The 56205-nt window shown below is 64.7% G+C and carries 50 protein-coding genes, 1 pseudogene and 1 riboswitch (1 of these 52 only partly in view); of the genes and pseudogenes, 37 read left to right on the top strand and 14 right to left on the bottom strand.

Annotated features, from left to right (window positions below; genetic code table 11):
- From ACF8R4_RS23290 to ACF8R4_RS23275, 4 genes are all read right to left on the bottom strand, one after another.
- Positions 1–28, bottom strand: the 5' end (the start) of a protein-coding gene (locus ACF8R4_RS23290) for a helix-turn-helix domain-containing protein (RefSeq protein WP_060496959.1). Its footprint begins 929 nt before the window's first position; 28 of the gene's 957 nt are visible here — the first part of the coding sequence; the start codon lies at positions 26–28; its stop codon lies beyond the left edge, outside the window.
- A gap of 148 nt (positions 29–176) precedes the next feature.
- Entirely contained in the window at positions 177–2261 is a 2085-nt protein-coding gene (locus tag ACF8R4_RS23285; protein ID WP_392493559.1) for a hydantoinase/oxoprolinase family protein, read from the bottom strand.
- Between the two features lie 13 nt (positions 2262–2274).
- A complete protein-coding gene (locus ACF8R4_RS23280) occupies positions 2275–4020 on the bottom strand; it encodes a hydantoinase B/oxoprolinase family protein (protein WP_060496957.1) in 1746 nt (581 codons plus the stop codon).
- 146 nt (positions 4021–4166) lie between these two features.
- The gene (locus ACF8R4_RS23275) at positions 4167–5021 is read right to left on the bottom strand and encodes a LysR family transcriptional regulator (protein WP_060497132.1); all 855 of its coding nucleotides are present in this window, start codon (positions 5019–5021) and stop codon (positions 4167–4169) included.
- Positions 5022–5113: 92 nt separating this feature from the next.
- Here ACF8R4_RS23275 and ACF8R4_RS23270 point away from each other — a divergent pair, with 92 nt between their 5' ends.
- Positions 5114–5548, top strand: a complete 435-nt coding sequence (locus ACF8R4_RS23270) for a multidrug/biocide efflux PACE transporter (RefSeq protein ID WP_104834630.1) — start codon at positions 5114–5116, stop codon at positions 5546–5548.
- 53 nt (positions 5549–5601) lie between these two features.
- Here ACF8R4_RS23270 and ACF8R4_RS23265 read toward each other — a convergent pair whose 3' ends face one another.
- The 4 genes from ACF8R4_RS23265 to ACF8R4_RS23250 form a co-directional block, all read right to left on the bottom strand.
- Positions 5602–6621: a branched-chain amino acid aminotransferase gene (locus ACF8R4_RS23265; protein WP_012272061.1), complete on the bottom strand. Its 1020-nt coding sequence runs from the start codon at positions 6619–6621 to the stop codon at positions 5602–5604.
- 136 nt (positions 6622–6757) lie between these two features.
- A complete protein-coding gene (locus ACF8R4_RS23260; protein WP_392493555.1) occupies positions 6758–8335 on the bottom strand; it encodes an ATP-binding cassette domain-containing protein in 1578 nt (525 codons plus the stop codon).
- A 215-nt stretch (positions 8336–8550) separates the two neighbouring features.
- Complete coding sequence (locus ACF8R4_RS23255; protein ID WP_060496954.1) at positions 8551–8910, bottom strand: hypothetical protein; 360 nt, start codon at positions 8908–8910, stop codon at positions 8551–8553.
- Positions 8907–9284: a glyoxalase superfamily protein gene (locus ACF8R4_RS23250; RefSeq protein WP_060496953.1), complete on the bottom strand. Its 378-nt coding sequence runs from the start codon at positions 9282–9284 to the stop codon at positions 8907–8909. The genes ACF8R4_RS23255 and ACF8R4_RS23250 overlap by 4 nt, the downstream gene beginning before the upstream one ends.
- A gap of 100 nt (positions 9285–9384) precedes the next feature.
- Positions 9385–9599: riboswitch (cobalamin riboswitch) on the top strand.
- Positions 9600–9698: 99 nt separating this feature from the next.
- On the opposite strand from ACF8R4_RS23250, the gene cobW reads away from it, so the two are divergent.
- The 4 genes from cobW (at position 9699) to ACF8R4_RS23230 (ending at position 16211) form a co-directional block, all read left to right on the top strand.
- Positions 9699–10766 (top strand): cobalamin biosynthesis protein CobW, encoded by a 1068-nt coding sequence (cobW, locus tag ACF8R4_RS23245; protein ID WP_003247913.1) that lies wholly within the window; start codon positions 9699–9701, stop codon positions 10764–10766.
- Positions 10767–10769: 3 nt separating this feature from the next.
- Positions 10770–14531 (top strand): cobaltochelatase subunit CobN, encoded by a 3762-nt coding sequence (gene cobN, locus ACF8R4_RS23240; RefSeq protein ID WP_060496952.1) that lies wholly within the window; start codon positions 10770–10772, stop codon positions 14529–14531.
- 1 nt (position 14532) lies between these two features.
- Entirely contained in the window at positions 14533–15543 is a 1011-nt protein-coding gene (locus tag ACF8R4_RS23235) for an ATP-binding protein (protein WP_156867493.1), read from the top strand.
- 101 nt (positions 15544–15644) lie between these two features.
- Positions 15645–16211 (top strand): VWA domain-containing protein, encoded by a 567-nt coding sequence (locus tag ACF8R4_RS23230; protein ID WP_060496950.1) that lies wholly within the window; start codon positions 15645–15647, stop codon positions 16209–16211.
- Positions 16212–16317: 106 nt separating this feature from the next.
- Here the strand turns inward: ACF8R4_RS23230 and ACF8R4_RS23225 are convergent, their stop codons facing one another.
- A complete protein-coding gene (locus ACF8R4_RS23225) occupies positions 16318–16584 on the bottom strand; it encodes a hypothetical protein (RefSeq protein WP_013972506.1) in 267 nt (88 codons plus the stop codon).
- A gap of 341 nt (positions 16585–16925) precedes the next feature.
- Between ACF8R4_RS23225 and ACF8R4_RS23220 the strand changes: the two genes are divergently transcribed.
- On the top strand, positions 16926–18251 hold the full coding sequence (locus tag ACF8R4_RS23220; RefSeq protein WP_200929395.1) for a sigma-54 dependent transcriptional regulator: 1326 nt from the start codon (positions 16926–16928) through the stop codon (positions 18249–18251).
- Positions 18252–18397: 146 nt separating this feature from the next.
- Here the strand turns inward: ACF8R4_RS23220 and ACF8R4_RS23215 are convergent, their stop codons facing one another.
- On the bottom strand, positions 18398–20398 hold the full coding sequence (locus tag ACF8R4_RS23215) for a U32 family peptidase (RefSeq protein WP_392493552.1): 2001 nt from the start codon (positions 20396–20398) through the stop codon (positions 18398–18400).
- A gap of 123 nt (positions 20399–20521) precedes the next feature.
- A complete protein-coding gene (locus ACF8R4_RS23210; protein WP_392493551.1) occupies positions 20522–20902 on the bottom strand; it encodes a RidA family protein in 381 nt (126 codons plus the stop codon).
- Positions 20903–21039: 137 nt separating this feature from the next.
- Here ACF8R4_RS23210 and ACF8R4_RS23205 point away from each other — a divergent pair, with 137 nt between their 5' ends.
- Positions 21040–21732: a tRNA (adenine(22)-N(1))-methyltransferase TrmK gene (locus ACF8R4_RS23205; RefSeq protein ID WP_060497131.1), complete on the top strand. Its 693-nt coding sequence runs from the start codon at positions 21040–21042 to the stop codon at positions 21730–21732.
- Between the two features lies 1 nt (position 21733).
- Here the strand turns inward: ACF8R4_RS23205 and ACF8R4_RS23200 are convergent, their stop codons facing one another.
- Positions 21734–21994, bottom strand: a complete 261-nt coding sequence (locus ACF8R4_RS23200) for a DUF2790 domain-containing protein (RefSeq protein WP_060496947.1) — start codon at positions 21992–21994, stop codon at positions 21734–21736.
- A gap of 126 nt (positions 21995–22120) precedes the next feature.
- Between ACF8R4_RS23200 and ACF8R4_RS23195 the strand changes: the two genes are divergently transcribed.
- Positions 22121–23053: a LysR family transcriptional regulator gene (locus ACF8R4_RS23195; RefSeq protein WP_060496946.1), complete on the top strand. Its 933-nt coding sequence runs from the start codon at positions 22121–22123 to the stop codon at positions 23051–23053.
- A 139-nt stretch (positions 23054–23192) separates the two neighbouring features.
- Here the strand turns inward: ACF8R4_RS23195 and ACF8R4_RS23190 are convergent, their stop codons facing one another.
- Both ACF8R4_RS23190 and ACF8R4_RS23185 read right to left on the bottom strand, forming a co-directional pair.
- Positions 23193–24344, bottom strand: coding sequence for an acyl-CoA dehydrogenase family protein (locus ACF8R4_RS23190; protein ID WP_060496945.1), 1152 nt, complete (start codon positions 24342–24344; stop codon positions 23193–23195).
- Positions 24345–24360: 16 nt separating this feature from the next.
- Complete coding sequence (locus ACF8R4_RS23185) at positions 24361–25431, bottom strand: enoyl-CoA hydratase/isomerase family protein (RefSeq protein ID WP_060496944.1); 1071 nt, start codon at positions 25429–25431, stop codon at positions 24361–24363.
- A gap of 254 nt (positions 25432–25685) precedes the next feature.
- Here ACF8R4_RS23185 and mdcA point away from each other — a divergent pair, with 254 nt between their 5' ends.
- The 29 genes and pseudogenes from mdcA (at position 25686) to ACF8R4_RS23040 (ending at position 56178) form a co-directional block, all read left to right on the top strand.
- A complete protein-coding gene (mdcA, locus tag ACF8R4_RS23180; protein ID WP_164524585.1) occupies positions 25686–27347 on the top strand; it encodes a malonate decarboxylase subunit alpha in 1662 nt (553 codons plus the stop codon).
- Positions 27347–28252 (top strand): triphosphoribosyl-dephospho-CoA synthase, encoded by a 906-nt coding sequence (locus ACF8R4_RS23175; protein ID WP_060496942.1) that lies wholly within the window; start codon positions 27347–27349, stop codon positions 28250–28252. The genes mdcA and ACF8R4_RS23175 overlap by 1 nt, the downstream gene beginning before the upstream one ends.
- 1 nt (position 28253) lies before the next feature.
- Positions 28254–28553: a malonate decarboxylase subunit delta gene (locus ACF8R4_RS23170; RefSeq protein ID WP_060496941.1), complete on the top strand. Its 300-nt coding sequence runs from the start codon at positions 28254–28256 to the stop codon at positions 28551–28553.
- Positions 28546–29394 carry a biotin-independent malonate decarboxylase subunit beta gene (locus ACF8R4_RS23165; RefSeq protein ID WP_060496940.1) on the top strand — a complete coding sequence of 283 codons (849 nt, stop codon included), beginning with the start codon at positions 28546–28548 and terminating at the stop codon, positions 29392–29394. Before ACF8R4_RS23170 ends, ACF8R4_RS23165 begins: the two co-directional genes overlap by 8 nt.
- Positions 29391–30182 (top strand): biotin-independent malonate decarboxylase subunit gamma, encoded by a 792-nt coding sequence (gene mdcE, locus ACF8R4_RS23160; protein ID WP_104834637.1) that lies wholly within the window; start codon positions 29391–29393, stop codon positions 30180–30182. Before ACF8R4_RS23165 ends, mdcE begins: the two co-directional genes overlap by 4 nt.
- 1 nt (position 30183) lies before the next feature.
- Complete coding sequence (locus tag ACF8R4_RS23155) at positions 30184–30798, top strand: malonate decarboxylase holo-ACP synthase (protein WP_104834638.1); 615 nt, start codon at positions 30184–30186, stop codon at positions 30796–30798.
- A complete protein-coding gene (gene mdcH, locus ACF8R4_RS23150; RefSeq protein WP_060496937.1) occupies positions 30795–31715 on the top strand; it encodes a malonate decarboxylase subunit epsilon in 921 nt (306 codons plus the stop codon). Before ACF8R4_RS23155 ends, mdcH begins: the two co-directional genes overlap by 4 nt.
- A gap of 233 nt (positions 31716–31948) precedes the next feature.
- Complete coding sequence (gene madL, locus ACF8R4_RS23145) at positions 31949–32371, top strand: malonate transporter subunit MadL (protein WP_060496936.1); 423 nt, start codon at positions 31949–31951, stop codon at positions 32369–32371.
- Between the two features lie 2 nt (positions 32372–32373).
- Positions 32374–33138: a malonate transporter subunit MadM gene (madM, locus tag ACF8R4_RS23140; protein WP_156868257.1), complete on the top strand. Its 765-nt coding sequence runs from the start codon at positions 32374–32376 to the stop codon at positions 33136–33138.
- A gap of 330 nt (positions 33139–33468) precedes the next feature.
- Positions 33469–34721 (top strand): annotated as a pseudogene (locus tag ACF8R4_RS23135) (T6SS effector BTH_I2691 family protein); the annotation flags it as partial.
- 194 nt (positions 34722–34915) lie between these two features.
- A complete protein-coding gene (gene mnxG / locus ACF8R4_RS23130) occupies positions 34916–40771 on the top strand; it encodes a manganese-oxidizing multicopper oxidase MnxG (RefSeq protein WP_392493547.1) in 5856 nt (1951 codons plus the stop codon).
- 18 nt (positions 40772–40789) lie between these two features.
- Positions 40790–42766: a cytochrome D1 domain-containing protein gene (locus ACF8R4_RS23125; protein ID WP_104834642.1), complete on the top strand. Its 1977-nt coding sequence runs from the start codon at positions 40790–40792 to the stop codon at positions 42764–42766.
- Positions 42763–43419, top strand: a complete 657-nt coding sequence (locus ACF8R4_RS23120; protein ID WP_060496929.1) for an SCO family protein — start codon at positions 42763–42765, stop codon at positions 43417–43419. Before ACF8R4_RS23125 ends, ACF8R4_RS23120 begins: the two co-directional genes overlap by 4 nt.
- Entirely contained in the window at positions 43416–44081 is a 666-nt protein-coding gene (locus ACF8R4_RS23115) for an SCO family protein (RefSeq protein ID WP_060496928.1), read from the top strand. Before ACF8R4_RS23120 ends, ACF8R4_RS23115 begins: the two co-directional genes overlap by 4 nt.
- A 5-nt stretch (positions 44082–44086) precedes the next feature.
- Complete coding sequence (locus ACF8R4_RS23110; RefSeq protein WP_392493545.1) at positions 44087–45604, top strand: ABC transporter substrate-binding protein; 1518 nt, start codon at positions 44087–44089, stop codon at positions 45602–45604.
- Positions 45605–45616: 12 nt separating this feature from the next.
- Positions 45617–46258, top strand: coding sequence for a SurA N-terminal domain-containing protein (locus tag ACF8R4_RS23105; RefSeq protein WP_060496927.1), 642 nt, complete (start codon positions 45617–45619; stop codon positions 46256–46258).
- Between the two features lie 249 nt (positions 46259–46507).
- Positions 46508–47041, top strand: a complete 534-nt coding sequence (locus ACF8R4_RS23100) for a response regulator (protein WP_060497129.1) — start codon at positions 46508–46510, stop codon at positions 47039–47041.
- A gap of 183 nt (positions 47042–47224) precedes the next feature.
- Positions 47225–48898 (top strand): GspE/PulE family protein, encoded by a 1674-nt coding sequence (locus tag ACF8R4_RS23095; protein ID WP_060496926.1) that lies wholly within the window; start codon positions 47225–47227, stop codon positions 48896–48898.
- Entirely contained in the window at positions 48882–49661 is a 780-nt protein-coding gene (locus ACF8R4_RS23090; protein ID WP_060496925.1) for a hypothetical protein, read from the top strand. The genes ACF8R4_RS23095 and ACF8R4_RS23090 overlap by 17 nt, the downstream gene beginning before the upstream one ends.
- Before the next feature lies 1 nt (position 49662).
- Entirely contained in the window at positions 49663–50205 is a 543-nt protein-coding gene (locus ACF8R4_RS23085; protein ID WP_060496924.1) for a hypothetical protein, read from the top strand.
- Positions 50192–50752 carry a type 4a pilus biogenesis protein PilO gene (gene pilO / locus ACF8R4_RS23080; RefSeq protein ID WP_392493542.1) on the top strand — a complete coding sequence of 187 codons (561 nt, stop codon included), beginning with the start codon at positions 50192–50194 and terminating at the stop codon, positions 50750–50752. Before ACF8R4_RS23085 ends, pilO begins: the two co-directional genes overlap by 14 nt.
- Positions 50752–51261: a hypothetical protein gene (locus ACF8R4_RS23075; protein ID WP_060496922.1), complete on the top strand. Its 510-nt coding sequence runs from the start codon at positions 50752–50754 to the stop codon at positions 51259–51261. The genes pilO and ACF8R4_RS23075 overlap by 1 nt, the downstream gene beginning before the upstream one ends.
- Complete coding sequence (locus ACF8R4_RS23070) at positions 51258–53123, top strand: secretin N-terminal domain-containing protein (protein ID WP_060496921.1); 1866 nt, start codon at positions 51258–51260, stop codon at positions 53121–53123. The genes ACF8R4_RS23075 and ACF8R4_RS23070 overlap by 4 nt, the downstream gene beginning before the upstream one ends.
- On the top strand, positions 53120–53599 hold the full coding sequence (locus ACF8R4_RS23065) for a type II secretion system protein (RefSeq protein ID WP_060496920.1): 480 nt from the start codon (positions 53120–53122) through the stop codon (positions 53597–53599). The genes ACF8R4_RS23070 and ACF8R4_RS23065 overlap by 4 nt, the downstream gene beginning before the upstream one ends.
- Positions 53600–53604: 5 nt before the next feature.
- Positions 53605–53979, top strand: coding sequence for a type II secretion system protein (locus ACF8R4_RS23060; RefSeq protein ID WP_016713967.1), 375 nt, complete (start codon positions 53605–53607; stop codon positions 53977–53979).
- The gene (locus ACF8R4_RS23055) at positions 53954–54481 is read left to right on the top strand and encodes a type II secretion system protein (RefSeq protein ID WP_060496919.1); all 528 of its coding nucleotides are present in this window, start codon (positions 53954–53956) and stop codon (positions 54479–54481) included. The genes ACF8R4_RS23060 and ACF8R4_RS23055 overlap by 26 nt, the downstream gene beginning before the upstream one ends.
- On the top strand, positions 54478–54873 hold the full coding sequence (gene csgE, locus ACF8R4_RS23050) for a curli production assembly/transport protein CsgE (RefSeq protein WP_060496918.1): 396 nt from the start codon (positions 54478–54480) through the stop codon (positions 54871–54873). Before ACF8R4_RS23055 ends, csgE begins: the two co-directional genes overlap by 4 nt.
- Positions 54870–55283: a curli assembly protein CsgF gene (locus ACF8R4_RS23045; RefSeq protein ID WP_060496917.1), complete on the top strand. Its 414-nt coding sequence runs from the start codon at positions 54870–54872 to the stop codon at positions 55281–55283. Before csgE ends, ACF8R4_RS23045 begins: the two co-directional genes overlap by 4 nt.
- Before the next feature lie 34 nt (positions 55284–55317).
- On the top strand, positions 55318–56178 hold the full coding sequence (locus ACF8R4_RS23040) for a CsgG/HfaB family protein (RefSeq protein WP_060496916.1): 861 nt from the start codon (positions 55318–55320) through the stop codon (positions 56176–56178).
- Positions 56179–56205 lie beyond the last annotated feature (27 nt).

The raw sequence follows: 56205 nt of genomic DNA, 5'->3' as shown, positions 1-56205 counted from the left end.
AGCCGTGGGTCGAGAGTTCTGTGGGCATGGTGGGTCCTTTTTCAAAGAGGGCAGCATTGAAAAAAGGAACTGCAGGCAAGCTACTCAAGCAGCTCTTGTTATTGTGCAAACCGCCCGGCAACGCGAGGCTGCCAGGCGGCTTTCAGGCCCATGATCGGCGCACGCCGACCGTTTGATCAAGCCCCTCGTGTCACCCGGTAGGTGGCCGAAGGCTCCAGGCGCGCCTGCCAGCCCGGCGGCACGACGATGTTGGTGGTGTCCTCCTCGATCACGCAGGGGCCCTGCACGGTCTGCCCCGGCAGCAGACGATTGCCGTTGAACACGGGCGTGGGTTGCCACGCCCCGTCGGTGCTGAACAGCATCGGCCGGACGCTTTGCGGGGTGGCTGCCGGCGGTTCGGCCGGGCCCTGCAACTCAGGTTGCGGTGGGCGTGGCAGGTGGCCGATTACCGAGCACTCAAGGTTCACCAGTTCCACCGGGCTGTCGGGTTCGCTGTACGAGTACAGGGTCTGGTGGCGGCTGTGGAAGCGGTTGATCAGCGCGGCCAGGCCTGCTTCATCCAGGGCATGCTGCGCCAGCTCCACGCTGCATTCATGGATCTGCCCCTGGTAGCGCATTTCCAGGGTGTAGTGGCAACTGCTGGCCTGGTCGCCAAAGCCGTCTTGGCGCAAGTTGGCCAGGCCTTGCTGGCGCAGTTCGGCAAGGGCGTGGTTGAGCTGCTCCAGGTTCACATGCCCGGCGTCCAGGCGCATCGACAGGCTGGTGAGCTGGTCGTAACGTACATCGGACAGGATCTGGCCGAACGCACACAAGCCCGAGGCCACCTTGGGGATCAGCACGGTCTGCATGCCGATTTCCTCGGCCAGGCGGACCACGTGCATGCCCGCCGCACCGCCTGCGCCAATCAGGGCGAAGTCGCGCGGGTCGTGGCCGCGCTCAATGGACACGCGGCGAATGCCGTTGACCATGTTCAGGTTCACCAATGTAGTGATGCCGAACGCCGCCCGTTCCACGCTGATGCCCAGTGGCTCGGCGATCTTGCTGCGTATGGCATCCAGTGCGGCCTGGCGGTTCAGGCGGATGCTGCCGCCCAACAGTGCACCATCCGGGAGGTAGCCCAGCGCCAGGTTGGCGTCGGTTACCGTGGGCTCACTGCCGCCTTTGCTGTAGCACACGGGCCCCGGCATGGCACCGGCGCTGCGCGGGCCGACCTGCAGCATGCCGAACTCGTCCAGGTGGGCGATGGAGCCGCCGCCAGCACCCAGCGTCTCCACCTGAATCATCGGCACGCCAATGCGCTGGCGCAGGAAGTCCACATCCTTGCTGAAGTTAGTGCGCCCGGCGTTGGTCAGGGTGATGTCGAACGAGGTTCCCCCCATGTCCACGGTAATGACGTTGTCGATACCGAATGGCCGTGCCACCGCTAGCCCGGCTTGGGGCGCCGAGGCGGGGCCGGAGTTGATGGCATTGACCGCGCGCTCACGCATCAGGTGCCCCGGCGCCAGGCCACCGTTGGACTGGAAGTAACGCACCGGTTGTTGCACGCCAAGCTCGTGGAACAGGCTGTCGATGCGCGCCACATAGCGGGCCATCACCGGGCTGAGGTAGGCGTTGACCACCGTGGTGGAGGTGCGGGTGTACTCGCGAATCTGCGGAAACACCTCGCAGCCCGTGCAGACGAATACCCCGGGCAGGGCTGCCCGCACCAGCTCGGCGGCACGCTGCTCATGGCTGGGGTTGCGCACCGACCACAGGAAGGAAATGGCCACGGCCTCTACGCCTTCGGCACGGAAGTAGTCGATGGCGGCGTGGATGGCGCGTTCGTCCAGCGGGCTGTGCTCACGGCCATCGCCGAGGATGCGGCCACCAATCGGGCGGCGCAGGTGGCGGGGGGCGAGCATGTGCGCTGGCGGATAGTGGGCGTCGTAGCGGTGGCCTTCTTCCTTGTGCCCCAAGCGGATTTCCAGGCTGTCTTCGTGGCCTTCGGTGCACAGCAGGCCCACCTTGACCCCGGTACGCTCGATCAGCGCGTTGAGGGCGACGGTGGTGCCGTTGATGCACAGGTCACAGTTGGCAATCAGCTCGGCCGGGCTGCGGCCGGTGGCGTCGGCGATCTGCGCCAGCCCGGCCCGAATGGCCAGGGTGCCGTCCTGCGGCGTGGACGGGGCCTTGAACAGCTGCACGCCGCCGTCGCGGTCGGCCAGGATGAAATCGGTGAAGGTGCCGCCGGCGTCGATGCCCAGGCGATATTGGTTGCGCATGATGGGTCTCCGGTCAGTGCGGGGCGCGGGCAAGGCGGGTTGCGGGTTCATCCAGCTGGCCATCGGCATCGACGACCACGCCGTATTCCAGGGCTGCGCCCTGGGGCGAGACCAGGCCGTTGCGCAGGTCTTGCAGGACGGCGGCAATCGGCCGGCGCAGCGGGTCGCCGTAGCCACCGCCACCGGGGTTGATGTTGATGATTCGCTCACCGGGCTGCAGGGTGAGCATCGGGTTTTGCGTGTAGTGGTCTTCGCTGCCATCGGCGTGGCGGTGGATCAGCCTGCCCAGCTTGGGCTCCAGCAGCGCATTGCGTGCCCCGGCGGCACCGGCGGTGGGCAGTTGCCGGCCTTCACCGAAGCCGACCACGGTCATGGCGTGGTCCAGCGGCTCGATCTCCAGCCGGGTGCCCGAGCCACCGCGAAACTCGCCAGCGCCGCCACTGTCGGCCATCAGGCTGTAGCGGTGGATGAGCACCGGGTAGGCATGTTCCAGCAGCTCGATGTCACCGCTCATCAGCGCGCCGAAGCAGCACAGCGGGCCGCACGCGTGCCAGCCATCCATCACCTTGTTGGCACCGGCACCGGCAATGATCGAGGCCAGCACCATGGTCACGTACTCGCTGTTGCCGTTGCGCGGGTCATGGCCGGCAATGTTGATACCGCTGGTATGCCCCCAGGAGGCCGTCACCCGTTGTGGCGAGGCTTGCTCCAGCGCAGTGCGCACGGCATCGGCCAGGGTTTCCATCGGCGTGGTGGTGCAGTTGACGTGGGGTGCCGGTTCTTCGGCGTTGCACAGGGTCCCTTTGGGCCCGACATCGACCGTGACGCAGCGGTACAGGCCTTCGTTGTAGGGCGGCGCCACCTGAGCGAACATCATCAGCCCCAGGTACACGCCCGACACCGAGTTGCCCTCGTAGGAGTTGATGAAGTAGGGCACTTGTGGCGGGCTGTCGATGCTCACATGGGCCTGGTCACCGCGAATCTGCACATGGGCGGTGATGGCCAGCTCGCCCAGGCCGTGGCCAGCATCTTCGAGCACGGCGGTGCCGCTGTAATCACCGTCCGGCACGTCGCGCAACAGCGCGCGCATGTGCCGGTCGGCCATGTCCTTCAGCTCGGCGATGCAGGCACGTACTTGGACCACGCCGTACTTGTCGAGCAGCTCCAGCAAGTGCCGCTCGCCCACCTTGCAAGCGCCGTACTGGGCATTGAGGTCGCCTTCCTGGAAGGGGCGTGCGCGCATGTTGGTGAGCATGAAGTTGATCACGTCTTCGCGGCGTTTGCCTTTTTCCCACAGCTTGACGGGTGGAATGCGCAGGCCCTCGGCGTAGATCTCCTTGGCGTCGGGGTTGTAGCCGGCAGGCACCGGGCCGCCGATGTCGGTCAGGTGGCCCTTGCACACGGTCCAGAACACCAGCTCGCCCTGGTAGTACACCGGTTTGTACATGCAGCAGTCGAGAATATGGCTGCCCTTGTAGGCCGGGTCGTTGTGGTAGATCACATCGCCTTCGGCGATGTCGTCGCCAAAGAACTCGGCCACGCACTTCATGGCCGGGATCAGCGAGCCCAGGTGAATGGGGATGTCCTGGCCCTGCAGGATCATTTCCGGCAGGTGGTCGAACAGCGAGTTGGAATAGTCGTGGGCCAGGTTGAACACACTGGACCGGCCGGTCTTTTCCAGGGTCAGGGTCATTTCGCGTTGCGCTGTCTCCAGCGCACCCCGGACAACCGCAAGGGTGATCGGATCTACTGTCTGCATAGGTCACCAACGTTTGTTCTTGTGCTTTGGGTGCGTGCCGCAGCGGGGGCGGCGCGTGGTGACAGGCTAAGGGGGAGGGTGGGGGGAAGGCTTGTCGCTGGGTGTACTGGATCTTGCGTTTTGGTGCACAAGGGGGCAAAGAAGGGCTACCGCCCCAGCATCTGCCGTACCAGCCATTGCCCCGCCGGCCCCAACGCCCGCCGGCTAGACCAGGCCACATCCATATTGACACGGCGCGGGTATCCCGCCATCTGCAGCTCCACCAACTCGATGCCAAACCTTGCCACCAGCGCCCTCGGCAGCTCGGCCCAGCCAAACCCGCGCACGGCGAACTCCAGCAACGTGAGGTAATCCGGTGCCGACCAAGCCTGACCACGGCCGTGATGCAGGCTGGGGGCGTAGGTCTTGATGTACAGCTGCCGGGCGTTTTCGAGGTGCTGTGTTTGCACCTGCCCAAGGCCCGCCAGCGGATGCCCGCTGGCCACATACACACCAAACTCCGCCTGTTCGGGCAAGCGGGCAACGGCAACGTCGGCGGGGTAGCCGGGTTGCGTGGCAAGGATGCCGACATGCGCCAGGCCCTGCTGGATCATGTCGATCACATCAGCGTCCTCCGCTGGGCCGCAGCGCAATTCGGTATGTGGATAGTGCTCGGCGAAACGGGCCATTACCGCGCCCTGGAAGGTGACGCTGTAGCTGTCCGACATCACCACCGACACCAACGGCTCCACGTTTTCCGCCAGCCGCACCGCCAAGGCATCGAGCTGGGCGCTGGCATCAAGAATGGCCTCCACGTGGCTCAGCACCTGTCGGCCCGCCTCATTCAGCGTGGGGTGGCGGCCACCCCGGTCGAACAGCGGGCAGCCAATATCCGCCTCGAAATTGGCAATGGCAATGCTGACGGTGGACTGGCTTTTGCGCAGTTTGCGCGCCGCAGCGGAGAACGAACCGAGCGATGCGGCTTCGACAAAGGCAACCAGAGCTTCGGGTGAGTAGCGCATGGTATTGATAAAACCGATGGTAACTATGTCGCGAGTATCAGTTTTACCAAAGAAAATGGAAAGCACGACTTACGCAATGGATGGATTTTGCAATGAAAAACGTGTCTTTCACCGAGCGCCTGGTTCACGCCGTAGGTTACGAAGTGTTCGCGGTGTTGTTGTGTGCGCCGCTGTTGTCCTGGGTAATGGGCAAATCGCTGGCGACGGCGGGGGCCTTGGCGGTCACCCTGTCGGTGATCGCCATGCTGTGGAACATGGTCTACAACGCGCTGGTCGATCGCTGGGTACAGACCGAGCGTATCCACTGGAAGGCCAGTGCGCGTTTTGTGCACGGTCTGGGCTTCGAGGCCGGGCTGGTGGTGTGGTGCTTGCCGGTGGCGGCGTGGATGCTGGATATCTCGCTGCTGCAGGCGTTCATGGTGGAACTGGGCTTCTTCGTGATCATCCTGCCCTACACCGTGTTGTACAACTGGGCGTTCGACAAAGCTCGGCATTTGCTGATGCAGCGGCGCCTTGCTGGCCAATAAAAACGGGGCATGCCATTGCTGGCATGCCCCGTTTTTCATACTGCTAAAGCGCCTCAGGCGACTTTGACGATCCAGCCTGCCGGTGCTTCAACGTCACCGCTCTGGATACCGGTCAGCTCGTTGTAGAGCTTCTGGGTAACCGGGCCGACCTTTTCCAAGTCGTGGAACACGTGCAGCTTGCCGTTGTACTCGATACCGCCGATCGGGGTGATCACCGCAGCAGTGCCGCAAGCGCCCGCTTCGATGAAGCGGTCCAGCTTGTTGATTTCGACATCACCTTCGATCACGGTCAGGCCCAGGCGCGATTGTGCCAGTTCCATCAGCGACAGGCGGGTGATGCCTGGCAGTACTGAGGCCGATTTCGGGGTCACGAACTCGTTGTTGGCGGTGATGCCGAAGAAGTTGGCCGAACCGACTTCTTCGATCTTGGTGTGGGTCAGTGGGTCGAGGTAGATGGCGTCGGCGAAGTTGGCCTTCTTGGCTTCAGCGCCTGGCTGCAGGCTGGCGGCGTAGTTGCCACCGACCTTGGCCGCACCGGTGCCTTGTGGGGCGGCGCGGTCGAAGCTGGAGATCTGGAAGTTGTGCGGCTTCATGCCGCCCTTGAAGTACGAGCCAACCGGGATGGCGAATACCGAGAAGATGAACTCGGGGGCGGTGCGCACGCCAATGTTGTCGCCGGTGCCGATCACGAACGGGCGCAGGTAGAGGGCGCCTTTGCCGTGCGGTGGCACGAACTTTTCGTTGGCCTTGACCACTTGCTTGCACGCTTCGATGAACACATCGGTGGGCACGTGCGGCATCAGCAGGCGGGCGCAGCTGCGCTGCATGCGGGCGGCGTTCTGGTCCGGGCGGAACAGGTTGATCGAGCCATCCTTGCAACGGTAGGCCTTCAGGCCCTCGAAGCACTGCTGGCCATAGTGCAGGGCAGTGGAGCCTTCACTGATGTGCAGTACGTTGTCTTCGGTCAGGGTGCCCTTGTCCCACTCGCCATTGCGCCATACGGACAGGTAGCGTTTGTCGGTCTTGATGTAGTCGAAACCCAGCTTGTCCCAATTAATGCTTTCGTTGCTCATGACACCCTCATTGTCTTGCAAGTGCCCGATCGCTCGGGCTGCTGTTATATGCGCACCACGCCACCATAATACATCCGTGGCGGATCGGGAACGGCCAGTCACGAATTGATAGCCTGCGATGCATTTTTTTCGGTATCTACAACTGCAGGTACTCATCCAGCGCCAGGTTTTGCAGCAGTACTGCATCATGGGATGCCACCATGAGCGCCCCGCCAAACTGCCCCAGCATGCGCTCCAGTGCGGCCAGTGACGGCAGGTCCAGGTGGTTGCCGGGTTCGTCCAGCAGTAACAGGTCGAGCGGCCGTTCGCGGTACAACACGGCGGCCAGTGCCGCCTTCATCCGTTCTCCGCCGCTGAGCAGGCTGCTGGGCAGTTCGATACGGGCCGCATCCAGCCCGAGTTGGGCCAGGCGGCTGCGTAATTCGCCCTGCGCCATTGCCGGGTTGGCCTTGCCCAGGTGGTCGAGCACACTGCTGTGGCCGCATAGCGTGCTGCAATGCTGGTCGAGCAGGGCCGTCTCGCCCGTGAGGCGCACGTTGTCAGGCGATGCCGGTAATTCCCCGTTCAGCAGCCTGAGCAGGGTAGACTTGCCACTGCCATTGGCACCGACCAAACCCACCCGCTGGCCCAGGCATACGCGCAGGTCGATCGGTTTGCGGGTGCCACGGGGCAGGCGAAGCGCCTGGAGGGCCAGCACTTCGCGGCCTGCATGGCGCTGAGGTGTGGGGGCATGCAAGGTAATGGCGGTGTCCTGCTCGACCTTGCGGGCGGCATCGCGCACTTGGTCATGCAGGGCCTGCCGGGCTTCGCCGTGGGCGCGACGCTGCTTGCCCGCCGTGGCCTGGCTGCGCTCGTGCTGGCGATCGACAAGAATTTTGGCCTGATTGGCGTGCCTGGCCTGGCGCCCGGCCCGGGCCTGATGGCGCTCCAGGTCTTCGCGCTGGCGTTGCAGTTCACGGGCCTGGCGTTGCTGCGCCTGCTTCAACCGGGCGAGTTGCTGCTGGGCCTGGGTTGTCTGGCTGGCCTTTTGTTCTGTATAGAAGCTGTAATTGCCGCCATAGGCCTGCAACCCCAGGCTGGACAGCTCGACGATACGCACCATGTGTGCCAGCAGGCTGCGGTCGTGGCTGATCACCAGCAGGCCCCGGTCCCAGGCTTCGATCATGCCCAGCAGCTGGGCGCGGGCTTCGCTGTCCAGGTGATTGCTGGGTTCGTCAAGAATCAGGTAGTCGGCATTGCTTAGCCACGCGCCAATCAGCGCCACGCGCATGGCCTGGCCGCCGCTCAGGCTGCTGGCGGGCTGGCGCCAGTTCAGGTGCCCCAGGCCGTGGCGTTGCAGGTGTATCTGCAATTGTTCGCGGATATCCCAGCGCTCGCCTACGGTGTCATAATCCTGGGGCTCGATGCTGCCTTGCTCGATACGCGCCAGCGCTGCGATCAGCGTGCCGGCCTGGGCCAGGTCGGCAACCGTGGCGCTCTGCCCGATCACCTGCTGGTTCAGCAGGTGAATACGGCCAAGGCGTCGACAATGGCCGCTGCTCGGTTCGCGCTGGCCGGCCAGAATCTGCCCGAGCAAGCTCTTGCCCACACCATTGCGCCCGACAAGGCCAGTGCGGCGGTGGTCAAAGGTTTCGTTAAGGTCGGTAAACAGCTGCCTGCCATCCGGCAAGGTCAGGGAGACGCTGTCCAGCGTCAGGATTGACGTGTTCGTCATGCACAACTCCACAAATGCCGCGACATCTCCGGAGCGAACCGGAGGCTGAAGACTGGCCGTCGAAGGGGACGGCGGCATCAGTGGCGCATTGGACGAACACCTCTTTGTTGGGGAATGTAGAGCCTAACGAACTGGAGATTACGGGTAAAGCTTGAGTATTGGTCGTCGCCCGTGAGCGCGCCTCGGATCCTGTGGGAGCGGGTGCTTTACTCGGTTTAACGCCCAGCCAAGCGGCTACCCCAGTCGCCGGCGTGGCCGCGCGCGCAGGCCTCTTCGCTGTCGAAGCGCACGTGCCAGGCAGGGTGATCCAGTTGTATTTCTGCCTGCTCCAACGCCTGGCTGGTCAGTGCCAGCATGCGCGCCTTCGCCTGGCCTGCCACGGCAGCGGTTTTGTCGGCCTCTTGCTCGAACACCCAGGTCACGCGCAGGCTGCCCGGAAAATCCTCGGGGTCGAGCCGGTGGGTAAGCCAACTGAAACCGACGATTTCCGCCTTGGCGGTTTCGCAGGCTTCGGTCAGGCACGCCACCAGTTCCCGCTCCAACCGGGCCATTTCGCGCTTGCCCAACGCTTTCAAGGGTTGGCCTCGTCATCGATCTGCTGGCAAAAGCGCAGGCGGTTGCCAAACGGGTCATACACCTGCATCTGCAGGCCCCAGTCCAGGCGTTCGGCTTCGGGGCGAGCGTAGCCGTATTGTTTATCCTGGAGTTCACGCTCCAGCGCGCGCAGGTCGTCGATGCGGGCGAACACGGTGGAGCCGGGGCAGGCATCACCGTGGTGCTCGGAAAGGTGCAAAATCAGCCCGTCGCGGTGAATTTGCACATACAGGGGCAGGTCCGGGCTGAAGCGGTGCTCCCAGTCCACGCTGAAACCGAGGAAGTCAAGGTAGAACTCCTTGGCCTTGTCGACCGAGAAGATGCGCAGTACCGGTATGGCGGGGGCGAGGTGCATGGGGCATCCTTGAACGTATTTGAAGGCGCCACTGTAACGCAGTTGGGTGCCTTGTGGTCAGCCAGCCCTGCGCAACGGTTGACCACCCGCCAGCCACTGCGTAGCCTTGCCACTTCGAGGTTCTTCGGCCAGGCCGAAGCTAAGACGGGAACGCGGTACAAGCCGCGGCTGCCCCCGCAACTGTAAGCACCGATAACGGATCGACACAGCCACTGCGCCCGCGCGCGGGAAGGCGTCATCCCGCCACCGCCTGCTGTTTGTCAGGCCTATGGAACGGTGCGAGCCAGGAGACCTGCCTCGTCACGTTTTCGACTTTAAACCGGGCGGGGTGATCCGGTGGCGAACAAGCTCGGCCGGCCTGGCCCGTGGCTGTCGTCCTGCATGCCCGCGCCACACTGCCAAGGGCACTGCGACATGAAAACACTGGCCAAGCTCCCCGTCACCATCGTCACCGGCTTCCTCGGCTCGGGCAAGACCACCTTGCTGCGCCACATGCTCGACAACGCCCAGGGCCGTCGCATTGCGGTCATCGTCAACGAATTCGGCGAACTGGGCATCGACGGCGAAATCCTCAAGCAGTGCAGCATCGGCTGCACCGAAGAAGAAGCCAGTGGCCGCGTCTACGAGCTGGCCAACGGCTGCCTGTGCTGCACCGTGCAGGAAGAGTTCTTCCCGGTGATGCGCGAGCTGGTGGCACGCCGAGGTGACCTGGACCACATCCTGATCGAAACCAGCGGCCTGGCCCTGCCCAAGCCGCTGGTGCAAGCCTTCCAGTGGCCAGAAATCCGCAATGCCTGCACCGTCGATGCGGTCATCACCGTCGTCGACAGCCCGGCCGTGGCTGCCGGCACGTTCGCTGCCTACCCGGACCAGGTCGATGCCCAGCGCAAGCTCGACCCTAACCTGGACCACGAATCGCCGCTGCACGAACTGTTCGCCGACCAGTTGGCCAGCGCCGACCTGGTGGTACTGAACAAGGCTGACCTGATCGACGCCGAAGGCCTGGCCAAGGTCCGTGCCGAAGTGGCCGAAGAGCTGCCGCCAGCCGTCAAGGTGATCGAAGCCAGCAGCGGCAAGCTGCCGCTGGAGGTGCTGCTGGGCGTGGGCGCCGAGTCCGAGGCACACATCGATGGCCGCCGTACCCACCATGACTCGCACCACGACGGTGACGACCATGATGATCATGACCACGATGCCTTCGACTCCATCTCCATCGACCTGCCAGAAGCCGACGAAAGCCTGCTGCTCGACGCCCTGACCCAGCTGGTGGTGGAGTTCGGCATCCTGCGCGCCAAAGGCTTCGCCGCCATCCCGGGCAAGCCGATGCGCCTGCTGGTGCAAGGCGTGGGTACCCGTTTCGACAAACACTTCGATCGCGCCTGGCGTGCTGACGAGCCGCGCATCACCCGCCTGGTGCTGATTGGCCAGGACCTTGACGCAGCCCAGTTGGAAGCGCGCCTGCGCCAGGCCCTGGGCGCCTGACCCATGCACCTGCTGCGGACCCAGCCCGGCGGCTTCGTGCCGGATGACAGCATTGCCGACCTCGGCCAGACACCCGCCGAGCTGGTGATTCTCTGCAGCGGCGATTCACACCTGGCATTGCTCGCCGATACCGCCGAGCAATTGCCAGACGACTTCCCCAGCCTGCGTCTGGCCAACCCGATGCAGGTGCAAAACCACGCGTCGGTCGACCTGTATGTCGACCAGGTGCTGCGCCATGCCAAAGTCATCCTGGTGTCGCTGCACGGCGGTGTCGGTTACTGGCGCTATGGCGTTGAGCAACTGGTCGAGCTGGCCGCCCGTGGCGTGCAGCTGATTCTGGTGCCGGGCGATGACCGCCCGGACCCGGAGCTGACCGCCCTGGGCACTGTCGCTGGCGAGCAGGCCGAGCGCCTCTGGCACTACTTGCGCCAGGGCGGCAAGACCAACGCCATCAACCTGTTCAACTGCCTGGCCAGTCAGTGGCTGGGCCGTGACTATGCCTGGGAGGAGCCGCAGCCCTTGCCGCGCACGGCGGTGTATCACCCGGCCAAGGGCAGCACCACGCTGGAAGACTGGTACCCGCATTGGCACCCTGAGCACCCGGTAGCGCCATTGCTGTTCTACCGCTCGCACCTGCAGGCCGCCAACACCGCATTTGTCGACGTGTTCTGCCAGCGCCTGCAGGCTGCCGGGCTGAACCCGTTGCCGATCGCGGTGGCCAGCCTCAAGGAAAGCGCTTGCCTGGAGCAGGTCGAAGCCTGGCTGGACGAGGTCGGCGCCGAAGTGCTGGTCAATACCACCGGTTTTGCCCTGTCCAGCCCCGAACGCCCCAACCTGCGCCCGTTCCGCCGCGACATCCCGGTATTGCAGGCCATCTGCGCACAGGACAACCAGCCCGGCTGGGAAGCCAGCGAGCAGGGGTTGGGCGCGCGCGACCTGGCGATGCACATTGCCTTGCCTGAGCTGGATGGGCGCATCATCACCCGGCCGGTCAGTTTCAAGGACATGGCCTGGCACAGCGAGCGCAGCCAGTCCGATGTGGTGTGCTACCGCGCCCACCCCGAACGCATGGACTTCGTGGCCGAGCTGGCCCGCCGCTGGGTTGAGCTGGCGCGCCTGCCCAATGCGCAGAAGCGCGTGGCCCTGGTGCTGGCCAACTACCCAACCCGCGATGGCCGCATTGGCAATGGCGTCGGCCTGGACACACCTGCCGCCGCCTTGAACATTCTCAAGGCACTGCAGGCCGAGGGCTATCCGCTGGCCGAATTGCCGGGCAGCGGCACACAACTGATTCACCAACTGCTTGGCGGCGTAACCAACGACCTCGACCACCTGGACCTGCGCCCCTGCGCCCAAAGCCTGAGCCTGGCCGACTACCAGGCCGCCTTCGAGCGCCTGCCCGAGGCCAACCGCCAGGCTGTGTTGGAGCGCTGGGGGCCGCCCGAGCAGGACCCGATGTACCGCAGTGGGCGGCTGATGGTGGCCGGCCTGCGTTATGGCCTGACCTTTGTCGGCATTCAGCCGGCCCGGGGCTACCAAGTAGACCCGAGCGCGGTCTACCACGACCCCGATCTGGTGCCGCCGCATGGCTACCTGGCGTTTCACTTCTGGCTACGCCATGCCTTCGCCGCCGATGCAGTGATCCACGTCGGCAAGCACGGCAACCTCGAATGGCTGCCCGGCAAGGGCGTCGGTTTGTCGGCGCAGTGCTGGCCAGACGCCTTGCTCGGCCCGTTACCGAACATCTACCCGTTCATCGTCAACGACCCCGGCGAGGGCGCCCAGGCCAAGCGCCGTACCCAGGCGGTGATCATCGACCACCTGATGCCGCCGCTGACCCGCGCCGAAACCTATGGCCCGTTGCGCCACCTGGAGCAGCTGGCCGACGAGTTCTATGAAGCGCAGATGCTCGACCCACGGCGTGCCCGCGAATTGCAGCGCGACATCCTGGAGTTGGTCAAGGCCAACCACATCGACCGCGAGCTGCAGCTGGAGGGGCAGCTGGACGATGCCGCCATATGGCTGCCGCGCCTGGACACCTACCTGTGCGACCTGAAGGAATCGCAGATTCGCGATGGCCTGCACGTGTTCGGCCAGTCGCCCGAAGGGCGCTTGCGCCTGGATACCTTGTTGGCACTGTTACGGGTTGAACGGGGCGACGGGCGCGGCGGCAATGCCAGCTTGTTGCGTGCCCTGGCCAAGGCCTTGGTGCCGGGCTTCGATCCGCTCGATTGTGAGCTTGGGCAGCCCTGGCAGGGCGCACGCCCAGCGCAATTGCAGGCCATGAGCAGCGATCCGTGGCGCACCTGTGGAGATACCCGCGAGCGCCTTGAGCTGTTGGCACTTCAAGTGACCAGCCAGGCCTTGGCGGGCACGGTACCGCTACCCGAGCAGAACGAATGGCAGCCTGTGCACGAGGTGGTGCAGGCCTTGCGCGAAGCGGTAGCCCCTAGCCTGGACGCTTGCGGCGCAGCCGAAATGAATGGCCTGCTGGCAGCGCTGGCCGGGCGCTTCGTGCCCGCAGGCCCTAGCGGTGCGCCTAGCCGTGGGCGCCTCGACGTGCTGCCCACCGGCCGCAACTTCTACACCGTGGACGTGCGCAACCTGCCCACCACCACGGCCTGGCGCCTGGGCTTCGCCTCGGCCAACCTGATCCTTGAGCGGCACTTGCAGGACCATGGCGACCACCTGCGCCAGCTCGGCCTGTCGGTGTGGGGCACGGCGACCATGCGTACAGGCGGCGACGACATCGCCCAAGCCATGGCATTGATGGGCGTGCGGCCGGTGTGGGCCACTGGCAGCCAGCGTGTCGACGACTTCGAAATCCTGCCGTTGAGCCTGCTCGACCGCCCACGGGTGGATGTGACCTTGCGCGTATCGGGCTTTTTCCGCGATGCCTTCGGTAACCTTATCCGCCTGTTCGATGCAGCGGTGCAGGCCGTCGCCGCACTGGACGAACCCGACGACCTCAACCCCCTGGCTGCCCGGGTGCGCAGCGAGCGTGCCACGCTGCAAGCGCAAGGTGTGGACGCCGAGCAGGCCGCACGCCAGGCCGGCTGGAGGGTATTCGGTGCCAAGCCCGGTGCTTATGGTGCCGGGGTACAGAACGCCATCGACGGGCGCCTGTGGCACAGCCGCGACGACCTGGCCGAGGTCTACCTCAACCACGGCGGTTACGCCTACGGCGCCAGTGACGAAGGCACCCCGGCCCGCGCGCAGTTCGCTCAACGCCTGGCCAAGGTGCAGGCGGTGTTGCAGAACCAGGACAACCACGAGCACGACCTGCTCGATTCCAACGATTACTACCAGTTCCAGGGCGGTATGCTGGCCGCGTCGGAAACCTTGTCCGGTGCCGCCGTGGCCAGTTACCACGGCGACCACAGCCAGGCCGACCGGCCACGCATCCGCACCCTCAAGGAAGAGCTGAACCGGGTCATCCGCGCCCGTGCGCTCAACCCCAAGTGGATCGATGGCGTGAAGCGCCACGGCTACAAGGGGGCCTTCGAGATGGCGGCGACGGTCGACAACCTGTTCGCCTTTGACGCCACCACGCACCTGATCGACGACCATCATTACCAGGGACTGGCCGATGCCTATGTGCTCGACCCGGCAACCCGCGACTTCATGCGCGAGCACAACCCCGAGGCCCTGCGCGACCTTACCGAACGCTTGCTGGAGGCCCAGCAGCGTGGGCTGTGGCAAGAACCGGGTGAGTATCGCGAAGCCCTTGAGGAGCAACTGCTCGACGGCGAGGAACAGGCTTGAAATGAGTGAACCCGTACAATTCCCGCTGGCGGCGGTGGTCGGCGCCGACGACCTGAAACTGGCACTGTGCCTGACCGCCATCGACCCTAGAATCGGTGGCGTGCTGATCGAAGGGCCACGTGGCATGGCCAAGAGTACGCTGGCCCGTGGCCTGGCCGACCTGCTGGGTGAGGGCCCGTTCGTCACCCTGCCACTGGGCGCCAGTGAAGAACGGCTGGTCGGCACCCTGGATCTGAATGCCGCACTGGGGCAGGGCAAGGCGCAGTTCTCGCCCGGCGTGCTGGCCCAGGCCGACGGTGGCGTGTTGTATGTCGATGAGGTCAACTTGCTGCCCGATACCTTGGTCGACCTGTTGCTCGACGTGGCGGCCAGTGGCACCAACCGCATCGAACGTGACGGCATCTCGCACCGGCACAGTGCCCGCTTCGTGTTGATCGGTACCATGAACCCGGAAGAGGGTGAGCTGCGCCCGCAACTGCTCGACCGTTTCGGCCTGAACGTGGCCCTCGAAGGCCTGCCTGAGCCTGACGCCCGCCAGCAGATCATTCGCCGCCGCTTGGCTTTCGACAACGACCCGCAGGCCTTCTGTGCACAATGGGCTGCGGCCCAGGCGCAGTTGCGCGAACGCTGCCAGGCGGCGCGCCATGCCTTGAATGGCATTGCCCTGGATGACCAGGCGCTGGCCTGGATCACCGAGCGCTGCTACGCCGCAGGTGTCGATGGCCTGCGTGCAGACCTGGTCTGGCTGCGTGCCGCACGCGCCCATTGCGCTTGGCGTGGTGGTGCGGTCATCGAGGAAGCGGATGTCGATGCGGTGGCCGAGTTTGCCTTGCGCCATCGCCGGCGCGTTACGCCCCAGGCCAATCCACCATCGGCGCTGCAACAGCCCGAACAGCAGGGTGCAAGCAGGCCCGGCGAACAGGGCGGGCAGGGCGACTGGGGGGCATTGCCGGCGCAGCCGGTAGCCAGCGGCGCGCGCCGTGAGGTGCCGAACTGGGCAAAAAAGCCCTGAGCATTCGCCAGCCACCTGCCAAAGGGGCGGATGCCAGACCAGGCGCGGGCAAGCAGGCCGGGGCCAGCCGTGGCCGGGCCCGCAGTGCTGCGGCCGGGCGGGTGGCTTGGCTGCCGACCTTGCTCAAAGGGCGACCACGGCTGCGCCAGGACCTATGCTGGCAACAGCGCCAGGCCAAACCCGTAGAGCTGTGGCTGGTGATTGTCGATGCCTCGGCCTCGACCCGTCGCCATCAGGCACTGGCGCAGACCAAAGGGCTGCTGGCAGCCCTGTTCGACCAGGCCTATCGCCAGCGCGCCCGGCTGGCCCTGCTGACCGCCAGCGGACGCACGCCACAATGGCAGCGCCACGGCCTGAAGGCCTCGGCGGCCTTGCAGCCTTGGCTACAAGCCTTGGGTGCCGGTGGCGGCACGCCGCTGATCGCCGCCCTGGAACAGGCACGGCATTGGCTACAGGCACGGCAACGTGCCCATCCGGATGAAGCGGTGCGTTGCCTGGTGTTTACCGACGGTCGCCTGCAGCTCGGGAGCGCTGTACAGCCCATGCCCTGTCCAACATTATTGGTGGATATGGAACTTTCACCCGTTCGCCTTGGGCGGGCACAGTGCCTGGCCGAGCAATTGCAGGCTGATTACCAGCACTTGCAGCAATTCAAAGTCTTGGACTGAATGGTATTGGCGCGACACTATGTCGCAATGGAGAAAGTTGCCAGAACAGCAACTTTGCATTCGAACAAGTGCGTGGCGTTGCACGCACTTGGTTTGCCGGGCGCTCTTACTTCGGCATCGACCATGGTTGCAGGTCATAGCCTTTTTCGCACAGTTCGGCGCGCACTTCCTCGATCAGGCTGGCCCACTGGGCCGGGTCTGAATAGATGCGCGAAGACACTTGTTTGCTGCCGATGCGGGTGCTGGTCCGGTCGATCACTGCCAGGCTCAGTTCACCAGTACCGTTGGGTGCATCCCAGGCTACGCACTGGAAAGGTTCGAAGGCGTGGTCGGCAATCAGCAGTGCTTCGTTGACACGGAGCGGGGCGTTCATGGTTCGGTCTCTCTATGGTCCCAAACAGCGAAGTTAAGTCCGCGTTGCTTCAAAGTCGCCTCAATCATCGCGAAGCGCAGCGCGGGGTTATGTGTACTGATGCTCGTTGTCCGGGGGCAAGTCACACAATGGATGTAAAATTTTTTGTCAGGGTCGATCCGTTCTTGCCTGCGCCGCCATGTGATGTCGATTAAACGCGAAAATTCCCGTGATGCTTTGTAAAAAAATGCGTCGACAGACAGACGGTACTGGGAACCGTCAACTTCGTTGCTACTGTTAAACGGGCGCCACAACTTACTGTTTTACTTCATAAAACCAAAAACTGGCGCCAAGGATTGGTCATGCAACAGCTTGCCGCCCAACGCCGTTTGCTTATCGTCGACCCCTGTGACGACTGCCATCGATTGTTACCTGGCCTGCGCAGCGCTGGCTGGGATGTGGACAGCTGCGTGCTCGGCGGGGCGCTGGACCATCCTTGTGATGTAGGCCTGTTGCGCTTGCAGGCTTCGCACCTCAGGCACCCTGATGCGGTCAAGGACATGATCAAACGCAGCAATACCGAATGGATTGCCGTGCTCAGTGCCGAACAACTGCGCATGCCGGCCGTCGGCGATTTTGTCTGCGAATGGTTCTTCGACTTCCACACCCTGCCATTCGACGTCTCCCGCGTGCAGGTCACCCTTGGCCGGGCGTTCGGCATGGCACGCCTGCGTGGCAAAGGGGCGGTGAAGGTGGATGAAGCCACCCACGAGCTGCTCGGCGAAAGCCGGCCGATCCGTGAGCTACGCAAATTGCTGGGCAAACTGGCGCCCACCGAGTCGCCGGTGCTGATCCGTGGTGAGAGCGGTACCGGCAAGGAGCTGGTGGCGCGCACCCTGCACCGCCAGTCGCAACGCAGCGAGCAGCCCTTCGTTGCCATCAACTGCGGGGCTATTCCCGAGCACCTGATCCAGTCCGAACTGTTCGGCCATGAGAAGGGCGCCTTCACCGGTGCGCACCAGCGTAAGTCCGGGCGCATCGAAGCGGCCCATGGGGGCACGTTGTTTCTTGATGAAATCGGTGACTTGCCGCTGGAGTTGCAGGCCAACCTGCTACGTTTTCTGCAGGAAAAGCACATTGAGCGGGTGGGCGGTAGCCAGCCGATCCCGGTGGATGTGCGCGTGCTGGCGGCCACCCATGTGGACCTGGAACGGGCCATCGAGCAAGGGCGCTTTCGCGAAGACCTGTATTACCGCCTGAACGTGTTGCAGGTGGTGACCGCGCCGTTGCGCGACCGGCATGGCGACCTCTCGATGCTGGCCAGCCACTTTGCTCATTTCTACAGCCTGGAAACCGGGCGCCGGCCGCGCTCGTTCAGCGACCACGCCCTGGCGGCGATGGGCCGGCATGACTGGCCGGGCAATGTGCGCGAGCTGGCCAACCGCGTGCGCCGTGGCCTGGTGCTGGCCGAAGGGCGGCAGATCGAGGCGCAAGACCTGGGGCTGCAGCTGCTCGACCAAGAGCAACAGCCGCTGGGTACGTTGGAAGAGTACAAGCACCGGGCCGAACGCCAGGCACTGTGCGATGTGCTGAACAGGCACAGTGACAACCTGAGTGTGGCGGCCAAGGTGCTGGGGATTTCACGGCCGACGTTTTACCGGCTGCTGCACAAGCATCAGATTCGCTGACTGACGCCAAGGCCTTTGTTGAATGGCACCGGCTGCGCCAGTGTTCGCGGGTGAACCCACTCCTACAGGGATTTTCACCGCTTCGAATGCTGTGATTTCCCTGTGGGAGCGGCTTTAGCCGCGAAGAGGCCCGTACAGATCGAAGATCAATGCGGCCCGCGCGGGATGGTTTTCAGCAGGTCTTCCGGGCTGATGTGCCCCACTACCTGGGCCACCGCGCTGCCTGGGGTAGGCAGGTCGATGATGTGGCTCTTCATCTTGCCGATCACATGCATTTCGCACGGTTTGCAGTCGAACTTCAGGGTCAGCACTTCGTCACCCTGAATCAGTTGCATCGGCGCCACCTTGGTGCGCACGCCGGTCACGCCCTTGGCCTGCTTGGGGCACAGGTTGAAGGAGAAGCGCAGGCAATGCTTGGTGATCATCACCGGCACTTCGCCGTGCTCTTCGTGGGCCTCGTAGGCCGCGTCGATCAGTTGCACGCCGTGGCGGTGGTAGAAGTCGCGGGCTTTCTGGTTGTACACGTTGGCCAGGAACGACAGGTGCGACTCGGGGTACACAGGTGGCGGCGTGGTCTCGGCCTTGCGCCCGCCACGCGGGTGCGCCTTGATGCGTGCTTCGGTCAGTGCTTCGATGGCTTCGCGGCGCAGGGCCTTGAGCTGCGAGTTGGGGATGAAGTACGCCTGCGGGGCGTCCAGCTGGATGCTGTCGGCGTGGTACATCGTGGTGCCCAGCTGGCCGAGCAGGTCATGCAACTGGTCCAGCGCCTGCTGCGGTTTGTTGGCCGCGCCGAACGGGCCATCCAAAGCCACCTGCACGCTCACGCCTTCTTCGCTGCTCAGGGTCAGCATCAGGCGCTGCTCGCGCAGTACCGCGTGCCACTCCACGCCGACCCGGCGCTCGGACGAGGTGCGTTGCAGGGCCTGCTGCCAGTTGTGGTCGAGGTTGCGCGATAGCGGGTGGTTGGGCCGCAGCTTGTAGAGGCCCTCGGGCATTTCGTTGGGCTCGACACGGTAGCGGTAGCGCGTGTGGCCGTCTTCCACGAACTCGCCGCGCGGCTCGGCGATATTGGCACGGAAGCCCACCACTTCGCGCTTGACCAGCACGTTGAGGCCGTCGCCGTTGGTCAGCGGTACGTCGGTAACCACTTGCATATCGCGCTTACCCACCTTTTCCACCACGCCCACCGGCAGGCCGGTGAAGGTTGGCGAGTCGAAGGCGCCGATATCGACTTTGCGGTCGGTGACGAAGTAGTCGGTACTGCCACGGTGGAAGGTCTTGTCCGGGTCGGGCAGAAAGAAGTGCTCGGTGCGGCCGCTGGAGGCACGGGCATAGGCCGGGCGGCCATCGAGGATGGCGTCGAGCTCTTTGCGGTAGTGGGCCGTGATGTTCTTCACATAACCCATGTCCTTGTAGCGGCCCTCGATCTTGAACGAGCGCACGCCGGCATCGACCAGGTCGGCCAGGTTGGCGGTCTGGTTGTTGTCCTTCATCGACAGCAGGTGCTTCTCGAACGCCACCACGCGGCCCTGGTCATCTTTCAGGGTGTACGGCAGGCGGCAGGCCTGCGAGCAATCGCCACGGTTGGCACTGCGGCCGGTTTGCGCGTGGGAAATGTTGCACTGGCCGGAGAAGGCCACACACAGCGCGCCGTGGATGAAGAATTCGATGGCGGCGTCGGTTTCGGCGGCAATGGCACGGATTTGCTGCAGGTTCAGCTCACGGGCCAGTACCAGTTGCGAGAAACCGGCCTGGTCGAGGAACTTGGCCCGCTCCAGGGTACGGATGTCGGTCTGCGTACTGGCGTGCAGCTCGATCGGCGGGATGTCCAGCTCCATCACCCCCAGGTCCTGCACGATCAGTGCGTCGACACCGGCGTCGTACAGCTGGTGGATCAGCTTGCGCGCCGGCTCCAGCTCGTTGTCGTGGAGGATGGTGTTGATGGTGGTGAACACGCGTGCGTGGTAGCGACGGGCGAACTCGACCAATTCGGCGATATCGCTGACTTCGTTGCAGGCGTTATGGCGCGCGCCAAAGCTCGGGCCGCCGATATAGATGGCATCAGCGCCGTGCAGGATCGCTTCACGGGCGATGGCCACGTCACGGGCAGGGCTGAGCAGTTCCAGGTGATTCTTTGGAAGGGACATGTCGTTATATTTTCGGGCTGTCACGGTTTAGGCGGGCATTGTAGCGGCGAAACGGGCTGGCGGCATCATCGGGGTGCCGGGAGGTGCAAGGTGGGAGCGCAGGCGGCTCCCACAAAGAGCAGGTCAGCGTTTGGCGGCCATTGCGGTCACTTCAACGCGCATACCTTCGAACGCCAGGGAGGCCACACCCACGGCGGCCCGCACCGGCCAGGGCTTGCTGAAGAAGCGCTGATACACTTCGTTGAACGTGGCACGGTCGGCCATGTCGGTCAGGTAGATGGTCAGGTGCAGCACGCGGTCCATGCCGCTGCCAGCTTTCTCCAGCGCCACTTTCAGCGCCTGCAGGGTGCATTCGCTTTGTTCGACGATGCCGCCCAGTTCCAGGCTGCCATCGGCGTGGGTCGGGATCTGGGTGGTGACCAGCACGCCGTTGTATTCGGCGACGTCGGACGAAATCGACTCGGCGTCCGGGTCCGGGGTGTAGATGATGTCTGCGTTTGCCATGGTGTGTCTTGCCTTGCAACGGAAGGAAAGCGGCAAGCCTACGCGAGCGGGGCGAGCGGGTCGAGGGTGCCCAGGTGTTTGAAATGCGCGGCGTTCACCGTCAGAATCGCGCCCCATTGCAAAACCGGGGGTTTACGGTGAACGAACAGACTTTGTCCAGGCGCCTGGAGCGCGTGGCCGCCCATGTACCACAGGGCGCGCGCCTGGCCGACATTGGCTCGGACCACGGCTACCTGCCGGTGGCCTTGATGCTGCGGGGTGTGATCGAGGCCGGGGTAGCGGGGGAGGTGGCGCAGACACCGTTCGCCTCGGCCCAGCGTAATGTCCGCAGGAACGGCCTGGAAGGCTGCATCACCGTGCGCCTGGCCGATGGCCTGGCCGCAGTGGAGGCAGACGACCGTATTTCGGTGATCAGCATCTGCGGCATGGGGGGCGACACCATGTGCGACATTCTGCAGGCCGGCAAGCAGCGCCTTGCTGGCGTCATGCGCCTGGTGTTGCAGCCCAATGGTGCTGAGCGCGAGCTGCGCGAGTGGCTGGCGGGTAACGGTTACCGCATCGTCAACGAAGAACTGCTGCGGGAAAACCGCTTCGACTACGAAATCATCGTTGCCGAACCCGGCGAGGCTGCGTACACCGCTGAACAGCTGTACTTCGGCCCGGTGCTGTTGCAGGAGAAAAGCGAGGCGTTTCGGGTGAAGTGGCGGCGCATGCTGAAACAGAAGCAGCAAACCCTGGCCAACTTCGAACGTGCTCGCGATGCGGTGCCTCAGGTAAAGATCGACGACTTCAACCGGCAGGTGGGCTGGATCACCCAGGTGCTGGCCTGACTCACTGCTGCGAGCAGTTGCCCATTTCGCGGTAGTCCACTTCGCGTTTCTGGCCTTGATGGTCGACGTACACCATGTGCGCCGTGCCAACCTGGCAGTCGGCGGCATTGCTGGCCGGGGTAATGGAGATCACTTTGGCCACATCCAGCGGCATGCCGTACTCGTAATTGCTGCTCACAGGCTGGCTTTTGGCGGTATCGGCGAAGGCACCGAACGTGCTGAGGGCAGCGGCAAAGGCAATTACAGCGATCGAACGTTTCATGGCAGGCTCCTTGTGTTCAATGTATGGCTAATGATGTATTCATTGGTGATCCACAATAAATGGGCTAAGCCGTGATAGATTCCTGCCTGTAACGCAAGAATAAGACTGAACAAGGAGCACACTGTCATGGACATGCTGCATGCCATGCGTACCTTCGCCCGTGTGGTGGAATGCGGCAGCTTCGCTGCAGCCGCCAATGCCCTGGACATCTCTGCAGCGCAGGTTTCGCGCATTGTCGCCGAGCTGGAAAACCAGCTGCAGACCCGTCTGCTGCACCGCACCACCCGGCGCCTGCGCATGAGCGAGGCCGGTGAGCGGTTTCTGGAGCGGGCGCGGCAGATCATGCTGCTGACCGAAGAAGCGGTGGGTGAGGCGCGTGGCGCGCACCTCACGCCTCGTGGCCACCTGCGTTTGCATTGCCCCCACGGGCTGGGCCTGCTGTTGATGCCGCTGGTGGCGGGCTACAACGCGTTGTGCCCGGAGGTGGTCATCGAACTGACCCTGTCTCAACGCAACCCCGACCCGTTGGCCGAAGGGCACGATGTGGTGATTACCGTGGACGGTGCGCTGCCGGACTCACAGCTGATCGCTGTGCCGCTTGGCAATATTTTCAGTATCCCCTGCGCAGCACCCAGCTATCTGGAGCGGCATGGCGTGCCTGAACGCCCCGAGGACCTGCATGCGCATCGTTGCCTGCGCATGGCTTATCCCATGTATGAAGGCGACTGGGTATTCCCCCAGGGTGTGGATCAGTGCGTGATCGCACCGCGTGACAATTTTTCCACCAACGTGGCCGATGCCATGCTGGTGGCCAGTGAGCTGGGCATGGGGATCGGCCTGTTGCCGTTCTATACTGCCAGCCAGGCCATCGAGCAGGGGCGCTTGTGCCGGCTGCTGGCGCCGTACCGCCTGCGCGAAAGTGCGCTGTACGCGATGTACCCGTCACGGCATTACCTGGATGCCAAGGTGCGGACCTGGATCGACTACCTCAAGGAGCAACTGCCGGCGCTGTTCGAGGGGCATGCGCAGGTGGTTGATGATGCGCGGTATTGGCGCTAGGCGACTGACGCTTTCTCAAGCCACTCGCCAATCCTGTGGGAGCGGGCGTGCCCGCGAACACCGGCGAAGGCGGTGCCATCCACCGCATCGCCTGATTCGCGGGCACGCCCGCTCCCACAAAGGGCCTGTTGCAGTTCAATTACAGGGGATAGTGCTTCAACTCCCGCGCAATCAGCATGCGCTGAATCTCGCTCGACCCTTCATAAATCTGCGTAATCCGCGCATCCCGGTAGTACCGCTCCACCGGGTAGTCCTCCAGGTAGCCATACCCGCCATGCACCTGGATCGCCATCGAGCAGACCCGCTCGGCCATTTCCGAAGCGAACAGCTTGGCCTGTGACGCCTCCGACAGGCACGGCTTGCCGGCGCTACGCAGGCGGGCGGCATGCAGGATCAGCAACCTTGCGGCATTCACCTGCACCTGCATGTCGGCCAGCAGGTTGGCGATGCTCTGGTGCTCGTTGATCGGCTTGCCGAACTGCACGCGGTCACGTGAGTACACCAGTGCCGCCTCGAACGCGGCGCGGGCGATGCCCAAGGCCTGGGCGGCGATACCGATACGGCCACCCTCCAGGTTGGACAGGGCGATGGCCAGGCCCTTGCCACGCTCGCCGAGGATATTGGCGGCAGGAATGCGGCAGTTGTCGAAGGTAACTGCGCAGGTATCCGAGGCTCGGATGCCCATCTTGTGCTCGCTGCGGTCAACCTTGAACCCCGGGTTGTCGGTGGGCACCAGGAACGCCGACAAACCTTTCTTGCCCAGCTCCGGGTCGGTAACCGCGAAGACGATGGCCAGGCCGGCGCGGCGGGCATTGCTGACGAACTGTTTGGCGCCATTGATGACCCACTCGCCATCGACCCGCTCGGCGCGGGTGCGCAGGTTGTGCGCCTCGGAACCTGCTTGCGGTTCGGTCAGGCAGAAGCAGCCGATCACTTCACCACTGGCCAGGCGCGGCAGCCATTGCTGTTGCTGGTCGGCAGTACCGTAAGCCAGCAACGGGCCGCAGCCTACCGAGTTGTGAATGCTCATCATCGCCCCGGTGGCGCCGCAGCCCGCGGCAATTTCTTCCACGGCCAGGGCGTAGGCCACGTAGTCGGTGTAACTGCCGCCGAAGTCCTCTGGCACCACCATGCCCAGCAGGCCCAGTTCGCCCATTTTGCGTACCACGCCATCATCGATCCAGCCAGCCTTTTCCCAGGCCTGGGCATGCGGGGCGATTTCGCCACGGGCAAAGTCCCGGGCCATGTCGCGGATCATGATTTGTTCTTCGCTCAGTTCCAGGTCTTGCATCTGTGTACTCCCGGGCTCACAGGCCTTCGAAGAATTGGTCGACCCGCTGTTGCTGCAGCGCGGCCAGGGTCGGCGGGTTCCAGCGGGGCTGCTTGTCTTTGTCGATGATCAGCGCGCGCACGCCTTCGATGATGTCGCCGTGCCGGAACCACTGGCGGTCCAGGTGCAGTTCCATGGCGAAGCAGTCGTCCAGGCCCAGGTAGCGGCCACGGCGCAACATCTCCAGCGTAACCGCCATGGCCAGCGGCGAGCGGCTTTCCAGCTGGTCGGCAGTGGCGACGGCCCAGGCATGGCTGTCGCCGATGCTGACGGCACGCAGCTGCTCGACAATGGCCTGCACGGTAGGCAGGGCGAAGAAGTGGTCGATGGCCGGGCGCAGTTTTTCCAGTGGCGCATCGTCCAGCACCTGCGTGCCGAGCCTGGCCAGCAGGTTCTGCAGGTCTTTGAGCGGGTTGTCGCCAAAGCTCAACTGGTCGAGGCCTTGGTCAAGGGCGGCGAGTTGGTCGCTGGCCAGGTACCAGTCGGCCAGGCCGCAGTACAACGCGTCGGCCGCCTGGATTTGTGCGCCGCTGACGCCCAGGTAGATGCCCAGCTCGCCAGGGATGCGCGACAGGAAGTAGCTGCCACCTACATCCGGGAAATAACCGATGCCGACTTCGGGCATGCCGAGGCGGCTTCGCTCGGTAACCACGCGCAGGTCACAGCCTTGGGCCAGGCCCATGCCGCCACCCAGGGTAAAGCCGTCCATCAGCACCAGCACCGGCTTGCGGTAGCGGTGGATGACCAGGTCGAGGGCGTATTCTTCGACGAAAAAGGTTTCATGCAGCATGTCGCCAGCTTTGAAGCTGTCGTGCAGCGAGCGGATGTCGCCCCCGGCACAGAATCCCTTTGGGCCTTCGCCGCGCAGTACCACCGCGCGCACGCGCGGGTCTTCTGCCCACTGGTCCAGATGCTGGCGCAGGCTACGGACCATATCCAGGGTCAGGGCATTGAGGCCAGCGGGTCGGTTCAGGGTCAGGTGGCCGATCTGGTTGCGGACCTCGGCCAGTACATGCTCGGTTACCGAGGCTTGAGCGTGCGCAGTCATTGCGTTCTCCCTGCTTTGTTATTGATTTTCCAAGTGAAGTCTGGAGTTCGCTGGAGGATCGCAGGATCCTGTCATGCGAATTTGCCTTGCACAATCGACAATTATGCAGGGGTATCGTGCATTTTTGCCGTTGGCCAGTCGCGCAGCCCGGCAAATCATTAATCTGAGCGTAAAGAACCCACCGGTAGCTTGATTGATCCGTCAGGCAGCACAGCCCTAAGTTGACCCCACGACAGCGAACCCGTGGAGTCACCATGACAATAACGCAGAATCCACCGCCGCAATGGTCGCGGCGGCGTGCCGAAAAGCAGCGCCGCCTTGATCGGGTACGCCACCTCGCCGACGGCGTGGTGCTGCCCACCGAACGTATGGTCGAAGCCCTGGAACTGTTGCTGGCCCCCGGCGACCGGGTGGTGCTGGAAGGCAACAACCAGAAGCAGGCGGACTTCCTCTCACGCTCGCTGGCCAAGGTCGACCCCGGGCGCCTGCACGACCTGCACATGATCATGCCCAGCGTTAGCCGTGCCGAGCACCTGGACCTGTTCGAACGCGGTATCGCCCGCAAGCTCGACTTTTCCTTTGCCGGCCCGCAGAGCCTGCGCATCGGCCAACTGCTGGAAGATGGCCTGCTCGAAGTCGGCGCCATCCACACCTACATCGAGCTTTACTCGCGGCTGCTGGTCGACCTGATTCCCAATGTTACCCTGGTGGCCGGCTTCATGGCCGACCGCGACGGTAACCTGTACACCGGCGCCAGCACCGAAGACACGCCGGCACTGGTAGAGCCGGCCGCCTTCAGCGACGGCATCGTCATTGCCCAGGTCAACCAACTGGTGGACCGGGTGGTCGACCTGCCACGGGTGGACATCCCGGCCTCCTGGGTCGATTTCGTGGTGGTCGCCGACCAGCCCTTCTACATAGAGCCGCTGTTCACCCGCGACCCGCGCCATATCAAGCCGGTGCATGTGCTGATGGCGATGATGGCCATTCGTGGCATTTATGAAAAACACCAGGTGCAGTCGCTGAACCATGGCATTGGCTTCAACACCGCCGCCATCGAACTGATCCTGCCCACCTATGGCGAGTCCCTGGGGCTGAAGGGCAGGATCTGCCGCAACTGGACGCTCAACCCGCACCCAACCTTGATTCCGGCTATCGAGACCGGCTGGGTGCAAAGCGTGCATTGCTTCGGCACCGAGCTGGGCATGGAGGGCTACATCGCCCATCGCCCGGACGTGTTCTTCACCGGGCGGGATGGCTCGATGCGTTCCAACCGCATGATGTGCCAGCTGGCGGGGCAGTACGCGGTCGACCTGTTCATCGGCGCCACGTTGCAGGTGGATGGCGATGGCCATTCCTCCACCGTCACCCGCGGCCGCCTGGCCGGTTTTGGCGGTGCACCGAACATGGGCCACGACCCGCGCGGCCGACGCCACGCCACCCCGGCCTGGCTCGACATGACGGTGCCGGACACCATGCTCGAACGCGGCCGCAAGCTGGTGGTGCAAATGGTCGAGACCTATCAGGAAGGCGGCAAGCCCACCTTCGTGGAAACCCTCGATGCCGTGGAAGTGGCCAAGAAAGCCGGTATGCCGTTGGCACCGGTAATGATCTATGGCGACGACGTCACCCACTTGCTGACCGAGGAGGGCATTGCCTACCTGTACAAGGCCCGCAGCCTGGAAGAACGCCAGCGGATGATTGCCGCCGTGGCCGGGGTCACCGCCATCGGCCTGCGGCATGACCCGAAAGACACCTTGCGCATGCGCCAACAGGGCCTGATCGCCTTGCCCGAAGACCTCGGCATCCGCCGCACCGACGCCAGCCGCGAACTGCTGGCCGCGCGCAGCATCGCCGACCTGGTCGAGTGGTCCGGCGGCCTCTACAACCCGCCTGCACGGTTCAGGAGCTGGTGATGAACGCACACAACCTGATTCTCGAAACTATCGCTGTCTCTGTGGAAGCGGGCTTGCCCGCGAAGAGGCCCGCTCAGGCAACCGAAATCCCAATGGCAGATCACCTGGCCGACCTGGCCGTAGAAGCCCTGATCGACGAAGCCGACCTGTCCCCCAAACCCGGCCTGGTCGACCGCCGCAGCAACGGCACCCACCCCGACATGTCGCTGGCCCTGATGCACGCCTCGGCGCTGTCACTGTGGCCCTGCCTGCGGCAAATGGCCGAAGCTGCCCAAACCTTCGGCGAAATCAGCCAACCCCTGCGCGCCTCGCTCGGCCAGCTCGGCCGCGAAGGCGAGGCTGCCATGCTCGCCACCACTGGCGGGGTAAACACCCACCGCGGCGCCATCTGGGCACTGGGCCTGCTGGTAGCGGCCACAGCCCTTGATACCCAGGCCGACGCCAGCACCCTGGCCGCCCGCGCCGGGCGCCTCGCCTTGCTGGACGACCCGGTCTTGGTCCCGCAAGACAGCCATGGCCAGCAGGTCCGCCGCCGCTACGGCGCCGGCGGCGCCCGTGAGCAGGCGCAACAAGGCTTCCCCGCCGTCATCGGCCACGGCCTGCCACAACTGCAACGCAGCCGCGCCGCCGGTGCCAGCGAGCAACATGCCCGGCTTGACGCGCTGCTGGCGATCATGGCCGTGCTTAGCGACACCTGCGTGCTCTGGCGCAGCGGCCCAGCCGGCCTGGCCACCGTGCAGCAGGGCGCGCTGGCCGTACTGGCCGAAGGCGGCAGCGCTACCCTGGCCGGGCGCCGGCAACTGCGCCAGCTGGACCAGCACCTGCTGCACCTGAACGCCTCACCGGGCGGCGCCGCCGACTTGCTGGCCGCCTGCCTGTTCTTCGACAAAGCCGGGAGCCTGTGACATGGAAACCCTGAATTTTCAATTTCCCGCCGCCGAACCGGGGCGCGGTCGCACGCGGGTGGGCTGCGTCAGCTCTGGCGACCTGGAAGTACTGATCGAGCCTGGCACTGCCGGGAGCCTGAACATCCAGGTGGTCACCTCGGTCAACGGCAGTGCTGCCCGCTGGGCGCATCTGTTCCAGCACCTGTTCGAGGGCCGCGCCTGGCCGGCCGTGAACATCGATATCCATGACTTCGGCGCCACCCCTGGCGTGGTGCGCCTGCGCCTTGAGCAAGGCTTCGAGGAGATTGCCCATGACTGACACTGAACGCCTGCTGCAAAGCCGCAGCTTTGTCGAACTGGGCGCCCGCCAGCGGGCGCGTGCCGTGCTCGACCCGGGCAGCTTCCGTGAATTGCTGGGGCCGTTCGATCGGCTGATGTCACCCTGGTTGCCGCGCCAGGGCATCGTGCCCCAGGCCGATGATGGGGTGGTGATCGCCAAGGGCCGGCTGAACGAGCGCCAAACGGTGGTAGCCGCCATCGAAGGCGGCTTCCAGGGCGGCAGCATGGGCGAGGTGGGCGGTGCCAAAATCGCCGGCGCATTGGAGCTGGCCATCGAAGATAACCGCAACGGCATCCCCACGTGCGCCGTGTTGCTGCTGGAAACGGGCGGGGTGCGCCTGCAAGAGGCCAACCTGGGCCTGGCAGCCATTGCCGAGATTCAGGCCGCTATTGTCGAACTGCGGGCCTGGCAACCTGTGATCGGCTTGATCGCAGGTTCGGTCGGCTGCTTTGGTGGTATGTCCATCGCCGCTGGCCTGTGCAGCCACCTGCTGGTTACCCGCGAAGCCCGCCTGGGCCTCAACGGCCCGCAGGTGATCGAGCAGGAAGCCGGCATCGGCGAGTACGACGCCAAGGACCGCCCCTTCATCTGGAGCCTGACCGGTGGCGAACAGCGCCATGCAAGCGGATTGGTGGACGGCTATGTGGCCGACGACACCGATGCGCTGCGCGAACGCTTGCTGCAACTGCTGGACGCACCTTCCACAGATCGCGCCAGCCAGCATGCCTGGTTCCTGGGCAGGCTGGCCCGGCTGGGCGATGACTGCCCGCAACTGGATGCCGCTGCCGTACGCGCCCTTTATCAAGGAGAAGCCCAATGAACCGTGCCATGAACTGGTTGCCGGGCCTGGCCGGCGGGCAAGCGTTGCCCGGTTACCCAGCGTCGTTGAGGGTGATCGATGGCGAACTGGACAACCGCCTGGCCCGCTTCATCGCCGTGGTGCCTGATGCTGAAAACCCATTCCCCCGCGCCCGCTCGGGCGAGGTCGGCCTGCTGGAAGGCTGGGGCCTGGCCAAGGCCGTGAGCGAGGTGGTGGCGGCTGACCGCAACGGGCAGAAGCGGGCTATTGTCGCGGTGATCGATGTACCCAGCCAGGCCTATGGCCGCCGTGAGGAGGCCTTGGGTATCCACCAGGCCTTGGCCGGTGCCGTGCAGGCCTATGCCCAGGCGCGGCTGGCCGGGCACCCGATAATCGGTTTGCTGGTTGGCAAGGCCATGTCCGGTGCCTTCCTGGCTCATGGCTATCAGGCCCAGCGCCTGATAGCTCTGGACGATGAAGGCGTGATGGTACATGCAATGGGCAAGGCGGCGGCGGCGCGGATTACCCTGCGCAGCGTCGAGCAACTGGAGACCCTGGCCGCCGAAGTGCCGCCCATGGCCTACGACCTGGATAGTTACGCCTCGCTGGGCCTGCTGTGGCGCCGCCTGACCGTGGACAACGCCGAGGCGCCGAGCAGCGCCGACATTGTGCAGGTGCGTGCCTGCCTGGCCGAAGCGGTACGCGATATTGGTAGCTCGACTGACCTGTCGTCGCGGCTAGCGGGGGAAAACCGCAGTGCTTCGCGCCAGGTGCGCGAACAGCTGCGCCGCCAGTGGCAGGGCGCTTGAGATGAATGCGCCAAGGCCGCACGACCTGCTGTGGGGGATGCCTGTGTCGGGCTTACCCACGGACGCGCCGCAGTGGGCGCTGGAGGTGTTGGCAAGCGGTCAGCCGGTGGTGGTGCGCCGTGCCACCTGTGAAGCGGGCTGGGTGGCGGTTGGGCTTCGCGGTCCCGGCCGGGCGCAGCGGTTGGGTGCCTTGATGCGCCTGACCGATATCCAGCGTCAGCAAGGCCCTGAAGCATTGCGCGTGCATGAGCAAAGCCCATGGCCTGCAGTGCAGGCACTGGCTTCGGTCACCCCGGTACTGCAGGCCCGTGGCTTGCCCTGGGGGCCGACGGGTGGGGTGGGGTACCAGCTTGCGACCGGCAGTGAAGTGGTACACGCCGACAGTGACCTGGACCTGCTGCTGCGCACGCCACGACCGCTGGCCCGCGCCCAGGCGCGGGAGCTGCTGGATATTCTCGACTGCGCGCCGTGCCGTATCGATGTACAACTGGAAACCCCGGCGGGTGCGGTCGCCCTGCGCGAGTGGGCCAGCTTTACGCCCCGCGTGCTGCTCAAGTCGCCCCATGGCCCGCGCCTGGTCAGCGACCCTTGGGCCGTGATGGAGCGTGCCGCATGAGCAGCCTGTTCGCCTTCCCCGGCCAGGGTGCCCAGCAGGTGAGCATGCTGCAACGCCTGCCTGAAGGTTGCGGGCAACTGCTGGAAGAGGCCAGTGATGTCCTCGGCCAGCAGGTGCTGGAGATGGACAGCCAGCAAGCCCTGCATAACACCCGCGCCGTGCAGCTGTGCCTGCTGCTGAGTGGCGTGGCCTGGGCGCGCTGGTTGATGCAACGCAGCCCGGCACCGGATTATGTGGCGGGCTTGTCGATTGGTGCTTACCCTGCGGCGGTCGTGGCGGGTGCCTTGAGCTTTGCCGATGCCGTGCGCCTGGTCGCCTTGCGTGGCGAACTGATGCAAGGTGCCTATCCGAAAGGTTACGGCATGACCGCGCTAAGCGGCCTGGACCTGGCCACCGTCGAGCGCCTGCTGATCGAAGTGGGTGGTGAGGTATACGTCGCCAACCTCAACAGTGAAAACCAGATTGTGATTGCCGGTAGCGATACGGCGATGGCTGAGGTGGCCGCCAGGGCTCGCCGGCAGGGCCAGGGCGTGGCGAGGTGTCTGGCAGTCAGTGTGCCGTCGCATTGCCCGTTGCTGGATGGCCCGGCTGCGGCGCTGGCCGATGCTTTTGCCACGGTCGAGCTGCAACGACCATGCATTACGTACCTCAGTGGCAGCAGTGCACGCCCGGTGTTCGACCCTCAGCGCCTGCGTGACGACCTGGCCGGCAACATGGCGCGGGTGGTCGACTGGCGTGCTACGTTGCGCAATGCCTATGAACGCGGCGTGCGCCTGCACCTTGAGATGCCACCCGGCAGCGTGCTCAGCGGGCTGGCCCGGCCCGTGTTTGAGCAGGGCAGGGTGGTGGCGGTGGAAGGTACCCGTTGGGACACCCTGGATGCGCTGCTGCGCCAGGAGGTGGCCAAGAACCGATGAAGAGGCAGTCTGCTGGCACGGTCAATCTGAAAACGGTCTTGTTCAAGATCTGGAAGCTTGCGCGGTCCTTGTGGGAGCGGGCTTGCCCGCGAGCACGGGCGAAGCCCGTGCCATCCACCGCATCGTCTGCTTCGCGGGCAAGCCCGCTCCCACAGTGATCGAGATAGCCGCATCAATGTGTGTTTACGAAGAACAACAACAAGCAACTTCGACACTACCTGAGGACAACAACAATGATTATCTATGGTGTGGCACTGCTGGCGGTCTGCACGCTGGCCGGCGTTATCGTCGGCGATTTCCTGGGCGTGCTGCTGGGCGTCAAATCCAATGTGGGCGGGGTTGGCATCGCCATGATCCTGCTGATCTGCGCACGGCTGTACATGCACCGCAACGGCGGCATGAGCAAGGAATGTGAATTCGGGGTGGGCTTCTGGGGCGCGATGTACATCCCGGTCGTGGTGGCCATGGCGGCCCAGCAGAACGTGGTCACCGCCCTGCACGGCGGGCCGGTGGCGCTGCTGGCCGCCGTAGGCGCGGTACTGGTGTGCGGTTTGACCATCGCTCTGATCAGCCGCAGCCACCGGGGTGAGCCATTGCCCGCGCTTGATGCCAGCCCCGAAACCAACGCGCAGGTTGCCCCTGCAGGAGGTCGTTGAACATGTGGCCGATCATTGAAAATGCCTTGGAACACAACGGCCTGATCACCGCTTTTGCCGTGGTGGGCGCCATCATGTGGCTGTCGGTCGTGCTGTCGAAGTACCTCACCTTCGGCCGGGTGCACGGCTCGGCCATCGCCATCGTCATTGGCCTGGTGCTGGCCTGGGTAGGCGGCACCGTCACCGGGGGGCAGAAGGGCCTGGCCGACATGGCGCTGTTCTCCGGTATCGGCCTGATGGGCGGAGCCATGCTGCGCGACTTCGCCATCGTTGCCACGGCCTTCGAAGTGCAGGCCACCGAGGCGCGCAAGGCGGGAATGATTGGCGCGGTGGCGTTGTTGCTGGGCACGGTGCTGCCGTTCATTGTCGGCGCGGCGGTGGCCTATGCCTTCGGCTACCGCGATGCGGTGAGTATGACCACCATCGGCGCGGGCGCGGTGACCTATATCGTCGGGCCCGTGACCGGGGCGGCGCTGGGGGCGAGCTCGGATGTGATGGCGCTTTCGATTGCTACCGGGCTGATCAAGGCGATCCTGGTGATGGTGTTCACACCGGTGTCGGCGAGCCTGTTGGCGCTGGATAACCCGCGTTCGGCGATGGTGTTTGGTGGCTTGGCGGGGACCGTGTCGGGGGTGACGGCGGGGCTGGCGGCGACGGACCGGCGGTTGGTGCCGTATGGGGCGTTGACGGCTACCTTCCATACCGGGTTGGGGTGCTTGATGGGGCCTTCGATTCTGTATTTCTGCGTACGCGGTCTGGTCGGCTGAAGGGAAGCTGGCGCGATCGCTGTGGAAGCGGGTACGACCCTCCCACAGCGATCGCGCCAGCTTTCCGGTTTTGTGCAATACAGTTGCTCTCAATGGGGATGTAACTTGCTGACGACCACTGCATGAGGCCAGCATTTATCAAGATGTTGCCCAGGAAATGTCTGGTAATTTTTCGAAGAGACAGATTCTACAGCTGTTTAGGAAGTCCCAGACTCTTTGAAGAACTGATTCCCCGATAGTGTTCCCGTCTTCAGCACGCTGGAAGACAAGGCCCCCTTCATGCCCGGCCCAACCGATACACCTCTGTTGCTTGCTCGCTATTTCGAGGCGCACCTGTACGTGCTGCTCGACCAGCAGGTCTGGCATGCCTACGAAGTGAGCGAGCAGGGCCATCTGCGCCGCTTCAACCCCTACGAGCCGTCAGAGAGCCTCCCCGCATCGCTGCCCGAAAATGCGTGAATGAAAACCACGACATTCCCTCGTCCTTCCTCAACATCGACACCGACCGCTATGGCAGCGCCTGGCTGGCCTTCTCCAGCGACCCTTGGCCGGTGAGTGTGTTGAAAGCCTCCAAGCAGGGCCAGGCGCCTGCCCATCGCTTCGAAGGGGTAGACCTGACTCAGGCGCGTCACAATCCCGAGTTGCTGGGCATCGCCATGACGCCCGACAACTTGCAGGTCGACAAGGATGTTCTCGAATACGCGCAGTATGGGTGCTCGCCGTTCGACAGTGCGCATGGCTTCCGTACCCGCTGGCTGCGCCGGTTTGCCTTGAAGGGATACCTGGTCAACGCGATGAACCGGCCCACGCTGGAGAACGGTGTGCTGGCGGTGGTGCTTGACGACACCGTTGGCCTGATTCAGGAGTTCAACCACCAGCGCTTGAACTGGGTGGTGAGGCGTTAGGTCTGGCGCGAAGACCCCATGCGGGCCTACCAGCTGCAAACCTCGCAGCTCCTGCATGTCATTCGTGCTATGCACCGGGAGTGGGCGGCGCAGAAGGTGCTATCGCTGGAGCCCGTGACCGGCGACGGACCACCGGTGTTCACCGACCTGACGGTGGAGCGCCAGCGGTTGGTGGAGCGGGCACAGTTGGAGCGTGACGAGCGGCTTGAGGAGCGCTACGACGAAGCGAAACGGGCAGCGTTCCAGGCGGAGTATGACCAGCAGGAAATCGAGTTTCAGGGTTACATCGACAAGAACGCGCGTGCCGAAATCCAGCGGGCCCTTAACGCCGCCAGCCAACGCCTTGCGCCCTGCATGTCGCCCGGTATTCAGAACGCCGTGCGGCACCTGAACAGCGCGACGCAGTATCTGTACAACGGCGTGCACCTGATCGAGTTGGAAGTGAAGATGAAGCTGGGCGAGTACTACGCCCTGCAGAGTGCCCACTTGCGCCAGTTGCAGCACAAGGCCAATGCCTCCATTGCCGAGGCGCGGGACCGGATGCATCGCAATATCGATGACTTCGACCTCCACTCAACCAAGGCCTGGAACAAGGTACGGCCGATTATGCAGCACGGGCTGATGAGCCTGGCCGTGTTCGACTCACGGTTTACCCACACCATGATCAGCGTGACGGTATGCCCGTTCCCACAGTGATCACGTCGTCTTCAAGAAATTCAGCGAGATACCCCCAATTCGGGGGACTGCTGCCGGGTGATCCTCCCCAATCTGTTTCGGTTGCTACCGTAACTAACTGAAAAGAATATAAATATTCTTCTGGCACACACCTTGCTCCACACCTGCGCAGAGTCCCCGTGCCCCGGAGGTGCAGCATGTCTACGCCACGCAAAGGCCCCCTTCTGTCATCACTCGTTCTGGCCCTGCTCGGCTGGGAAACGACCAGCGAGGCGGCCGTGCAGTGCCAGCGCACCTTGGTCGCCAACGTGGTGGCGCTGGACCAGCCCCTGATGTTCAACCGCCTTGGCGCACAAAACGCCAACGGCATGATGTTCGCCCTTCGTGAAGATGTGGTGGACGACAAGCAGGTCCCCCTCAGCAAGGGCGGGGCCGCTGTCCCGGGCAAGGTCACCTTGCGCCCGGACAAGCGCCCACGGCCGATCGTGCTGCGGGTGGCCGCCGGTGACTGCCTCACGGTCAACCTGACCAACCTGCTGGCGTACCAGGCCAACCCCAACAAGCACGGTATCGACCCCGAAGAAAACGAGGTCGAAGGCGAGGAGGAAGGCCCGGAAACCGAGGTCGAAAACGAAGGTGGTGAACATTTCGTTGCCGACGAGCAGGTCAATGACCGGCATGTCGGCTTCCAGGTAAACGGCATGCAGGCGGTCAACAGCATTGGCGACATCGCCGCCAACACTGGCCGCAATGGCAACTTCTTGGTGTCGCCCGGCAACACCCGCAGCTACACCCTGTACGCCGAGCGTGAAGGGGCCTTTGCGGCCACCAGCCAGGGCGCGACCTTTGGCGGCCAGGGCGGGGCGGGTAACGTTGCCAACGGCCTGTTTGGCCAGGTGGTGGTTGTACCCAAAGGTGGGCGAACCTACCGCAATACCCTGACCGAAGAAGAAATGCGCCTGGCCACCACCGGCCGCACCGCCACCGGCCAGCCGGTGATCGATTACCAGGCCCGCTACCCGCAGGCCGAACCGTGGCTCACTGAGGGCAAGGCCGGCAAGCCGATCATTGCCATGGTCGACGGCAATGAAATCCTCAACAGCGAAACCGACGCCATCGTCATGGGGCCGAACCCCGATGGCAGCTTCCCGCGTTCGACCTACCCGCTGGAGAGCGTCAACAAGCGCAACCCGGCACTGCCCAACCGGCTGGAAGCGTTCCGCGACTTCGCCTCGCAGTTTGCCGATGAGGTCGCCGCCACCCAAGCCTTCCCGGGCTACTGGGCGGACCCGGTGATGGGCCATGTGCTGGAGCCGACCCGCGATTCGTTCATGATCAACTACGGTTCTGGCGGCATGGGCGCTGAAGTGGTCGCCAACCGCCTGGGCGTGGGGCCGATGCACGACTGCCTGTCGTGCGCGTACGAGGAGTTCTTCCTCAGTGCCCACACCGTAGGCGATATCGGCACCCTCGTGGACGTGCCAGCCAACGTCGGCCTGGAAAACATTCGCCCAGGCGAAACGCCGCCGGCCAGCGCCGTCGGCGTCAAGGCCAACATGGCCCTGTACCCGGCAGAACCCGCCAACGTGCACCACAGCTACATTGGCGACTTCACCAAGTTCCGCAACACCCACAATGGCCACGAACAGCACATTTTCCACCTGCATGGCCACCAGTGGCTGTTCAACCCCAACGACGACAACTCCGACTACATCGACGCCCAAGGCATCGGCCCGGGCATTGGTTACACCTACGAAATCGCCAACGGCGGTTCGGGTAACCGCAACCGGGTGGCGGGCGACGCGATTTACCACTGCCACTTCTACCCGCACTTCGCCCAGGGCATGTGGGCCATGTGGCGGGTACATGACGTGTTCGAGGAAGGCACCCGGCTGGAGGTGAGCGGGCAGGGCGAAAATGGCTTCCACAGCACGCCGTTCGCCCTGCGCAGCGGCAAGCCGGCCGTTGGCGCCCGGGCGTTGCCTGATGGCGAGATCGTCGCCGGTACGCCGATTCCGGCTATCGTGCCGCTGCCCGGCAAGGCCATGGCGCCGATGCCGGGCAAAGTGGTGGTGGTGCCCAAACTGTCTGAAGAACTGGTCGCTGCCAATGACGATGACGAAGAAGAAGAAGGCGACGACGATCACGCCAATGAAACGCCAGCGCGCAAGGCAGTCGGTTCGCTGGCACTGGTCGACCGCACCGATGCCAACCGCAACGCCGATGGCACGCTGAAAAACCCAGGCTACCCGTTCTGGATCGGCGGCATGGAAAGCAGCGTGGGCAACCGCCCGCCAACCCCGCCACTGGACATGCTCGACCCGGCCCTGGCCCGGCAGCTGAAAGACAGCGGCAAAGCCCTGTGGGCAAACCTGGACCCCAACCAGGTCGATGGCTGGGATGGCGGCCTGGGCCGGCACGCGCTGGACGGCGTGTCTGCAGGCGGTGAAGCAGTCACCACCACTACCAAGCTGGACTTCTCCAAGGTGGTGCACAAGGCCAAGCCCATCTACCTGCCGGAAGAAGGCACCGATGTCGAACAGGCCGCCATGCAGTTCCACGCCAAGGCCGAGCACCCAAGCTTTGCCCTGGTGCCCGGCAGCCAACCCGTTGCCAAGGCGTTCCGCACCAACGGTGCCTTGCCCACGGCCGGCGCCCCGTTCTACGAACCTTGCATGGACGACCGCGGCAAGCGTCTGACGCAAACCTCGGGGGTAGGCGAGTTTGTCAGCGGCGAGAGCCTCACCGGCATGAACTTCCGGGGTTCGTCCACCTTCACCGCCGACCGCCCGCGCATCTACAAGGGCGCCAACATCCAGTTCGACGCGGTGTACAACAAGGTCGGCTATCACTTCCCGCAGGCGCGCATCCTGGCGCTGTGGGAAGACGCCTGGCCAGTCATCACCAAGCAGCGCCCGCCAGAACCGCTGGTGATGCGCATGAACACCTTCGACTGCACCATGTACACCCACACCAACCTGATCCCGTCGTTCTATGAAATGGACGACTACCAGGTACGCACCCCTACCGACGTGATCGGCCAGCACATCCACCTGCCCAAGTGGGACCTGACCGCCGCCGACGGCTCGGCCAACGGCTGGAACTACGAAGACGGCGTTCTCTCGCCCGGTAGCGTGGTGGAGCGTGTGCACGCCATACGGGCCTACAACGGCTGCACCGAGGGCGACAGCCGCGACGGCACCGCCGCCTGCCCGCAAGCCAAGCAGCACCCGTTCTTCGGCCGCTTCGGCCGGGCCGACTGGCTGGGCGCGCGCACAGCCATGCAGCGCTGGTTCGCAGACCCGTTGGTGAACGTGAACAACGTCGACCGTGGCCTGGGCACCATCTTTACCCACGACCACCTCGGCCCATCGACCCACCAGCAACTGGGGCTGTATGCCACCGTGCTGGCCGAGCCGGCCGGCTCTACCTGGTACCACGCCGAAACCGGCGAACAGCTGTACAACCCGGCCACACGCCAGGACGGTGGGCCGACTTCGTGGCAAGCGGTAATCAAGACGGGCGACCACGATGGCGATGGCAAGAACGACAGCTACCGTGAGTTCTTCCTGGAGTACAGCGACTTCCAGCACGCCTATGAAGCCGGTGTGTACGTGGGCGCAGGCCCGGACGGCATCCCCAATGGCCAGTCCTACCCGGCCACGGCCGACAGCTTCCGCTATGCCATCAACCCGCCAGTCCGGCAGAAGGCATCCAACCTGCTGGAATCGGTGGTCGAATCGCGCGGTGGCCTGGCCCCTGGTTGTCCAAGCCGGCCTTGCCCGCAGGCGATTTCGGTGGATGACCCGGGCATGTTCGTCGTCAACTACCGCAACGAGCCGCTGGCTCTGCGCGTGTTCGACCCGAACAAGGTCGGCCCCGACGGCAAACGCGGCATGCAGGCGGACGGCCTGGCCGGCGACCTGAGCTATGCCTTGCAAAGCCGTACCGACCGTGCGATCCCGGCCATGAACATGGCGCCGTCGGCGATCACCTCGGCCGTTGGCCCAACCGGTGGGACCACGCTGTTCCCACCGCACATCAACAAGGCCGGCAGCGAACCGGGCGACCCGTTCACGCCCATGCTGCGCACCTACTCTGGCGACAACGTGCGCCTGCGCCTGCACGCCGGTGGCCATGAAGAGGAGCACAACGTCACCCTGCACGGTGTGAAGTGGCTGCAGAATGGCTCGGGCTTCGGTAACAGCTCCAACTCGGGCTGGAAGGCCTCGCAGATGATCGGTATCTCCGAACAGATGGGCTTCATGGCACCGGTGTCGATGATTTCCAGCTCCGCCGCTACCAATGGTGATTACCTGTACTCCATGGACGCGGCGCTGGAAGGCTACTGGAACGGTATCTGGGGGGTGATGCGCAACTACACCGCCCAACGCGCCGACCTGTTCCCGTTGCCGAACAACACCCAGCCGGTGGCCATGCGCAATACCGTGAACTTTGACGGCATCTGCCCGAAAACCACGGCCAACCCCAACGGCATCGGTACCCGCACCACGGTCAAACGCAGCTACGAGATTGTCGCGGCGCTGGCCAACGACATCCTTGAGAACCGCAACGGCGTCAGCATTAACGACCCGGCCGGTGCGGGCCAGCATGTCGGCGGGCCATTGAAGGCCAATGGCGGCACGCTGGTGTTCAACAGCCGCAAAACCAGCATCCCGCAGGTCACGGTGGTGGATGAAGAGGACGGCACCACCTTCACCGTCGGCGGCCACAGCGCCCCGCTGCATGACCCGACCGCCGTGCTGTACGTGCGCAAGGCCGACCTGGACACCACTACCGGCAAGCTCAAGGCTGGCGTACCGGTGGAGCCGCTGGTGCTGCGCGCCAACGCGGGCGACTGCATCAGCATCACCCTGGAAAACCGCCTGCCCCTGGTGATGCCAGACCTGCCAAGCACGGCCGTGATGCAGAACGTGGTCAAGCGTGACCGCTTCGACAGCGAAGGGTCCACCGCCTTCAACAACAACCTGATGCGGCCGTCCAGCCATGTGGGCCTGCACGCCCAGTTGCTGGCCTACGACATCACCAAGTCCGACGGTGCCAACGTGGGTGCCAACCCGGTGCAGACCGTACCACCCCGGGCGGGCAACAGCGGAGCCTACCCAAGCCGGGTGTACCAATACTACGCCGGCCACCTGGAGCGCGAAGGCAAACCGGTGCTGCAACTGGGCCGCACGGTGGACAACATCAACACCACGGCAATCGAGTTCGGTGGTCTGAACCTGACGCCGTCGGACTTCATCAAGCAGCCGCAGAAAGGCCTGGTGGGTGGCATGAGCATTCTGCCGCAAACCGCAACCTGGACCGAGGACACCGCCAGCCGGGCCCAGGCAACCGTCAAGGTTACCGGTCAGCCTGACTACCGCGACCTGGTCACGGTGTGGCAGCGCTCGATGAACATGCGCTGGGCTGACGGCCGCCCGGTCGAAGGCATCGCCACCGAAGGCAACGGCGTGCCGGGCGACCCGAAAGACAACGGCAACATGGCCATGAACTACAAGACCGAACCGCTGTGGCTGCGCTTTGGCCTGGCGCCGGATGCACCGTTCGGCCATGCCGACGGCTTCGGCTTGGCCGATGTGCCCAACGCGCACATGGCCTACAGCAACGCCCTGGTTGGCGGTGACCCGCAAACCCCGGTGATGTATGCCAAGCCCGGCCAGCCTGTGCGCAGCCATGTGCTGATGCCCAGTGGTGGCAGCCGCGGTATTACCTACCAGCTCGATGGGCACCTGTGGCCGTTGCACAACTACCAGGCCGAGAAGAGCGACGCGGATGGCTACCCGATGAGCCTGCCCGGCATCGGCTCGGTGCGCTTCGGCTACAACCCGATGGCCATGTACATCGGCGCCCAGGAAAGCGTACTGCCAGCGGCACACTTCAGCTTCATGCTGCCCAGTGCCGGCGGTGCCAACGCGGTGGCGGGTGACTACCTGTTCCGCGACTACGCCGCCTACGGCAACCTTTCGGGGTTGTGGGGAATTTTGCGGGTGACCAACGAAGCGCCGCCGGCAACGGCCCCGGCGCAGTGACGGAAGGGGAGCGCGAGCATGAACAAGAAGACTCGCCCTGCTTACTTGGGGGTAGTACTGGGCGTGGCACTGATCGGCCTGGGCGTGGCGTATGAAAAGCTCTGGTGCGATCCCCGCGAGCTGTTGCAGGAAACGGCCGAACCGCAGGCCCCGCACCGGCTCATCCGGGATGGCGTAACCGTGGAGTTCGAGGCCCGGCCGCTGGCCGGGGGCGAGCTGAAAGAAGGCGGCTTCGCCAACATCCGCTTCAAACTCAGCGACCAGACCAGTGGCCAGCCGCTATCGGGTATGGCGCCGGGGGCGTGGATCGACCCGGCGCAGTCGGCCCCGGTGGGCGACCGTGACCAGAGCTGCAAGGCGCGGGTTGCGCTGTTTCTCAAGAGCAGCATCGGTGCCCGACCGCTGCTCGACCTGAACAGCTACTTCCTGTTGATGCTGAACAACGACGCCAGCCTGACGGTGATCGACCCCACCGTCTCGGTGGGCGGCGTGACCAGCACCATGGCGCGCATCGACCTGCCCGGGCGGCCCATGGACTGGGCGGCCACCAGCGACGATAAGCAGGTATTCGTGTCGATCCCCGAGCGTGGCAAGGTGGCGGTGATCGATACCGAAACCTTCACCCGCGTGGCCGACCTGGACGCTGGCGACCAGCCGTTGCGTGTGGCCCTGCAACCTGATCAGCACCGGCTGTGGGTGGGCAACAACAGCCGTGACCCGGCCAAGGGTGGGGTCACGGTGATCGACGTGCCGGGGCGCACGACCCTGAAAAGCTTCAACACCGGCACCGGGCACCACGAAATCGCGTTCAGCGCCGACTCGCGCTTTGCCTACGTCAGCAACCGTGACAGCGGCACCCTGAGTGTGATCGACATCCCGGAAATGCGCCTGACCAAAACCATCAAGGTGGGCCCGCACCCGCTGTCGGTCAGCTATTCGGCGCTGTCCCAGGCGGTGTACGTGGTCGATGGCGAGGAAGGCAGCGTGCGAGTGTTCGATGCCCGCAGCCACCAGCTGCGCCATACGGTCAAGGCCGAGCAGGGCCTGGGGCCCATGCGCTTCAGCAGTGATGGCCGTTACGGCATCGTGCTCAACACCCTGGAAAACCAGGCGCTGGTGATCGACGCCAGTACCGACAAGCTGATCCACCACATCCCGGTGGCGGCCGAACCGTACCAGCTCACCTTCACCAAGGGTTATGCCTACGTGCGTGGGCTGGCTTCGCCGAAGGTGACCATGATCAACCTGTCCAGCCTCGGTGAGGGGCGCTCGCCCATTGTCCAGGGCTTCGAGGCAGGCCCGGCGGCGCCGCGCCAGGCCGGTGACCTGCCGCTGGCCCAGGGGTTGTCGGTATCGCGTGACGACAATTCGGTGTTCGTGGTCAACCCGGTGGACAACACCACCTACTTCTACGCCGAAGGCATGAACGCGCCGATGTCCGGTTACAACAACCGTGGCCACCAGGCCCGCGCCGCCCTCGTCGTCGACCGCAGCCTGCGCGAGGTGGCGCCTGGGGTATACAGCTCGACGGTGAAGCTGCCTGCCGCCGGCAAGTTCGACGTGGCCTTCCTGCTCAACCAGCCGCAAATCATCCACTGCTTCAGCACCGACGTGGCCGAAGCCCCTAATACCGGCAAGCGCAAGGGCGCGCATGCCGAGTTCATTGGCCTGGACCAGCCGTTGTCGCAGCACAGCGCCATCAACGCGCGCGTTCGCATTGTCGGCGACGACGGCCAGCCACGGCTGGGCCTGAATGACCTGAGCTTGCGCTACTTCCTGGCGCCGTCGTCGATGCCCCGCAACCTGCAACTGCGGGAGGTGGGCGAGGGCGTGTACCAGGCGGCCCTGACCCTGCCCGAGGCTGGCGCTTGGTACCTGCATGTGCAGTCGCCTTCGCTGGGGCGCAAGTTTGCCGAAGAGAACTACACCAGCCTGCGCGTCCTGCCGGCTGCAGCGACCAACGCTTCCCAGACTGACGTGAGGAATGTGCGATGAACACCCAGCCTGCTTTCACACTGTTGGCCCTGAGCCTGGCACTGGCCAGCAACCTGGCCCTGGCCCACGCCGGACACGATCACAAAGGCCACGCCGAGCCGCCTCCGGCGGCGAGCCAGGAAAAGACCAGCGTGCGCTTTGCCGACGTTTCGCTGCTGAACCAGGACGGCATGCCGGTGCGGCTGGAGAGAGACCTGGTAGGTGATCACCTGGTCGTGATGGGCTTCATCTACACCAGCTGCACCACGGTGTGCCCGGTGGTGTCGTCGATCATGGGCAAGGTCCAGCAACGACTGGGTGGCCGGGTAGGCGAGGAAATCCACCTGGTGTCGATCAGCGTGGACCCGCAGCGTGACGACGCCAAGCGCCTGCAAGACTACGCCAAGGCCTTCCAGAAGGGGCCAGGCTGGAGCTGGCTGACCGGAACCCCGTACGCCATCACCGAAACCCTCAAGGGCCTGGGCAGCTTCAGTGCCGACCTCAGTCAGCACCCGCCGCTGATTCTGGTCGGTGACGGGCGCAGCGGGCACTGGACGCGTTACTACGGTTTCACCGACCCGGCGGTACTGATCGAAGAAATCAACCGCCTCAGCGCCCGCCGTGTGCATGCCAAGAGCACGGCCATTGCCGACCATCACGAGGTGCAACCATGAGCACTGTCACTTCCCGCCGCGCTGGCATGCGCGCGTTCGACTGGCTGGTACTGGGTGGCTGCCTGTATATCCTTGCCTCGGTGGCGTTCGCCCACGAGGGCCATGCGCCGCAAGCGCCAGCGCCACAGCCGGCGCCCCAGGCGATGACCAGCGGCGGCGGCACCCGCGATGCCCAGGCCTGGTTCACCGACACCGTGCTGAAGGACCAGAACGGCCGCGAACTGCGTTTTTACAGCGATGTGCTCAAGGACAAGGTGGTGATGCTCAACGTGATCTTCACCCACTGCACCGACGCCTGCCCGCTGATCACCCGCAAACTGCGTGAAGTGCGCGAGGCCATGGGGCCGCAGCTGGCCAGCCAGGTGACCTTCGTCTCGATCAGCAGCGACCCGCTTAACGATACCCCGCAGGCGCTCAAGGCGTTTGCCGAGAAACAGGGGGTGGATGGGCCGAACTGGTTGTTCCTGACCGGGGACAAGGCCAATGTCGACCTGGTGCTCGGGCGTATCGGCCAGTTTCTGCCAAGCCCCGAGCAGCATTCGACGCAGTTGATTGCCGGTGATGTGGCGGGCAAACGCTGGAGCAAGATCCGTCCGGATGCGCCAGCCATGGCCATTGCCCAGCGCATGCAGCTGCTGACCCAGCCACTGGCAGGCCGGTGAGTATCATGAACAACTGGGCGGTTTTGCTTGTTGGCTTGGCATGCGCTACTTCGGCCTCTGCGCTGGACCTGACCGACCACGAGCTAGCCGGCAAACGCCTCTACCGCGAGGGCGTCTCCAGCAGTGACGCCCAACTGCAAGCCCTGGTTGGGGCCAGCGACATGGCGGTGCCCGCCAGTGTGCTGCCCTGCGCAAGCTGCCACGGCAACGACGGCCGTGGTCGCGCGGAAGGTGGCGTACGCCCGCCCAGCCTCGACTGGCAACGTCTGGTACTTGGCCAAGGCGCGCGCGAGGCCAACGGCCGCAGCTACCCGGCTTATACCGACAGCAGCCTGGCCCGGGCCATTCAGCATGGCGTGGACCCGGCCGGCAACCGCCTGGACCCGGCTATGCCACGCTTCGAGCTGACCTTGGCCGACCAGCGTAACCTTACCGCCTACCTCAAGCGCCTGGCCGAGGAACGCGACCCCGGTGTAGAGGAGGGCGTGCTGCGCCTGGGTACCTTGTTACCCGCGAACGGCCCGCTGGCCGAAGCGGGGCAGGTGGTACGTGCGGTGCTGGAAGACGGCGTGCTACAACTCAATCAGCAAGGTGGCATACACGGGCGGCGCCTGGAGCTGGTCGTGCTTGATCCGGGCTTCGACCCTGCCAGCGCCGAGCAAGCCTTGCAGCGGTTGCTGGAGCAGGCGCGCGTGTTCGCTTTGATCTCACCCTTGGCACCCATGCTTGACCAACGCCTGGCAACCTTGCTGGCGCCACAGAATGTGCCCCTGATCGGCAGCACGCCACGTAGCGGCGGCAGCCCACAGATCTTCGACCCGCTGCCCGGCCTGCCCGTGCAATTGCTTAGCCTGGCCGCTTATGCCCGTGCTGCGCTGGGCCTGGCCCCGGGCGAGCTACGTGTGGTGTATGCCGGCAATGAGCAGGCCGCATTGGCTGAACAGGTTCGCGAGCGCCTGCAGCAGCAAGGCTGGGCGCCCGCCATCCAGGCCTTCGATGGCCAGGCCGTGGACGGGCAGGGCATCGTCTTCCTTGGCCGAGCCCAGGCCTTTGTCGAATTGGCCGACGCGTTGCAGGCGGCAGGCCGTCAGCCCTACCTGTTCGCCGCCTCCAGCCAGGTGGCCGGTGCGGTGGCGCACTTGCCCAAGCAATGGTCGCAACGGGTGTTCCTGGCCTATCCCTATGTGCCGGAAGACTGGACCGAGCAGGGGCTGGCGACCTTGGCCGGCCTGCAGCAGCGCCAGGGCCTCGACCCGCGCCAGGCATCGTTGCAGGTTAACACCCTGTGCGCGCTACGGTTGCTGAGCGAAGCGCTGAAGCAGATAGGCCGTGACGCCAGTCGCGAGCAACTGATTGCCGCGTTGGAAGGCCTGCACGATGTGGCCACCGGCCTGACCCCGGCCTTGGGCTTTGGCCCAGGCCGCCGCCAGGGAATGGCGGGCGCCCATGTGGTGGCCGTGGCGCTACCAGGGCCGCGTTTTACCTCGGTTACCCCGTACCGGCCGGTGCCGGATACCCCTTGAGCGGAGGCTGCCATGCGTATTGTGTTGCTGTGCCTGCTGTTGGTGCTGGCCAAGGCGAGCTGGGCCGATGTGCCTGCGGCGCGGGTCAATGGTGTGGAAATCGGCGTGACGCGCCTGGAGCGTTACTTCAGCGAATACCTGAGCGCCCAGGGCCGCGCGCTGACCAGCATACGCAACCCGGGCCTGTACAAACGCCTGCGCGATCAAGCGCTGGACGAGCTGATCGACAAGGAGCTGCTGTGGCAGGAAGCCCGGCGCCAAGGCATCGCCATCAGCGACGCGCAGGTGTCGGCGCATGTGGGCGAGGTCGAAGCGGCGTTCGGCAGCCCGGCAATTTTCGAGCGGCGTCTGGCGCAGGCGGGTTTCGATAGGGCACAGTACACTGAGTACACCCGGCAAGACATGGCGGCCCAGCAGGTGTACGCCCAGCTCAGCGCAGTCGACACGCCGAGCCAGGCTGAAGTGGAGGCTTTCTATGCTGCCAATCGGGAAAGACTGCAAGGAGCGCAGAACCAAAGTGATAACCCTTCGGTCATACGTGAGCAGGGCCTGGTCTTGGCCAGGGCGGCGCTCATCGCTACACGAGAAGCGGATGCGCGCCGCTCGGTACGCCAACGTTTGCGCGACGCCGCTAACGTGGAGGTGGCAGACTGAGGCCCCTGATGGTGTTTCCCCCAAAGCTGGGGAATTAAGGTTTGGCAATGTGCCATCAGTTTCCCCGCTTGTGGGGAAGAGGCTGGGTGCGCCTGCCCGCCACGATTCGGGATTTGGCATGCGCTATAGTAGAATCAAAGACTTACAGCGGTGCAACATGACTATTCACGCCTGGCACGAAGCCTGCTCAAGCCTGTACAAGGGCGCACTTCGCAGACCGGGGAACCGGGCAGTACTTGGGAGTCGACCTTGGTGAACAGAGTATTGGTAGTCGATGACGAACAGACCCTTGCGCAAAACCTGCAAGCGTACCTGCAGGCGCAAGGCCTGGAAGTTCATGTTGCCCACGACGGTGCCAGTGGTATCGAACAGGCTGCAAGCCTGGCACCGCAAGTGATCGTGCTGGATTACCGCTTGCCCGACATGGAGGGTTTTCAGGTTCTGGAGGCCGTACGCAAGAACAGGCAGTGCCACTTCGTGCTGATCACCGCCCACCCCACTGTCGAAGTGCGTGAGCGGGCCGCCGAACTCGGTGTTAGCCATGTCCTGTTCAAGCCGTTCCCGCTGGTGGAACTGGCTCGTGCGATCTTCGACCTGATGGGCATCGAGCGCCGGCGCAGGGCCACGGACAACCCGGCGGAAGGGTTCGTCGAACGACGCCAGAACAGGAACGAATCGTTCCCCCTGCAGTTGTACGATGGAAGCTGGGTGTTGGCTGACCGCCGCCGTAATGGCGCCAAGCCCCCGAGGCCCGACGACGATCAACTGCTCACAGGGGAATAGCGGCGCCCGCACCCCTGGCCGAGCCAGCCTGCGACGCGCCCCTGAGCGGAGTCGCAGGCCATGCCAGAAGCATTCGATGCAACCCGGGATCTGCAACAGCCTGCACCGGCCTCTTCGCGGGCATGCCCGCTCCCACAGGATTCGGGTGATCTTCAGGTTTGCAGTGAACCTGTGGGAGCGGGCATGCCCGCGAAGAATCCACCACCATTCTCAGCCTACCCCCGCGACCTGCTGGCCCAGGCCCGCCTGCAAGCCATCGACGAGCGCCTGCTCAATTGCCTGGAACGCCTGGCCTGCGACAGCCCGGACACCTTCACCCGCCGCCTCGGCCTGACCCTGCACTACCCAGTGCTGGACAGCCACAGCCTGCTGGCCAGTACCCCGCGCTTCGACAAGGTGGCCCTGGCCCAGTGCCTGAAACGCGAATTCGTGCTGATCGAGCAGGGCGGCCAACTGCTGGGCGTGTTCGCCGACCCCTTCGACCCCGCCCGCCTGGCCTGGATCGACGATGTGCTGCAAGGCGCGCCACTTTACCTGGCCCACGCCGCCGAGCTGGCCACCTTCCTGGCCCGCCACGAAGAAAGCTTCCACGCCGTCGATGCCCTCGACCATGACGCCGAGGCCAGCAGCGAAGGCGACCCGCTGCAACGCCTGTCGCTGGCCAGCATCAGCGAAGACCAGAGCCGCGTGGTCAAGCTGGTCAACTCCACCCTGTACGACGCCCTCAAGCTGCACGCCAGTGACATCCACCTGGGCATGACCGGCCAGGGCCTGACCATCAAGTACCGCATCGACGGTGTGCTCAACGGTGCGGGCAAGGCCAGTGGCAGCGCGTTTGCCGACCAGGTGATCTCGCGCATCAAGGTCATGGCCGAACTGGACATCGGTGAAAAGCGCGTCCCCCAGGACGGCCGCTTCAAGGTCGCCGTGGGTGACCGGCAAATCGACTTCCGCGTATCGATCATGCCCAGCATCTTTGGCGAAGACGCCGTGCTGCGGGTGCTCGACAAGCAGGACTTGTCTGACCGGGTCAGCGGCGTGCAGTTGCAGGCCCTGGGGTTTGCCGACGAAACCCTGCGCGCCCTGCGCCGACTGGCCGCCGAACCCTACGGCATGATCCTGGTTACCGGCCCCACCGGCAGCGGCAAGACCACCACCCTGTACGCCATGATCAGCGAGATCAACCACGGCGTGGACAAGATCATCACTATCGAAGACCCGGTCGAGTACCAGCTGCCCGGCGTGCTGCAGATTCCGGTGAACGAGAAGAAGGGCCTGACCTTCGCCCGTGGCCTGCGCTCGATCCTGCGCCACGACCCGGACAAGATCCTGGTGGGTGAAATCCGTGACCCGGACACTGCCCAGATCGCCGTGCAGTCGGCACTCACCGGCCACCTGGTGTTCACCACCATCCACGCCAACAACGTGTTCGACGTGATCGGCCGCTTCAGCCAGATGCAGGTCGACCCCTACAGCTTCGTTTCCGCACTCAACGCGGTGCTGGCCCAGCGCCTGATCCGCCTGGCCTGCCCGCACTGCGCCACGCCCTGCGAACACGATGACGACACCCTGTATGGCTCGGGCCTGACCCGCGAGGGCGTGGCCGGCTGGAAGTTCGTCCGCGTGCAGGGCTGCGGCCAGTGCCGTGGCAGTGGCTACCGCGGCCGCAGCGCCATCGCCGAACTGCTGCACCTGGACGACGATCTGCGCCAGATGATCGTCGAGCGCCGCCCCCTGTCGCAAATCAAGACACTCGCCTGCCAGCGCGGCCTGCGCCTGCTGCGCGCTTCGGCCCTGGACCTGGTCCGCGATGGCCGCACCACCCTTGAGGAGATCAACCGTGTCACATTCATCTGATCGTTTCTGTGCCGTGCTCGGCGCCGAAGGTGTCGGCTTGGGTTGCTGGCACAAAGACCAACACCAGTGGCTGGGCAGCCGCGAGTTCAGTTGCGACGCCGCCCAACCAGCCTGGGAAGCTGCCGTCGACGCACTGGCCGCGCTGCTGGCCGAGCATGCTGTACGTGGCGCCCAGTTGCGGGTGCTGCTGTCGGCCCGCTACAGCCGCTTCTGCCTGGTGCCCTGGAGTGATGCCATTAGCCACCCACGCGAGCTGGACGCCTACGCCCGGGCTTGCTTCGAAAACCTCTACGGGCAGCCGCTGGACGACTGGCGCATCGTGCTGTCGCCCGAACCTGCCGGTGCCGCCCGTATCGCCACGGCGCTGCCCGAAGCCCTCCTGCAACGCTTGCAGGGGCTGGGCCGGGAAAGCCGCCTGAGCCTGCGCTCGGTGCAGCCGTACCTGATGGCCGCCTACAACCGCTGCTCGTCACAGCTGGCGCAGGGTGACTTCCTGTTCGTGCTGGCCGAGCCGCGCCGCAGCGTGCTGCTGCTGGCTGCGGGTGGCGCCTGGCAGCAAGTGCTGGCGCAAGGTTGCGCCGACAGTGACCAGGCCCTGCAAGCGCTGATAGAGCGCACCTGCGAATTGTATGGCGAGCACTTGCCCCGGGTGTACCTGCATGCCCCAGGCCGGGGCGACGTGCCGCAACTGGCGGCGGTGCAGCTGTGCCAGCCGGCCAGCGAAGCCGACCCGTTGTGCGCCATGTGGCGGGCGGTGGCCTGACATGCGCCGCCTCGAACTGGAATTCCAACCCCGGCGCAGCGGCCCGTTGGCCTGGTCGCTACTGGCCTTGGGCAGTGCCCTGGTCGCAAGCCTGGTACTGCTTCAGTACACCTTGCAAAGCGAGCAGGTGGAGCTGGAAGACAGCGTGCACAGCCTGGAGCAGCAACTGGGCCGCCGTCCGGCCACTGCCGCCCCGCAAAGCACGGCCGCCAGCCGTGAGCAGGCCGAGCGCCTGGCGCAGATGCGCAGTGTGTCGCAGCAACTGCAACGCCCATGGCAGCAGTTGTTCAGCATGCTCGAAGCCATGCCGCAGGACGACGTGGCGTTGCTTGGCCTGACCCCGGACGCACGCAAGGGCCAGGTCCGCATCGCCGCCGAGGCACGCAACCTGGAAGCGATGCTGCAGTACCACCAGCGGCTGGAAGCCAGCGACGAACTCAGCGATGTGTCGCTGCTCAACCACGAGGTGTTGGCCGCGCAGCCTGAGCACCCGGTGCGCTTCACCCTCACCGCCACCTGGGAGACCGGCCATGCGCGCCCTTGAGCTGAACAGCCTGATACTCCAGGAGCGCCTGCGCCGCGTTGGCCCGGTCGGCTTGGCGGCGGTGGCGGTAGGCCTGCTGGCCGTGGGCGTGGTGTGCGCTGGAGTGCTGCCGCAGTGGCAGAACGTGCGCGAGCTGCGTGCCACCGAGGCGGATGCCAGCGTACAGGTGGAGCGGATCAAGCGTGGCGAGCTGAAAATCGCCGTCAAACCCGAGCAGCAGGCGCTCGACAGCCTGCGCCAGCAGCTGCCGGGCCAGCCCCAGGCCAGCGAACTGATCGAGCGCCTTTACCACCTGGCCAGTGCCGAGCACATCAGCCTGGCCCGTGGCGAGTATGCCCTGGACATCGACCCCAAGACCCAGCTGGCGCGCTACCAGATCGTGCTGCCGGTGCGGGGTAGCTACCCGCAGATTCGCGGCTTCCTCAAGGGCCTGCTCAAGCAACTGCCGACCCTGGTGCTGGAAGACCTCGAGCTGCAACGCAAACGCATCGGCGACAGCGAGCTGAACGCCCGCCTGCGCATGACCCTTTACCTGTCGAGGTCGTGATGAACACACAACGTGCAGTCATCTGGGCCGGTTTCCTCGGCGTAAGTGCAGCGTTGGCCTGGGCGCCGGGGCACTGGTTTGGCCAGGACGACGGCGTCGCGGCCTTCGCGGGTAAACCTGCCCCCACAGGGCCTGTGGGCGCCGCCGAACCTGTGGGGGCGGCTTTAGCCGCGAAAGGGCCGGAACAGGCCTCCAGAGACCTGTTCCCCAAGCAGCAATGGACCAAACCCCAGGCCCTGGCCACCGTCACCGAACAACCTGTAGTCGCCGCGCCGGTCGTGGCCGCAGCCCCAGCCGCCCCTGAGCTTCCGTTCCAGTTCATCGGCCGCATGGGTACCAACGACGACCTGCAAATCTTTTTGCAGAGCGGTGAAAAACTCTACGTCGTGCGCCAGGGCGACGTGATCGAAGACACCTACCGCCTCGATCGGGTATCGGCCGAAGAGCTGAGCCTGGTCTACCTGCCTTTGCATCAGTCGCAGACTTTGTCTGTAGGGAGTGCACCATGAAGTCGTCAAAGCTGTGCAAACCTGCCCCGTTCCTGCTGGTGGCGCTGTGCGTGGCCATTGCCGGCTGCGGCTCCAGTGCGGTGCGCAAGGACAGTGACCAGTTGATGAAAGAGGGCCAGTACGAAGCCGGGATCGCACGGCTGGAAGAGGCCTTGCGCGACAACCCGCGCGATACGGAGCTGAACATCGCCTTGGCCCATAGCCGTCAGGCCGCTGTCGAGGCGCTGATCACCCAGGCCGATGCCGACCGTATCCGCCATGACTTCGCCAATGCCCGCATGGGCTACGGGCGGGTGCTGACCCTGGAGCCGAACAACCGCCGTGCCCAGGAAGGCATCCGCCAACTGGAGCTGATTCGCACCCTCGACGAGCGTGTTGCGCTGGGCCAGGCCGCGCTGCGCCAGGGCGACCTGTTCGGTGCCGAGCGCTACATGCGCGAAGTGCTGCGCCTGGACCCGCAGAACCAGAAAGGCATGGCGCTGCGCAGCGACATCGAGAACGTCCAGGCGCGCACCGCGCAGCCCTACCCACAGCTGCGCAGCAAGCTGGAGCGGCCGGTCACCCTGGAGTTTCGCGATGCCAACCTGAAGACCATCTTCGAAGTGCTGTCCCAGGTTGCCGGCATCAACTTCATCTTCGACAAGGACATGCGCCCGGACATGAAGGCCACCATCTTCGTGCGCGAGGTGCGCATCGAGGACGCCGTGGCGCTGCTGCTGGAGCAGAACCAGCTGCGCCAGAAGATCGTCAACGAAAACACCGTGATGGTGTACCCCGACTCGCCGCAGAAGACCAAGGACTACCAGGAACTGGTCATGCGCACCTTCTACCTCACCAGCATCGATGCCAACACCGCGCTGAACATGGTCAAGACCATGCTCAAGACCCGCGACGTGTTCGTTGACGAGCGCCTCAACACTCTGACCATGCGCGACACCCCGGACGCCGTGCGCATGGCCGAGAAGTTGCTGCAGTCGCAGGACCAATCCAACCCCGAGGTGGTGCTGGAAGTGGAGGTGATGGAAGTGGCCACTTCGCGCATCCTCGACCTTGGCCTGCAATGGCCCAACACTTTCGGCGTGTTGAGCAACGACGGCAAGCCGGTGAGCGTGCTCGACCAGTTGCGTGGCATCGATTCCAGCCGCATCAGCATTGCGCCAGCACCGCAGGCCAAGATCAACGCCCAGGACAAGGACATCAACACCCTGGCCAGCCCGGTGATCCGCGTCAGCAACCGCGAGCAGGCACGTATTCACATCGGCCAGCGGGTACCGATCATCAGCGCCACTTCGGTGCCGTCCACTCAGGGCCCGGTGATCACCGAAAGCGTCACCTACCTGGACGTCGGTTTGAAGCTTGAAGTGCAGCCTACCGTGCACCTGAACAACGAGGTGGCGATCAAGGTGGCGCTGGAAGTGAGTAACGCCACCCCGCTGGAGGCCACCCGCCAGGGCACCATTCCGGTCCAGGTCGACACCCGCAACGCCCAGACCAGCCTGCGCCTGCACGATGGCGAAACCCAGGTGCTAGCCGGGCTTGTGCGCAACGACCACAACGCCAGCGGCAACAAGATTCCGGGGCTCGGCGATATTCCTGGCCTGGGCCGGCTGTTCGGCAGCAACAAGGACGACATGAGCAAAAGCGAGCTGGTGCTGGCGATTACCCCGCGCATCGTGCGCAACCTGCCGTACCAGAGTCCGTCGGACATGGAGTTTTCCACCGGTACCGAGTCGGCCATGCAGGTACGCCAGATGGCACCGCTGCCACCCATGGACGTACCCGGCAATGCGCCGACCACCGACGCGCCGGTGATGGACAGCCAGATGGCAGTCGCCCCGGTCAACGGGAGCCCTCGGCCATGAAAGCGCCGCGCCGCATGCAGGGCTTCAGCCTGATCGAGGTGGTGCTGACCCTGGCACTGCTCGGGCTGCTGGCCAGCATGGCCGCGCCGCTGACCGAAACCGTGGTGCGCCGCGGCAAGGAGCAGCAACTGCGTGACGCGCTGTACCAGATTCGCGACGCCATCGACGCCTACAAGCGGGCTTTCGATGCCGGCTACATCGAGAAGCGCCTGGACGCCAGCGGTTACCCGCCAAACCTCCAGGTGCTGGTGGAGGGCGTGCGCGACGTGCGCAGTGCCAAGGGTGCAAAGTTCTACTTCCTGCGGCGCATCCCGCACGACCCGCTGGTGGCGGCCAAGGACAGGGACGAAGGCGCTTGGGGACTGCGCGCATACGACAGCAGCCCCGACAACCCGCGCGAAGGCGAAGACGTGTTCGACGTGTACTCCAAGGCCCGCGGCAAAGGCCTCAACAACATCCCTTACGAGCAATGGTGACAGCCATGAAACGCAGCAAAGGCTTCACCCTGATCGAGCTGCTGGTGGTGATGGCGATCATCGCCACGCTGCTGACCATCGCCATGCCGCGCTACTTCAACAGCCTGGAAAGCTCCCGCGAGGCCACCCTGCGCCAGAGCCTGGCGGTGCTGCGCGAGGCACTGGACCACTACTACGGCGACACCGGCCATTACCCGGATTCGCTGGAGCAGTTGGTAGAGCAGCGCTACCTGCGCAACACCCCAGTCGACCCGATCACCGAACGCAGCGATGCCTGGCAGCTGGTGCCACCCCCTGAAGGCGTGGCTGGCGGCGTGGCCGATATCAAGAGCGGTGCCACAGGGAGGGCGCGTGATGGCAGCCTCTTCGCTGAATGGTAAGGCCAACGGTGGCTTCACCTACCTGGGCGTGCTCTTGCTGATTGCAGTCAGCAGCGTGGCCTTGGCCGCCACCGGCACGCTCTGGGCCAGCGCCGCCCAGCGGGACCGAGAACGCCAACTGCTGTGGGTGGGCAGCCAGTACGCCCAGGCCCTGCGCAGCTACTACCGCGCCTCGCCGGGCCTGGCCCAGTACCCGCAAGACCTGGCCGACCTGCTGCAGGACAACCGCTTTCCGCAGGCCAAGCGGCACATTCGCAGGCTCTACCCCGACCCCATTACCAACAGCGACGAGTGGGGCCTTCTGCGCTCGATCGACGGCCGCATCACGGGGGTGCACACCCGCTCGGACGCCACCCCGTTCAAGCGCAGTGGCTTCAGCGCCGAGTGGACCGGTTTCGAAGGGCTGGAACACTACAGCGACTGGCAGTTCGTCGCCGAGCAGGCCTTCAGCGAAAGTGCCGATGGCGTACAAACCCACAGCGGCCCGGGAGACACGCCATGAATACCCTGGCCGCACTCTGCCTGAGCATGCTGCTGGCGTTGGCCACGTCGGCCAAGGCCTCAAGCGAGGACGAGATGCAGGGCTTCATCGTCGACAACACCATCTCGCACATCGGCCACGACTTTTACTACTACTTCGCCGACCGCCTGCGGGCCACCAGCCGCCTGGACTTCAACCTGGTGGTACGCGAACGCCCGGACGCGCGCTGGGGCAGCCTGGTCACCGTGGAGTTCGAACGTGAGGTCATGTACCGCCGCTTCCTGCCCCCGAACACCACCGAGCTCAAAGACGAGGCCGTTGCAGCCGCCGACCTGGTCAAGCAGCAGATCATTCAACGCAAGCTGCAACGCCTGCTACAGGACACCACCGACTTGGAGAGGGACGAGCTATGAACCACCGCATTCCACGTTGCATTGCCGCCTGTCTGCTGGCCAGCGCCTGTGCTGTCCAGGCCACCGAGCTGGTGTACACCCCGGTCAACCCGGCTTTTGGCGGCAACCCGCTCAACGGCACTTGGCTGTTGAACAACGCCCAGGCGCAGAACGACTACGACGACCCCGACCTCAAGGACCGTGCCTCGGCCTTTACCGGCACCACGGCCCTGGAGCGCTTCAGCAACCAGCTGGAGTCGCGGATGTTGTCGCAGTTGCTGGACAACATCAGTAACGGCAGCACCGGCAGCATGGCGACCGATGCGTTTCTCATCGACGTCATCGACGATTCCGGGGCCTTGAGCATCAAGGTCACCGATCGCGCCACAGGAGAAATTTCGATCATTGAGGTCAGCGGCCTGAACCCCTGAGAGGGAAGGGCTTTTCTGTTGGGGAGAGAACACCATGAAACGTCTGCTGAGCACGCTGCTGATCCTCACCGCCCTGGGCCTGCAAAGTGGTTGCAGCCTGCGCGAACCCATGTCGGCCGAACAGGACTCGGAAACCCCGACCCTGACCCCACGCGCCTCGACCTACTACGACCTGATCAACATGCCACGGCCCAAAGGCCGGTTGATGGCCGTGGTGTACGGCTTCCGCGACCAGACCGGCCAGTACAAACCCACCCCGGCCAGCTCGTTCTCCACCAGTGTCACCCAGGGCGCAGCCAGCATGCTGATGGACGCCTTGAGCGCCAGCGGCTGGTTCGTGGTGCTGGAGCGTGAGGGCCTGCAGAACCTGCTGACCGAGCGCAAGATCATCCGTGCTTCGCAGAAAAAACCGGATGTACCGGAAAACATCATGGGCGAGCTGCCACCGCTGCAGGCCGCCAACCTGATGCTGGAGGGCGGCATCATTGCCTACGACACCAACGTGCGCAGCGGCGGGGAGGGCGCCCGCTACCTGGGGATAGACATCTCACGCGAGTACCGGGTGGACCAGGTGACCGTGAACCTGCGAGCGGTAGACGTGCGCACCGGGCAGGTGCTGGCCAACGTGATGACCAGCAAGACCATCTACTCGGTCGGGCGCAGTGCCGGGGTGTTCAAGTTCATCGAGTTCAAGAAACTGCTGGAAGCCGAGGTGGGCTACACCACCAACGAACCGGCGCAGCTGTGCGTGCTGTCGGCAATTGAAGCGGCGGTGGGGCATTTGCTGGCGCAGGGGATTGAACGGCGGTTGTGGCAGGTGGCGGGGGATCCAGCGGATGGCAAGCCTACGGTGGACAAGTATTTGAGTCAGAATCAGCAGCATCAGCAGCCATGATTGATCTTGAGGGCCTCTTCGCGGGCA

The organism is Pseudomonas sp. FYR_2 (assembly GCF_043106425.1).
In the GTDB taxonomy this organism is placed as follows: Bacteria; Pseudomonadota; Gammaproteobacteria; order Pseudomonadales; family Pseudomonadaceae; genus Aquipseudomonas; species Aquipseudomonas monteilii.
This window is presented reverse-complemented; position numbering and strand designations above follow the sequence as displayed.

What these genes read in the sequence shown, in the direction of transcription:
- madM (WP_156868257.1), top strand. Translation starts at nt 32,374, where the DNA reads ATGTGGCCGATCATTGAAAATGCCTTGGAACACAACGGCCTGATCACC.
- ACF8R4_RS23285 (WP_392493559.1), bottom strand. Translation starts at nt 2,261, where the DNA reads ATGCGCAACCAATATCGCCTGGGCATCGACGCCGGCGGCACCTTCACC.
- ACF8R4_RS23105 (WP_060496927.1), top strand. Translation starts at nt 45,617, where the DNA reads ATGCGTATTGTGTTGCTGTGCCTGCTGTTGGTGCTGGCCAAGGCGAGC.
- ACF8R4_RS23185 (WP_060496944.1), bottom strand. Translation starts at nt 25,431, where the DNA reads ATGACTGCGCACGCTCAAGCCTCGGTAACCGAGCATGTACTGGCCGAG.
- ACF8R4_RS23220 (WP_200929395.1), top strand. Translation starts at nt 16,926, where the DNA reads ATGCAACAGCTTGCCGCCCAACGCCGTTTGCTTATCGTCGACCCCTGT.
- cobN (WP_060496952.1), top strand. Translation starts at nt 10,770, where the DNA reads ATGCACCTGCTGCGGACCCAGCCCGGCGGCTTCGTGCCGGATGACAGC.
- mdcE (WP_104834637.1), top strand. Translation starts at nt 29,391, where the DNA reads ATGAACCGTGCCATGAACTGGTTGCCGGGCCTGGCCGGCGGGCAAGCG.
- mnxG (WP_392493547.1), top strand. Translation starts at nt 34,916, where the DNA reads ATGTCTACGCCACGCAAAGGCCCCCTTCTGTCATCACTCGTTCTGGCC.
- mdcA (WP_164524585.1), top strand. Translation starts at nt 25,686, where the DNA reads ATGACAATAACGCAGAATCCACCGCCGCAATGGTCGCGGCGGCGTGCC.
- ACF8R4_RS23200 (WP_060496947.1), bottom strand. Translation starts at nt 21,994, where the DNA reads ATGAAACGTTCGATCGCTGTAATTGCCTTTGCCGCTGCCCTCAGCACG.
- ACF8R4_RS23235 (WP_156867493.1), top strand. Translation starts at nt 14,533, where the DNA reads ATGAGTGAACCCGTACAATTCCCGCTGGCGGCGGTGGTCGGCGCCGAC.
- ACF8R4_RS23250 (WP_060496953.1), bottom strand. Translation starts at nt 9,284, where the DNA reads ATGCACCTCGCCCCCGCCATACCGGTACTGCGCATCTTCTCGGTCGAC.
- ACF8R4_RS23210 (WP_392493551.1), bottom strand. Translation starts at nt 20,902, where the DNA reads ATGGCAAACGCAGACATCATCTACACCCCGGACCCGGACGCCGAGTCG.
- ACF8R4_RS23225 (WP_013972506.1), bottom strand. Translation starts at nt 16,584, where the DNA reads ATGAACGCCCCGCTCCGTGTCAACGAAGCACTGCTGATTGCCGACCAC.
- ACF8R4_RS23170 (WP_060496941.1), top strand. Translation starts at nt 28,254, where the DNA reads ATGGAAACCCTGAATTTTCAATTTCCCGCCGCCGAACCGGGGCGCGGT.
- ACF8R4_RS23055 (WP_060496919.1), top strand. Translation starts at nt 53,954, where the DNA reads ATGGCAGCCTCTTCGCTGAATGGTAAGGCCAACGGTGGCTTCACCTAC.
- ACF8R4_RS23060 (WP_016713967.1), top strand. Translation starts at nt 53,605, where the DNA reads ATGAAACGCAGCAAAGGCTTCACCCTGATCGAGCTGCTGGTGGTGATG.
- ACF8R4_RS23280 (WP_060496957.1), bottom strand. Translation starts at nt 4,020, where the DNA reads ATGCAGACAGTAGATCCGATCACCCTTGCGGTTGTCCGGGGTGCGCTG.
- ACF8R4_RS23065 (WP_060496920.1), top strand. Translation starts at nt 53,120, where the DNA reads ATGAAAGCGCCGCGCCGCATGCAGGGCTTCAGCCTGATCGAGGTGGTG.
- csgE (WP_060496918.1), top strand. Translation starts at nt 54,478, where the DNA reads ATGAATACCCTGGCCGCACTCTGCCTGAGCATGCTGCTGGCGTTGGCC.
- ACF8R4_RS23275 (WP_060497132.1), bottom strand. Translation starts at nt 5,021, where the DNA reads ATGCGCTACTCACCCGAAGCTCTGGTTGCCTTTGTCGAAGCCGCATCG.
- ACF8R4_RS23075 (WP_060496922.1), top strand. Translation starts at nt 50,752, where the DNA reads ATGAACACACAACGTGCAGTCATCTGGGCCGGTTTCCTCGGCGTAAGT.
- mdcH (WP_060496937.1), top strand. Translation starts at nt 30,795, where the DNA reads ATGAGCAGCCTGTTCGCCTTCCCCGGCCAGGGTGCCCAGCAGGTGAGC.
- ACF8R4_RS23270 (WP_104834630.1), top strand. Translation starts at nt 5,114, where the DNA reads ATGAAAAACGTGTCTTTCACCGAGCGCCTGGTTCACGCCGTAGGTTAC.
- ACF8R4_RS23175 (WP_060496942.1), top strand. Translation starts at nt 27,347, where the DNA reads ATGAACGCACACAACCTGATTCTCGAAACTATCGCTGTCTCTGTGGAA.
- ACF8R4_RS23190 (WP_060496945.1), bottom strand. Translation starts at nt 24,344, where the DNA reads ATGCAAGACCTGGAACTGAGCGAAGAACAAATCATGATCCGCGACATG.
- ACF8R4_RS23215 (WP_392493552.1), bottom strand. Translation starts at nt 20,398, where the DNA reads ATGTCCCTTCCAAAGAATCACCTGGAACTGCTCAGCCCTGCCCGTGAC.
- ACF8R4_RS23125 (WP_104834642.1), top strand. Translation starts at nt 40,790, where the DNA reads ATGAACAAGAAGACTCGCCCTGCTTACTTGGGGGTAGTACTGGGCGTG.
- ACF8R4_RS23095 (WP_060496926.1), top strand. Translation starts at nt 47,225, where the DNA reads ATGCCCGCGAAGAATCCACCACCATTCTCAGCCTACCCCCGCGACCTG.
- ACF8R4_RS23165 (WP_060496940.1), top strand. Translation starts at nt 28,546, where the DNA reads ATGACTGACACTGAACGCCTGCTGCAAAGCCGCAGCTTTGTCGAACTG.
- ACF8R4_RS23115 (WP_060496928.1), top strand. Translation starts at nt 43,416, where the DNA reads ATGAGCACTGTCACTTCCCGCCGCGCTGGCATGCGCGCGTTCGACTGG.
- pilO (WP_392493542.1), top strand. Translation starts at nt 50,192, where the DNA reads ATGCGCGCCCTTGAGCTGAACAGCCTGATACTCCAGGAGCGCCTGCGC.
- ACF8R4_RS23110 (WP_392493545.1), top strand. Translation starts at nt 44,087, where the DNA reads ATGAACAACTGGGCGGTTTTGCTTGTTGGCTTGGCATGCGCTACTTCG.
- ACF8R4_RS23195 (WP_060496946.1), top strand. Translation starts at nt 22,121, where the DNA reads ATGGACATGCTGCATGCCATGCGTACCTTCGCCCGTGTGGTGGAATGC.
- ACF8R4_RS23040 (WP_060496916.1), top strand. Translation starts at nt 55,318, where the DNA reads ATGAAACGTCTGCTGAGCACGCTGCTGATCCTCACCGCCCTGGGCCTG.
- ACF8R4_RS23260 (WP_392493555.1), bottom strand. Translation starts at nt 8,335, where the DNA reads ATGACGAACACGTCAATCCTGACGCTGGACAGCGTCTCCCTGACCTTG.
- ACF8R4_RS23155 (WP_104834638.1), top strand. Translation starts at nt 30,184, where the DNA reads ATGAATGCGCCAAGGCCGCACGACCTGCTGTGGGGGATGCCTGTGTCG.
- cobW (WP_003247913.1), top strand. Translation starts at nt 9,699, where the DNA reads ATGAAAACACTGGCCAAGCTCCCCGTCACCATCGTCACCGGCTTCCTC.
- ACF8R4_RS23045 (WP_060496917.1), top strand. Translation starts at nt 54,870, where the DNA reads ATGAACCACCGCATTCCACGTTGCATTGCCGCCTGTCTGCTGGCCAGC.
- ACF8R4_RS23120 (WP_060496929.1), top strand. Translation starts at nt 42,763, where the DNA reads ATGAACACCCAGCCTGCTTTCACACTGTTGGCCCTGAGCCTGGCACTG.
- ACF8R4_RS23265 (WP_012272061.1), bottom strand. Translation starts at nt 6,621, where the DNA reads ATGAGCAACGAAAGCATTAATTGGGACAAGCTGGGTTTCGACTACATC.
- ACF8R4_RS23085 (WP_060496924.1), top strand. Translation starts at nt 49,663, where the DNA reads ATGCGCCGCCTCGAACTGGAATTCCAACCCCGGCGCAGCGGCCCGTTG.
- ACF8R4_RS23070 (WP_060496921.1), top strand. Translation starts at nt 51,258, where the DNA reads ATGAAGTCGTCAAAGCTGTGCAAACCTGCCCCGTTCCTGCTGGTGGCG.
- madL (WP_060496936.1), top strand. Translation starts at nt 31,949, where the DNA reads ATGATTATCTATGGTGTGGCACTGCTGGCGGTCTGCACGCTGGCCGGC.